Genomic DNA, 46475 nt, shown 5'->3' on the forward strand with positions numbered 1-46475 from the left:
GTGGTGACCGTATCGACGAACTACTTGATCTCGTCGACCTCGCCGACGTTGGCGACAAGCAGGCCGAAGAATTCTCTGGAGGCATGAAAAAGCGTCTCGACGCCGCGATGGCACTCGTTCACCAGCCACCACTCGTCTTCCTCGACGAACCAACGACCGGCCTCGATCCAAAAGCCCGCAACCGGCTGTGGAAGTACTTCCAACGAATCAACGACCAGGGGACCACCATCTTCCTCACGACCCAGTACCTCGAAGAGGCCGACCAGCTCTGTGATCGTCTCTCAGTCATCCTTGATGGGAAGATCGTCGCGACCGGGTCGCCAGCCGATCTGAAACGCCGTGTCGGCGGCGAAATCCTCGACGTCGATCTGGAAGACGGGGAAGACGCGAGCGACCGCGCAGCTACCGTCGTTCGGGAGACGGATATCTTCGACTCGGAAGCGACGGTCGAGGTGACCGAAGACGGCATCAGCGTCACCTCCGAGAACGCTCGCGAGCGTGGCACGGACCTGCTTGTCGCCCTCCGGGATGAAGGATTGACAGTGACCGGGTTCAACATTCGTGCCCCGACCTTGGACGACGTTTTCCTCGCTATCACTGGCGACGAGATGGATGACGACCAAGCAGTGACGGGTGACGAGGCAGCAACTGCCGCGGAGGTCGAACGATGAGTACGCCGTCGACGGATTCCACGACGGGGGGCGACACCGATGTGCATCGAGTGAGCAACTCTTTCGTCGGTGACGTGTGGACGAATTTCAAACGCTGGAACCTGAAAGCCGTCCGCAACCCGTTCGTGTTGGTCGTCTCGCTCGTCCAGCCGATCATCTTCCTGCTGTTGTTCACCGAGGTGTTCGGGCAGATCGCTGGCGGGGCGATCAATCGCGGTGGCGGCGCCGGCATCAGTTACGAGACGTATCTAGTTCCGGCAATCGCGATCCAGGTGTCGCTGGCGGCGGCCATCACCTCCGGTATCGGCCTCGTGAACGACATCGAGGAGGGAATGTTCGAGAAAATCTTGGCGACGCCGATGAACCGGACGGCAGTGTTCGTCGGAAAGACGGCCGCAGAAGCACTCCGGATCGTGGTACAGGTCGGGATCATTCTCGGCCTCGGGGTCTTGCTCGGCGCGGAAATCGCCACCGGTTTCGTTGGTGCGGTCGGTATCATGCTCATCGGCCTGCTGTTTTCGCTGTGGTTCATCGCCCTCTCGAACGCGGCTGCCGTCATCACGAAAGACCAGGAGTCGACGATCATCGCGGCGAACCTCCTCCAGTTTCCGCTGTTGTTCCTCTCGTCGGCGTTCCTGCCGCTAGACGCCCTACCAGAGTGGATTCAAACGTTCGCTCGGTTCAACCCCGTTACATCGGGGTTGATGCCGCCCGGTCGCTGATGCTTGACCAAGACGTGATGACGATCGTTGAGGTCACGCAATTCAGCGGCATCTGGAACACACTGATTCCGGCAATTGTGGTTCTCGCAGTCCTCGATCTGGTACTCGGTGCTGTCGCGGTCTTCCTGCTCACCCGCGCGACGAGCTCGGACGTTAAGTGATGGGGTGCTTCTCTCCCTTCGTGTCTAATAGGGGGTCTTCACAGGTACCTGTCCTACCAGTTCGGAGCGGTATAGAATCGTAGTAACGCTCCCTTCGAGATGGACTTTCAGGCGCTTCCAAAGATCCGTCTACCCCGATCGTGTAGTCGTTCTCAACGTGTTAGGTTCACTGCCTCGGTTTATCGAGACCATATAGTCCGTACTCCTCCTTCGGGCGCGGGAGGAGTCAAGCGGTGGAGTCGAGATGGTCGGATATCCGACGGGCGGTATCTCGAAGTAACGGGCTGTCATCGGTGAAAACCTCGACGGCGACGGTCCCGTCGAAGCGGGGCAGGTACTCAGCTAATTGCTCGTACTCGATTTCGCCCGCACCGATCGGAAGGTGCGTGTCCCCGCGACTGCGGACGTCGTGGACGTGGAGGTGCGAGACAAGATCTGCATACTCTTTGAGGAAGCGCTCAATCCCATCGTCGCCATCCTCCATATAGGCGTGTCCGACGTCAAAACAGACTGGTATCCCATTCTCCTGGGCGATTTCACCGAGGACGGATAGCGGGAGTCCGCGGGCTTGGTGACCGACGTTCTCGACGACCACCTCGACGCCAGCTTCCTCGCCAGCGTCAGCGATTGCCGACAACTGGCGTGCAAACGTCGGTCGCTGGTCAGTGTCGTGAGGGTCGCGCATCGTCCCGTGGAGTACCGCCTTCTGTGCGTCGATAGTGCCTGCCCACGAGAGTAACTCGCCAAGGTAGTCCACGATCGCGTCGTTGAGTTGAGGGACTTGCGTCGCGACGACTTGATCGAACGGAAGGTGGACGCATGGGTTAGCGTCCGTATCCGCCAGCGCGTTCTGAAGGCGGGTGTCGTCGGTTTCGCTCGGGTTATATGCGGATTCGCCAATCGAGAGTTCTGCGAACGCAAAATCTCCTGCTGTTGCTTCTAATCGGTCCACCGAATCGCCGACAGTAAGCCCGATGTCCATATCACTACTACGGATTCTCGCCTTTTGTGGGGTGTGATTCAAATCACTGTGAGTCTGACCACTCAATAGCAGTACGGTTGATGTGTAACCGCATCAACTCTCCGTCGAAATCATCCACTCGCAATATGGAGATCAGTCTTCGTGATTGTGGGTCCGTTTACGGCTCATTGCTCCGGATGTGAACAGGGACATCCGTTCCAAGTGCGAACACACGCCTTACCGCTGAGTGTGACACGCTGTAGCAAGGATTTATTAATGTCGATAGTCTCGTTCTTGCATACAGGCGTCCAATAGAATACATTGGTTCCAGACAAGACCCAACAATGCCTTCATCTAACGACACCCGCGAGAACGAAGATAGTGCTAACGACCAGCCACCACCCTCTCGTGTGATTGAACCTGAAGAGGTAGCAGAGGTTCCATGCTTGCCGGGCCATCTCTTTGAGGTGCTGGCGGATGTGCGGAAGCGGTACGCGCTCTACTACCTGCAGCAAGGAGACGGACGAGGGACGCTGACTGATATCGCGGACCAGTTGGTGGCGTCCAGGGCCACCACGGCTGCTGGAAATGAAACTGAAAAAAAACATTGCCACGTCTACACCGCACTCTATCACGCTGACCTGCCGAAACTCGCAGACTGTGGCCTGATTACCTTCGACTGCGAGACTGGAAAAGTTACTGCCGCCGACAAATTCGACGCCATTGAGCCGTATCTTCACTTCGCCCAACTCGCAGAGCCAAACGACTATGAGCAGTTCCGTGGGCAACTGAATGACAATGAGTAGCGGTAGCGAGGTTCAAGTTGGGACAGCGGTGAAGTCTACGATTACCGAGAGCAACTAGCCCATCTGCCGAACTCGTTCCTACTCATGCCCGCTTTTGTCGGGGATTCCCCCCCCCCTTTCTGATATACTAGCTACAACTTCTCCAGTCGAATAGACCGTCACGTCAGAACCGTCAAGTTCAAATGAAACAGCTATACCACTTTTCGAGTCGTCGGAACCGTGCTGAAAGAGCGCGTCCAGTGCGTCCGGGTCAACCACGTCATATAGTGGTTCTATCTCGGTAGGTCCATTGCCGGTGACAGCGGCCAGAGCCGTCACGACAGCGTGGCTCGCTCCGCCGTCACGCGAGGCATCAAACTGAACATGATACGTCTCGGTGTCTGGGTCGTGTCCTTCGCTATCTGTTGGGCTATGGTTCTCGAAGTTAGTCATACATTCACCTCGGCACCGCGCATCGCTGTTAGTGCCACAGGACCATACAGATATAGGGTTGGTGGTTCATGACACGGTGTTATCGTCGATGGGTAAGATCTCCGCTATAGATCGTGCTGACCGTTCCACACGCAGGGATTACAGAGATCCTTTCCGAGGGGTTCGTCACATCCGTAGTCCTCAGAACGGTCGTCCGTGACGCCGAACGCGTTGAGAGAGACACTACTGTTGGCTGGTTGTTTCCAGCGGATTGTTTCCTGAATAGTCACTGCAAAACCGGTGCGTATAGGTCTCGGCCTGAGAGGCGTCTGATGGACACGGCCAGATTATATGACTCCGTGCATACTACTTTCTGTAATCAGGGGGGAGGGAAGCGTGTGACAATTCCCCTCCGTTATCCTGTGAGGGGGGCTTACCGGTAAGCGTTCCTGATTTGTAGCCCAGAGTATCCGAGTTTCACCAATCGTTATTTCGAAACGCAGATGTTAGTAAAACCAGCAGTGCAGTACATATAGCGTCGGGCTGTAGGGTATGCGATGGGAGGTGATGGTATCGTTTCGGACGAGAGGATTCGTGTCCTCTACGTGGATGACGATCAGGGACTGCTAGACCTCACAAAGACGTATCTGGAACGACGCGCAAACTTGAGTGTTGAGACTGCCTCCTGTGCAACCACCGCACTTGATCGATATGAAAACGAGTCGTTTGATTGCATCGTCTCGGACTACCAGATGCCAAACGTCGATGGACTGGAATTCCTGAATCGCATCCGAACGAATCTCAACTCAACAACTCCATTTATTATCTTCACGGGAAACAGTCGCGAAGAAGTCGCAATTGAGGCGTTAAATCTCGGAGCGACCCGCTATCTCCAGAAGGGCGGTGATCCTCAGACACAGTTTGACATACTTGCCGACGCAATTGAACAGACGGTCACATACGATCGAACCGCAAAACAGGCCAGAAAGTACGAGACTCGTCTCAAACAAGCACAAAAGATTGGTCACTTCGGCATCCTTGATTGGAACCTCGCTAGTGATGGGGTGCACTGTTCGGATGAACTCCGCAAAATGTTCGATCTGCCCAACGAAGGTTCTCTGACGATCCGTGACATTGAGGCGGTAGTGCATCCTGAGGATCGAGACCGAATAGAAAAAGGCCTAGAAGAGGCTATTGCAGACGAAGCGGAGTGTGAGATTGAGTACCGCGTCGTGCACTCCGATGGTAACGTGCTCTGGATACAAACTCAGGCGGGACTGGTCCGAAACCAAGATAAAGATGCATCCCATCTTGTCGGTATCGCTTTTGACATAAGTTCCGCAAAAGACCAGTAACCGTCGTATTGAATTTATACCGGTACGATGTACACGGCTCCGAGCATATCTTATTGATGATCATAATTTTGATGGAGGAATCTTCTCCGTGCTTGAAATGCCAAAGCGGTCGCGGTCAATATCGAGATCGAACGTGATACGGCCATCTGGATCCGCTTCGCGCCAGAACTCGGGGAATTTTGTAACCGTCATTGTTCGTCGTTGCTGACTCCCCTGCCCGAACCAGCCGAAGTCCAGGACTCCTTCGAAGGTTCGCTTGAGAAGCGCTCGTTCTCTCTCAGTAAGAAGCTCAGAATCGGCACCGGCAATGAGAATACTATTCGACTCAGCGGCTACGTGACAAAGCGTCTGCGAGATGAAATACAGATCCATCGGGTCAAGAAATTTCGAGGTGATCGGGAGAAAGTCAGAAATCGAGTCAACTATCGCAATCTCGCCTGGAACCTCCTCAATCAGGTCGTCAAACCGGCGAAAAACTTGCTGATATTTATCGCTGGGTCGTTCTTCCTTTGATTCATATGTGAATCCCGTTCCGTTTTCGGCTGGCTTGACTGGCCCGAGATCTGCTACATCATCGGCGAGACTGTGGAAACTGATGTGCTCAAGTGCCGTATCCACCCACTCTGAACTCCCGGTATCGTGAAGATTTCTCTGGAATCGCGTCTCCGAATCATTGATTGATAAATACCGAACCTGTGATGGCTGTCGAACATTGCTACTTACCTCCCCATATGCTAATTCAAAGAGGTCCGACTCGGCCTGCCAGTTTCCGTGTAGTATCGCAATCGTTCGAAGGAACTCATGATACCCTGTTCCAAACGGTCCCATCGCGAGGAGGGTGGTTCCTGGTCGAATACCTCCACGAAGACGACTATCGATACTTGGGACGCCTATCGGTATCTTTGGAGTGCTCTTATTGTCGGTCGCATTTGAATCCATACTCAAAGGTTGTCCTAGTGGACTGATAATCATTCGGCTGCTGACGCCTGCCTCTTAGCCGTGAAACGGCCCGAACGCACAGATCAGACACTTATCGATGGTCTTCGAATCCCTGTCAGAACAGAGTACCCAGGCTCGGACCGGAAGGAACTGGTCGGCGCTCTCCCGGGACTGATTTTTTCTGCGTCCGTGCTGTTATCCGATCCATGCTCGAACAAATTCTCTTTCCGACGGATGGAAGCGGTGGGGCATCGGTTGCGTTCGATCATGTATTAAATCTTGCAGCCCACCACAACGCAACGGTCCATATCATCCACGTCGCAGAAACTACGCAGGATAATATTCTAACACTTCGAGATGACGATGTTGATGCCCTCAAACAGGAGGGTAACAAAATCATCCGTGGGGCAGCCGAGCAGGCACACCAACGTGGTGTTGACACCGCCACCAAAGTCCTTCAGGGAGAACCATATCGCGAGATTATCGACTACGCCGAAGAACACGAACTCGATCTTGTCGTCATGCCAACGCACGGACGCCGAGGACTCGAACGGTTTCTGCTTGGCAGCACCAGCGAACGGGTTGTCCGTCGAGCAGACGTCCCCGTACTTACGATTCGGCCTGACGACGATGTCCGAGTCGCTCATCCATACCAAGATATCCTTATCCCCACTGATGGAAGTGACTGCGCAAATCAAGCGCTCGCTCTCGGTACTGACCTCACAGAAGCCGAGGGCGCAGCACTGCATCTCCTCTCTGCAGTCGATATCGCAGCGTTGGGAGTTGACGTCCGTACCGATATCCAGACGGAGATGCTAGATGAAAGTGCCAATGAACTCCTCGATGAAGCCGTAACGTTCGCGGACAACGCGGGCGTCGAAGTCGCATCGAAATCGGTCCAGTACGGCCCCTCGATTCACAAAGCAATCCTCACCTATATCGAGGAACACGACATCGACCTCGTCGTCGTCGGTACTCATGGCCGGACCGGTTTCGATCGATACGTTCTGGGAAGCGTCACTGAGTCTCTCGTTCGGACATCACCAATTCCAGTGCTGACAGTCCGTACATTCGAATCGAAGACGTAGGTATCCACCGATAGTACAGACGACGAGATGCTTCTCGGGTATTAATCAAGCGGATCTTCGAGGTCGCCCATTACGGCTTCGAGGGCGTCAGTTGCGGTGAGAAGCCCGACGGTCTCGCCATCTCGGATGACGAGCGCTAATTCTTGATCTTGTGCTTGAAACTGGTCGAACGCATCGCTGACGTTTGTCGCTACCGCCAGCGTCATCCGTGGTGCTGCGATCTCAGCGAACGACAGCCCACCTGAGTTCAGGGCCTCGAAGTAGGCGATAAGCAAGAAAGACCGATAGTTCCGAGGAAGTTCACGGAACCGCTACTCGCCGTGCCCAACCGTGATAACGGGTACGGGTGCAGAGCGGACGGTCTTTTCAGCGACGCTCCCGAGCAGGATTCGATCAGTCCCGCGTCTCCCCGTCGTCCCCATCACGACGGCGTGAATATCGCTCGATTCGACCATGTCGAGTATGACCTCATTCGGTGTCCCGTGTTCGATGTGCCGGACTGTGTTCGCGACCCCGTACGTTTCTGCCTCGGATACAAGATCGTCGACGGCATCGGTCGCAGCCTGTTCTTGCTCCCGCCCCGAGATCGTTGAACGAACGTCCAGCCCGAGCGAGGTCTCATCCACGACAGACAGCGCGTGAACGGTCGAATCAAGATCCGCTGCAAGGGAGAGACCGTGCTCAGCAGCGTGGGTCGCTCCGGTACTCCCGTCGGTCGGGATGAGGATGTTCTCGTAGGGGAACGCCAGTTGCTCGTCGGGCTGCATCCGCACCGTAAGAACGGGAACGGAAGAGAGGCGGACGACTTTCTCGGTGACGCTTCCGACGAGGTATCGTGACACCCCCTTCCGGCCATGCGTCGGCATCACGACCAGGTCGTGGTCGTACCGCTCAGCGTACTCGACAATCGTCGGCGCTGGATTCCCCTGGACGACATCGGACTCGTAGTCCGCCCCAAGGGTTCGCAGTGTCTTCTCCGCATCCTCAACGATGCCTTCGCCCTCCTGGATGAGTGCATCGACAACTTGGGTTTCGACGACGGTGACGCTATCGCGTGTCGTATCCGCTACAAAGAGGACGTGGATCGTAGCATCAGCCCAGTGGGCGATCTCAGTAGCGTGATGCAGTGCCTCCGCAGCCCCATCGCTTCCATCGAACGGGAGCAGAATATCCTCGTACATACGTACTGTAAGCGACTACGGGAATCACGTCCAAATGGTTTGTCACCTACTCGATTCCGGCTCACGAACCCACATCACCGGAACTGGTGACGTTCGAACGATTTTCGCACTCACGCCGCCCATCATGTATCGGCTGAAATCGGTCTCTCCGTGCGTACCCAGAACAGCGAGGTCGATCGCGTTCCCTTCGATGTAGTTCCGGATCTCCTTTGACGGGACGCCGAACTCGATCTCGGTCTCGATAGCTTCGAGTGACGCCGCCTCCGCGGTCTCAGTAGCAGCTGCCATAATCTCGTTCGCTCGCTCCGTCAATTCCTCCTCTTTCAGGACGGATCGAGCGTCGGGGCCCAGACTCCCTGTCTCGACGACGTGAAGCAGATGGAGTGTTGCACCAGTCGCTTTCGCGACGGCGATTCCTTCGGCCAATGCGAGTTCGGCACCGCGGCTTCCATCCGTTGGAACGAGGAGATCCTGGCACGGATAGGTGAGCGGACGCTCTCTGTCGGGATTGACCGCAACCACGGGCACTTCTGCGGTGTTGATGACGCGTTCTGTGACACTTCCGAGGAGAAACCGCTTGAGACCACGCCGCCCGTGGGTGGGCATCACGATCAGGTCGGTGTCTGATTGGTCGCTGTACTCGACAATCGACGTCGATGGGCCACCTTGGCGTACCTCCGGGACGACGGAAATTCCCTGTGCTGTCGCACGCTGTGCTGCTTTCTCAACGATCTGTTCTCCTTCTTGCTCTAGTACGTCGATGACCTCTCCGCGTATCTGAGTGAGGTTGTCTTGACTGGTGTCTGCGACGTTGAGAATGTGGATCGTCGCCTCGTGTTCGGCTGCAATCTCGAGTGCATAGTCGAGGACTGAATCGGCCGGTTCGCTTCTGTCCGTCGGGAACAGTATCTGGTCATACATAGTAGCGAAGTCTGGAAGGACTGTGTGCAGGTCGCTGTCCACCTTCGATCTCGCTGCCGCACGTAATGAATTTATTCCAGTCGAAGTGCTGCCTGTGTTCGTGGACAGCCCCTGTCAGGAACCACGTGACCGCCATCGGAATTGAGGTGGCGAGATCCTCGGCGTTTCTCTTGGAGATTGGCTGACCCAGAGTCATGAGTGTTGCTCGAATCACACGGACCCCCTCACCGCCGTCACGGAGTTCGAGATGGTGTTGTACCTTACTTGTGAATCCGTCCAAGTCCATGGCATTTCCCATCGTAGTGATTCGAGCGCCTCCGGTATAATCGCTTGTCCGCTGGAGTCGCTCCGGCAACGGTGAAGGGGACGGGGTTGAAACAGAGATCCAGAAGAATGTTTGACCGAATCATCATTGCGGTCGATGGGAGCGCCGAAGCCAAGCATGCCGCGAGACGAGGTATTGACCTCGCAAAGGTTGTCGATGCCAGTGTGGATGTACTTCACGTTGTCCCACGGAAGTCACTCCGGCTCACGCAAACAGCGGACGAGCAGTCACGGGTTCGAGATCGGGGTGAGGATGTTCTCTCTGAAATTGAGGAGCTTGCGTCAGACCGTGACTATCCCATTACGACAACACTGTCCGAAGGCAAACCGGCCGCACGAATCAGTGAGTACGCAGCCGACCAGAACGCTGACCTTATGGCCATCGGGCGTCAGGGAATGACTGGGCTGGGTAAACGTCTCCTCGGCGGCGTCACCGAGCAGGTTCTCCACCAGAGTGATGTGCCGGTGTTTGTCATTCCTGATGGTGATCGTGTGAGTGGGGAGATAACCGAATACGGTCGGATGCTTATTCTGACGGACGGGAGTGAAAATGCCGAGGAGGTGACGCAATACGGTGCGGCGATTGCCCAGCCCTACGATTCAGACGTTCACGTGCTGAACGTTGTCGACTTACAGGCTGCAGGAGGGGCGTTTAACGCAGGCGGCCTCGAGAAGGAATTCATTGAACGGCTCGATACGCAAGGGCAGGAAGCTGTCGATCGGGTCGTAACGGAAATAGAAGACACCCGTTCTGATTTTAATATACTGACTGCTGTCGAACGGACAAACTCATTCGAGGGGGCCGCTGCTGGCATCTGTGAATACGTCGACAACAACCAGATCAACCTCGTTGTCATGGGGTCTCACGGTCGGTCGAATCTTCGCCGTCAACTGCTCGGAAGCGTTGCCTCAACCGTACTTCGAACGGTTGACGTGCCAGTGCTAATCGCTAAACGGAGTGCCTGAGAAACGACCAGTCTAAGTACACACCGACAAACTTCCGCCTCAGGCATAGCAGTTGACTGTCGACTGAGCGCAGTGGTAGCAGAGGCAAAGTCGCCACCGTCATCATCTTTGAGAAAAGTTCAACAAGGTAACACCACTACAACCACGAACGGCCGAACTAGACGCTCGATGAAAGAACGTCAGTTGAGATCATTCAAAACCAGACAGTGCCGTGCCAGTCAATGGCTCGAAGGAATCACGACTGGCCTTTGCATGCGCTGTCACACGTTTTCCCGAAGAACGAATCCTTCTGCACGTGATGGAACCGTTCCCCGACCATTCGAAAGCGGCGGGACACCAAGGATGGCGAAGAAAACGGGTTCCCGAAGGGGAACAGCACTTGTTAGACAAGACCGTGAAACGGTGTGCCGAGTATTCCGGCACGATTACGACTGAGTTCGTCTACGGTTGGCCAGTTCGCGTAATTTACCGATACCCCAGACTCACGGGATCGGTAAGGTCATTATTTTACTACGATCAGAGGATGAAATAACTTCGTCTTCAAATTTTTGCCCAATTGACATCTTCTTCGACTGATCCGAACCTCTTGATTTCTTGGGGTACATCAAGATTTGAACTCACGGCTCTGGCTTTGATTCCTTCCGAGACAAAGGCTATTTTTTCCACACCGGCTTCCTGAGCGTTGCTTGATCACTCAACTGCAAGGTGCTCTTGCGTGTCGCGGCTGAGAGTAACCTTGAGACCAAATTCTGTGATCGTTGCGGTTACTTCCTGCTGTGAGGCGATATCAAGCCATTCACTTTCGACGGCGCTTATTTCCTCCGTCTCGCCGTTCCACTCTGTCAGGTCTTTACGACAATGTTCCCAAACTGTTCATGCTCAAACTCAATCGAGCTATTTTGAGACACGACTATAACAATAGGTTGCACAGGCATGGAAACATTACATAACAAGTTAGGTGAACCTGTGCTCACTTCTAATTTGATTATCAACTTACGCTCACGGCGTCGGTCTGGACCTACTTCCGGTCTAAAATTTTTGACCTCTTGTGCAGCAGTCTATTAACGAGCGGTCGTGGCCGGCGACAAGTAAAAGACGATTGTTGACGCTGGAATTGGCACTATTCTTGCAGGTTAGAGGGTGAAGCTACTGGCTGAGCGTGTTAACACCCGAGACGACAATTCGGATTCCGCCTTGATACGACGTATCAAGCGTCACCTCCCAGTCATGGGTTTCGGCAAGCACCCGTAGATTCGGGAGTGTCAATCCAGCCTCAGCATCGGGAATCGCGCTGCCGTACTCGAAATATGATGATGGATCAGTGTCACCTGTCGGCATGCCGTCATCAGTGATGGTAAATCCGTTGTCGGTAACAGCAACGATGGTCTTGGTTGCGCCATTGTGTGTACCAAAAATAAACGCATTGAAAAAAATCTCCTCTAGGCGTTCGGGATCAGCTGTGAGTTCTGCATTCTCTTCAATCAAAAGGGTACCATCATCAATATCGGCCGTCGCCCATGCGGTCTTAGCGATACTCTCAATATCGACCGTCTCAGTCTGGCTGGCTTCGACGCTTTGGCCGTATCGGGCGAGGTTCGCCAGATCGTCGACAATATCTGCCATCCGTTGAGAGGCATCTGAGGCGGTCTGCAAGCTATCCCGAGCTAAATCTACCTCACCGTCTTCGACCGCGTCGCCAGCGATGTCGATTCTGGCGCTGACAATCTGGAGTGTGTTGAGTAGCTCATGTCGAATTGCGGCAGCGAACCCCTCCAGTTGTTCATTCTGTCGTTCTAACTCCCGGCGTTGTCGTTCAGTTTGGGTCACATCGGTAAACAGCACCATCCGTCCGATATCGGTCCGGCCCAACGAAAACGGTGTATCGCTGACCAGATAGTGTTTGGTTTCATTATCGCTTGTCCAGTCAAGAATCCAGTTCTGGTCACCAAGCTTCGCACTTGCTGATGGGATAACTACATCCAGTGGTTCCCCCGTTGCTCCAATTAGGTCCGGGAACAACTGCTTAGCGCGTCTGTTGTGATGATTGATACGGTCGTTGCGATTCAGGTAGATGACCGGCGCATTAACATTGTCGGTGAGTTGGACCGCGAGAAACTCTTCTTCAAACACGTACAAGACGCCGATTGCGAAGACAGCGACACCAAGCGGCTCATAGTTGATTTCAATCAAAAAATCGCTGGCGAAGCCGATGATATCGAACACCACAGGGAGGCCGGTTATCCCGACAAGTATGGCTAGCGGCCGCGTATCGTAATCAGCTTCCAGAAACAGCTCGTACAACATAAAGAAGCCTACAGCGACAAGCGCGTAGGAGAGGCCGGTAACAACCCAATGGAATGTGCCGTGCATGATTGTCAAATGTGGGAACGGAACGGTTACAAACCTCGTCTGGAAGTACCAGCCATGGAGAGGATTAGTAACTTTTACTGCGATGATGGCGATATATATCGCTAACGCGAGACGTCTATACATTCTGTCTCGGTGGAAAGACCGTCCAGTGTAAGCTGAAGCAAAGTATAGCCAAGCCCCGACGGTAGTGAGTCCGATTATCAGGCTGAGTGTATAGGCCCCATAGCCTATCGCAGGTGTTGGGGCTATCAAAAAGGCAAGTTGTAGTGCCGCCCAGCTGCCACTTCCGACAAGCAACCCGACCAACCCTCTACGGGTGTCGGCATCTGTAATATGTATGGCACGTTTGAGAGCGATCACACAGCCGAGCGTAGCCAGTCCGTAGGCGAACACGTAGATGATAAAAACGGGCGACACGTCATTGGTGATCATCAACCGCGTATAATTGACTGACTGATTTGACTCCTCTGCTCAAATTACAGTAGTTGATAATCATACAATTATTGTTATCTAAAATCATGTAAAAGACTGAATACAGACGACTAAAACATGGCAAGGGGCTTTCGGTTACAGAGACACGTCGACTGTCTCTTCGTTCAGGTCGAGTCCCTCAACAGTGAGCGTCGCTTGACTTGGGCCGGTTTTTTCGACTTCGACATGTGCCGAAAAGGAGGTCTGGAGGCCTTTAATTGTGCTATTCATATCTGCTCCGATGTCGGCACTGGTGTCGAGCGCACAGACACCGATACCCTCTCCACGACGCAACTCGGTGAGGAAATTCGAGTTGAGAAAGCGGTACAGTGAGCGAGTGTCGTCAACTTCGCTCGCGATAGATGAACACAGCAAGATACCCGAACGGAACCGGTCGGAATGTTGTTGTGCCGACGCCACGAGCGTCGAGAAGTCCATCCCGAGCCGTGTGAGGTCGCTGATATCGTCAACCGACTGGATGTCGTCACCAACTGCGGGCCCTTCGCAGGTGAGTACGGATGCGCGCGAACCGGCACCAGTACGGACATCGTTTAGATTGCGTTGTATCGCACGACCGCCGTCGTTTGTTGAGAGGACAATAGAGCGCTCGTCGTCATCGGCCGCCATCAGGTGAGAAAACACGGACTGCAGCGCCTCGGTGTCGTCGCCGGTCAGCAAGATACTCGTCCCGCTATCAATGGGCGGCAGCGACAGTGACGGTGTCTCGAATCCGTCGTTTGCGAGACTCACTGTTTTGCCCCCTTATTACGGGCCGAACGAAGCGATTGTCGAAGATCGAGAATTTCCATCGCCATCTCCGCGAAATCCTGCAGTTCAGCGCGCTCTTCGGCATCGTAGTGCCGTTCCTCGAAGTCGATAGCACAGACTTGCCCGATAACCTGTCCGTCGGGGGCGGTCATGTTCGCACCCGCGTAGGAGACGATACCAAGATTCTCCAACTGTTCGTTCTTACTGAAGCGGCTGTCCGTCGCAATGTTCTCGACGACCATCACGTTATCCTGTAACATGCTGTGGGTACAAATTGTGTCCTCACGGGTTAGCGAGTCGAAGTCGCCGCCGTGACAGGCGAGGAAGTTCTCTTCGTCTTCCTCGATGAGGCCGACAAACGCAACTCCGACATCGAAGTGACTGGCGATGAGGTCGGTAAGCCGCTCGAAGCTCTCCTCAATGGGCAGTTCCTCGATGTCGTACTCTGACAGTGTAGCAAGTCGTTTTTCCTCGTCGTCGGGGCGGAGAAATCCGACTTGGGCGCTGTGTTCAATAATATCGTTCGTCACGAAGCCCAATCGGTCGTGGGCGTCGGGAAGGTCACGGTTCAGATACTCGACCATAGTCTCCTCGAAAGAGGCAGTGTCTATCTCGTTCGGCGGGAGGTCAGTAAAGAGGACGCTGGGGACCTGCGGGGCGTGTTCTCTGACTGTGTTTATTACGTCCATCCCGCTACCGTCGACCAGATCGTAGGCCGTGATGACACAAATTACTGGCTCCTCGGCGATGACTTCAGTCGCTGCCTCGACACTCGTCGCCTCCACTGCAGTCAACGTTTCTTCATCGTCGATAGCTTCAGACACTGCATCGATTCGGTCACTCTTATCAACACAAAGTACTGTTCGCGAGAGAGTACCCGCGTCATCGGTTGTCGCTTTGGACATACCTCATCTACCTGCTAAGGATATTTATTCCTGCACCACCAATTATCACGCTTGATATTACAAGCAATATTTATTCGAATACCTAAAATAATGCTTAAGAAGAAATTCAGTAGATAGCGGTTTGTACGAATCGTTCAAAAACCGGCCAGTTTATTAATCCAGCAGTCACCACAAAAAGTCCCGATCAGAATCTTCGCGTTCTATGGGGTTCACTCCATAGGCTTATGTTTATGGAGGTAATAACATAGGTTAGCGGATGGCGTCCTATACGACAATCGAAGACTGGCGGGATGTCGAGGACGGCTACGTTGTTGTAGTGACCATCCGGCAGACCGCCGATGAAAAGTACCCCTGTGGCTGGGATTACAGTCTGCATCTCGGCGAAGTTGGTGGCGAAACCATCATTCGATACGACAACGCTCACGAACGACAGAAAGGACACGAACGCCACACTCAGACCGATATCGAATATATCGATTTCCCCGGAATGCTCACGCTCTATGACCGATTCAAAGAGGAAGCTGAAGAACTGTCGCCCGTCTCATGGGACTGGTCACTGTAGGGCGCCTCCAGGAGGTTCACACTATGCCAACGCTCAAAGTCACTGTCGGTGAACGCGACCGTCTCGATCAGCGTACCCGCAGTCGCATCGAGGCTGCACAGGAGGGACAAGATCTTGAGGACGCCCAACCAGTGCTCAATTTCGAATCGTACACCGCACTCAGTCGGCTCCTCAGTCCAAAGAATCTGGAACTGCTAGAGGCGATCTCGGATCACGACCCTGACAGCATTCGCGAGGCTGCCGAACTCGTCGACCGAGACTACAAACAGGTCCATCGGAATCTCACTGAACTCGAATCGATCGGTGTCATTGAGTTCGAAGGAGGGGGCTCCGGGCAGGCAAAGAAACCGTTGTTGACCTACGATGGGCTCGAAATTGATATCCCGTTTGCTGGATCGAGCGATAATATCGGTGCTGCTGCCCCGTGACAGTTACTGAGGTCGACAAAAGGTGAATAACTTATACACTCGGTTGCGGCCGCAGTAAGTATGTCCGAAATCGGCAGCTACGCCTGTGTCTCGACGACAGACCAAGACCCACAACGACAGCTCGATGAACTGCGGGAGTTTACCGACGACACGTACGACCAGGCAGCGATTCACGCCTACGAAGACATCACCAGTGGTGCAGATTCTGACCGCGGTGAGGAGTACCAGCGCCTCCGGTCAGATATTGAAAACGGAATTCTCGACGTTGTCATTGTTCACGAACTCTCCCGTCTTTCCCGACTCGGCGCCGGAGAAATCCACGACTTCCTCGAATTCTGTCTTAGCCACGAAATGGGCATCCAAGATTTAGAAGTCGGACTCGCCATCAGCCTTGACGATGACCTTACCGACAGAGCGGTGAGCCAGCTGATTGCCGGTGCGATGGGCGACCTCGCCCGGGTTGAGCACAAACAGAAGCTCCGTCGAATTCAATCCGGTATCGACGCTGCGAGAGAGGCTGGCCGATGGACGGGACGGCCCCAGCTGGGTTCGATGTCGAAGACGGCTATCTCTAGGTCAACGCCGACGAGTTCCTGACTATTCGACGGGCTCTTGAACGCGTTGAGTAAGGCTACACCTGCGCTGAAGCAGTTGATGGAACACCTGTTGCCGAATCAACGTTGCGAGCGCTCTACGATGATCGTCGTGAGCACTATTTCTACGCCGAAGCCGAAGACGAACGGCTCCAAGCGCTGCCCAAGAACTCGAACCACTCGAGGAACCGGATATTCCCAATGATACATGCCTCCCAGAGCAAGAAATTCGGGCTCTCGTTCGCGATGAGATTCACCGCACCAGCAGTAGGTGTTATTCAATGGTCCCTATTCGGTGTTGCCCCAGCAGGTATTACTGAACCAGGTGATCGGACTCGACTGCCTGCTCGGAGGTTTGGAACCGAGGAACGCTTCCGCATCAAGAGCTGCCATGCTTCCGGTTCCGGCGGCCGTTATGGCCTGTCGGTATGTCGATCTGCGACGTCGCCAGCAGCAAAGACGCCGTCGACGCCAGTCTTGGCTGTCATCCGTCCTGCTGCGTTCGTTTGGGTTTGGATGTAGTCCGCCGAGTCGAGCTTGACTGGCGTATCTGTCAGAAACTCTGTGTTCGGCGTATGACCGATAGCGTAGAATACGCCCTGTATATCGACGCTCTCTCGCTTGATATCGGCCCCGTCAGCGACTTGCTTTGTTGGATATCCGTCGGGGTCGGAAATAAGCGTCGCGCCCGTCACACCGTCCGCTTGAGAACCGTGGATGGACTCCAGTTCCGTGTTCCAGCGGAAACTGATAGCATCGTGATCGCGTGCGCGTCTGGCCATGGTATCCGACGCACGAAGCTCTTCTCGCCGGTGGACAACTGTGACCGAATCAGCGAACTTCGCGAGGAACAGCGCTTCTTCCATCGCGGAGTCGCCACCGCCGACGATGAGTACATCGTGCCCGCGGTAAAATACCCCGTCGCAGGTGGCACACGTTGAAAGCCCATAGCCCATCAGCTCTGCTTCGTTCTCCGCACCGACCCAGCGAGCGCTCGCGCCGGTCGCCACGATGAGTGCCTGCGTCCGTATCGTCTCACCGGCCGCCAGCGAGAGCTCAATGGGATTGCTGTCAAGCGTGGCACTTTCGATACGACCGTGTTCGAACGTCGCACCGAACCGTTCGCCGGCGGGGTGACGATCCGTTGTTTGCCGATATTCCATCCTCGTTTACCGCGTTCCAGACCCACTCGGACAGAGTGGCTGAACTCCCGCCGGGCAGTGTCAAACTGGCGAGAAACGAATACGGTATACAGGCCTTCAGACTCGGGACACGCTACGGCGTTCAGTTCCATCCTGAGTATGACCGCGAAACGGCCGAATGGGTCATCGGCAACAAGGACCTCTCTGAGGACCGGCGAGCGTCAGTACTGGCGACGATTACAGACGAGTCGGTCGCGGCCGCCCGAGAGTCATCTGGAGTGTTCGACAATTTCGTGTCTCTTGTCGCGTCCCACCAGCGCTCTCCAGACCATTCACACTGACATCGGCGTCAACGTCACCTTGCCCGTTCGTCGCTCGAATACGCCCTCTTGATGCTATCGGGCATAGTTAAGTAGCCGTCTGAGAGACTCATGATGAACGGTGGTACCCCATCGAGTACTTTTGTTAGCTGCTGAGACAAAGTTTGCCAAGGACACGGCGGCAGAGCTATCAGCGTGTGTCGACGCCACAGTCGAGACGCCAGCGACGCCATCCGAGGCGCATGCATACCTCGACCGAGGTGACATCTCCTGTCTCGTGTTCTCCGAGGGGGCTGTCGAAGACGGGCTTGCGAACTTCGTCGACATGGTCAAAGATGTGATGCCGGACCTCCCGCTCGTGCTCCTCCACGAGCGCCCGTTCGACGCCGTCGCCGACGAAATCGACCTGAGCACACTCGCGGACATCCGTGCTAAAGAGTCGGTGGCAGCCAATCCCCGTTGTCTATGCCCGTGTCTCAACCGAGTGGCGGCCTCGCCGGCCTCGGGGGATGCGGAGTTACTTCGCAAGCGGTACGAACGGCTCGTCGAGCAGGATATCATCGGTGTCTACACTGTCGAGGACAGGAAATTCACCTACGTCAACGAGCGTGTGGCAGAGATATTTGGGACGACCCCTGAGGCACTGACCGGCACGTCGGTTTTCGACGTCGTGGCCCCTGAGGATCATGAGCGCGTCCGTGAGCGGATTTGTCGCCGTGAGCGGGGTGTCGAAGAGTCGAGCCACTACACGTTTCGTGGGACGCACCCGGAGCACGACACAGTCGTTGTCGAGGTGTACGGCAGCCGAGTCGAGACCGCTTCGGGGAGCCTGATTATCGGTGTCATGCTTGATATCACGGAGCGGGACAGTTACGAGCGGGAGCTTAGACGGCTCTCCCAGGCGCTGGAGTACGCCGCTACCGGCGTGTATATCACTGATACGGACAGCGTCATACAGTACGTTAATCCAGCATTCGAACGCATCACAGGCTACGACAGGAACGAGGCAGTCGGCGCTACGCCCCAGATTCTGAACTCCGGACAGATGGACGACGAGTATTTCGACCGACTGTATCGAACACTGGAGGCAGAGGAGGTTTGGGAAGAGTCTATCATCGACCAGCGCAGGAACGGCGAGTTCTACCACGCGTATCAGACGATTACGCCCTACAAGACACGCGATGGTGAGACGGCGGGGTACGTGGCCATCCACTCAGATATCACCGAGTCGCGTATCCAACAGCAAGTGTTGCAGGTCTTCCAGCGGCTGTTCCGTCACAACCTACGGAACAAACTCACTGTCATCCACGGTCACCTCGATCTCCTTCGTTCGGAAGTCACCGGAACGCCGGCCGAAGGTTCAATCGATGAGATCTCTGAGGCCACGGCGCAACTTGACTCGTTGAGCCGGAAGACCACGCAGGTGACATCGGCCCTTGAGTCAATCGACGAGACACACACTATCGACCTTGTTTCAGTCCTCCAGCGCGAACGCGATACGGTACACTCAGAGAATTCCGCGGCATCGATAACGCTCGAGACACCATCAGAACTGTTTGTCGAAGGCGGCGGCGAACTCGAAGTCGCCGTCAACGAACTCCTGACGAACGCTGTGGTCCACTGCGATCAAGACGAACCGGAGGTATCAGTTCTACTCACTGCTGATCCGGAGCATTCGAAAGCATCTCTGGTCATTCGGGACAACGGACCGGGCATTACTGACGTGCAACTGGCTGCACTTGATTCCGGAGAGGAAACGCCACTGGTCCATACGGAGGGAATCGGTCTGTGGCTCGTCGAGTGGGTTCTGACCGGCCTCGGCGGCGACGTGGAATTCGAGAACGACACGCCAAGAGGACTTATCGTCACCCTCACACTCCCGTTAGCATGATTGACAAAGAATCTCAAAACGATGTTTCTGGGGTCGCTGCGAGACGGTCTATCTCTGATTCGGTATTGACGGCGTGTATCGACGCTCGTACCGCCGACGGCTGTGGCAACGACCGGACGACGATACCCTTACTGGCCAGACGCTCGACGGTCTTTTCTGGGTCGTCGACGTCGACGGTTAAGAGGCCTGATTCGGGTGTTTTCGGACTCGGTAGCCACTCACTGGGCACCTTTGATGTACATCGAGATGCCGGCGCATGGATACGAGACTCGATACGGTCGACGCCAACGTTTTCGACAGTGTCGATTGCCTCTCTGAGCGCCACGTGTGGTGCGGATTCGCAGGCCCAACCTCGAACTTTCGCGCGCCTTCCGCGTACTCAAACGGGTCTGCAGTCGGTGTCTCAACACTTCGATAGCCGACGGTTCGGGGGTGGAGCGAATCGGCAACGTCCCCGTTGACGTAGAGGAACCCACCACCCCAGAGCCCGAACAGCCACTTGTGGCTCGCTGCGGCGACGGCGTCTGCGCCCCACGCGGAGACGTTCATCGGCAGTTGGCCGGGAACCTGCACGGCGTCGACCAGTGCGAACACACCCGCGTCATGTGCGATATCGACCAGTTCCGCAACGGGTAGTTTGGTCCCGTGTGTCCACGTGAGCGCACTGAAACACACCATTTCCGCACCACTGACGGCCGTTTTGAAGCTCTCGCGGTCCAGACGGCCGTTCTCCGTCGGCACGATGCGAGCTTCTATATCATCCCGCTCCAATCGTTGCCACGGCAGGGCACCGACAGCCCGCTCCGGCAGGTCCACATCTGGCTCACCGTCACGCCGGGGTCGTGACTCGACCGGCAGCCACTATCCGATACGATATCTATATCTGACTTGTCGTTTAATAGCTGGTACGTAACCTAGTGGGACGTGGTATTTATGAGTGAGCAACCAACAGCCGACCTTGGACACCCCGTCACCGATGGGGTGGTCACCGCGAGCGATGTGGCTGTGGTTCGCTCGCTGGTCGCCATCGGCGACGAACGCCAGCTCGCCATCGTGACGGCGACCACGACCGGCACCGAACCCAATGGAGTGCGGGTCACCGACCGAATCCCGTCGACTCACGCGCTGACCTCGACCGACGGGCAAAAGTCGTTCGGGTCTGGCGGTGCGGTCACCGTCACCGGCACCGTCAGGCCCGAGGCGGCGCTGCGCTTTGGCTACATCCTATCTGGGCCGACCGCGACGGAATTGTCCGAGCCGGGAGTGGAGCTGTTGTCGGCGGCCGACGACAGACTGCGGGCGACGGTACGGGACGAGACGGGTACCGAGACGCAGCTATCCCTGCGACCGGAGCAGCTGTTCGGCCGGTCGCAGCTGCAACTTCCCCTGCTCTCGCTCCCTGACCGTCCACAGACGGACGGTGCCTTGGTGGATGGGGCAGACGGAGCGCGGTCGCTGTCCGGGGCCGCCATCGGCGTCGTTCTGACGCCGCGCAGCGAGGACGCCGGTCTGCGGACGGTCGTCCGGGCCAGCCAGCGGGGCTACGCCGCGCTGGTGACCTGCGACGAGCGCGCCGGGGAGTCGGAACTGCTGTCGAAGCTCGAATCGCTGGGTGCCATGGTCGTCGAGCAGCCGGCCGAGGGCCCGACCCACAGCGAACTCCTCAGACACCTCTCGGCGACCGCCCGGGAGCGTGGGCTGCCCGGTATCGTCCTCCAAACGCGTGACTGCCTCCGTATCGACTACGACCGAACGGCGGCGGCCTACGAACGGGCGGACTACGAGGTCGTGGCGATTCCGGAGGCGTGGTCGACGCCGTCGGCTGACCCCCGTGTCGTGGTGGGTATCCCGGCGTACAACGCCGCCTCGACCATCGCCGATATCGTTGAGCGGGCGGCGGCCTTCGCCGACGACGTAGTTGTCGTTGACGACGGGAGCGGCGACAACACGGCGGTCCGGGCCCGCGAGGCCGGGGCGTCCGTCGTCGTCCACCAAATAAACCGCGGCTACGGCGGGGCGCTCAAGACGCTGTTTCGGACGGCCGACGACCGGGACGCCCAGCATCTGGTCGTCATCGACGCGGACGGCCAGCACGACCCGTCCGACATCCCGGTGCTCGTCGAGACCCAGGAGCGCGATGGGACCGACATCGTCATCGGCAGCCGCTATGTCGGCGAGCGCGACACGAAGATACCGCTGGTCCGGTCTATCGGGCTCGCCGTCATCAACGGGTTGACGAACGTGAGCATGGGCAAGCTGCGCCCGAGCGGGTTCGTCCACGACACCCAGAGCGGCTACCGGTCCTACAGCCATCGGGCCGCCCGCTCGCTCGCGGCCGACCCGATGATAGGCAACAACATGGGCGCGAGTACGGACATCCTCTATCACGCCCACAAGGCCCGCCTCTCCGTCGTTGAGGTCCCGACGACGATATACTACGACATCGAGAACTCAAGCACCCAGGGCTCGCTCTCACACGGCTACGACCTAGTCCGGAACATCGCCTGGACCGTCGAGTATGGCCGACCGCTGCTGGTGGTCGGGACCCCCGGTGTCCTCTCGACGGTGATGGGTATCGCGGTCACAGTCTTTCTGTTGACCAGGTATGTCGACACCGGGACCCTCGCCGCCTCCCAGCTTCTCGTCTCCGTGCTCTTTGCCGCTGGCGGAATGTTGCTCTGTTTCGGCGCTATCCTGATGCACGTGCTGAACGTCCACCCGATTATGAAGCGTCTCATTACAGACGCGGACGGGTAGTCGCCCCGACAGCAACACTCGGGACCCGACGGTACGACTGCAGGGCGGACTCAGAAGGTCCCGACGAACTTCTCCAGGGTCCGCGCCCGGCCGCGAGCGCCCCCCGAGCGCCGGTGTCCGGCCTGGGAGCGGGTAGTGGCCACATCGTCACCGGGTGGGACCGATTAACCGATAAATAGTTTCGGAACTTCCAAACCGTATAAATCGAAAACAGGCGCTCAGGGGGCGCCAGAATTCGTTGCTCTCACGGCGGACACTGTTGTGGATCCTCGGTGCGGTGGGCGTGACCGGTGCGCTCGCGGGTTGTTCCTCCGGCGGCCGCGACGGGGCGGGCGAGACGGCCACCCCGACCGGCGCCAGGACGGACGCCCCTGGTCCGGGCCCGAGACAGGACGAAGGCCCGAACAACTACTTCGAGCAGGGGCCGATCGTGGGCGTCGAGACCGTCGCGACGGGGCTGGTCTCGCCGAACGCGCTGGTCGCGGTCGACGAGCGGGAGTTTGTCCTTGACTAGGTCGGGCAGGTGTACGAACTCGGCGACGACGGCGTCGAGTCGCCACCGTTCCTGGACCTCTCAGACCGCATCGTGGCTCTCGGAGAGGACCTGCCGAACTGGATTGCCTACGACGAGCGCAGGCTGCTGGGACTTGCCTTCCACCCCGACTTCGCGGACAACCGGAAGCTGTACGTCCGCTACAGCACACCCACCGACGACCCCGCACTGGACCACCGCGAGATACTGTCCGAGTTCACCGTCACCGCGGACCGGGGCCGGTGTGGATACGTCGAGCGAGCGCGTCCTGCTGGACATGCCGTGGGAGCGTGCCATCCACCAGTCCGGCACCATCGAGTTCGGCCCCGGCGGCTACCTCTACGGGGCGCTGGGCGACGGGCTGAACCCCTTCAACGGACAGGACCTCGACACCCTCAAGGGCTGTATTATCCGCATCGACATGGACGGCCAGACCGGCGACCTGGCCTACGGTATCTCCGAGGACAACCCGCTGGTGGGGTCCGAGGGCTGCGACGAACTGTACGCATGGGGGCTGCGAAACCCCTGGAAGATGGCCTTCAGCGACGACCGCCTCATCGTCGGCGACGTGGGCCAGGCCACCTGGGAGGAGGTCAACGTCATCGAGCGGGGCGGCAACTACGGCTGGCCGCTCAAGGATGGCTTTCACTGTCACGACCCGCAATTGGGCACCAGCACCGGCGGGGAGTGTGTCAGGGAATCCGACCGCGGGGAGCCGCTCATCGACCCCGTCCTGGAGTTCCCCCACTTCTACGACGATGGCGACGCCATCGGCTTCGCCGTCATCGGCGGCTACGTCCACACGGGCGACATCGGCACCCTGCATGACGAGTATCTCTTCGGCGTCTTCACGAGCTCTTTTAGGAGTGCCGCGAGGCGTCTCATCGCGGCCACACCACAGGACTCCGGACGGTGGCCGACTCGGGAGGGCCGGGTTGAGGGCGGGCTCGACATTCAGGTGCTCTCGCTGTGCCAGGTCGACGGCGACAGCTACCTGCTCGGAACCCGGGCGGCGCTTGCCGAGGACCCCCTCTCACAGCAGGACGGCGTCGTCTACCGGCTGACGAGCTAGCCCCTGCAGCTGCCGACCGCGTTCGATTTTCCCGAGATTCGCTCACTGCCCGCTCCGGCGTCTGGGCGGCGCCAATCGTGCTCAGGCACGCTCCCGGTCGGACTCCCGTTCCTCGTCGTCGAGTAGCTCGGCCAGTTCGCGGTCCGCGCTGGTCGACAACTCCGTGGTGGTACACGCCTCGCAGTAGTAGTTTTGTCCGGACTCGTTCGTCGTCACGCGCGCGCCGGCGACGGCGAAATACTTCTCGTAGGACCGCTCGACGGCGTCGTCAACGAACGATGAGCAGGCGGTACTGGACGCCGTCATGGACGATTCGCTCGTCCGTCTCGGTCTGCCAGCCGAACTCCGTTATCGACCCGCGCTGCCGTATCCGGCGGTTAATCGGCGGCAGTAGGGTCCCGGTCGCGATGGCGCCCGCACCCGTCCACAGCCAGGCCAGCAGGCTCGTCGGGTCGCCGGCCAGCACGTACGTCATCACGAGCGTGAACAGGAACATCACGACCCCGAGGACCCAGTGAAAGGCCCCGTCGGGCCGGGTGGGTCGTGGTCGGGACACGAACAAGGCGTCTTTGGCCGCGCATTCGACAACGGGCTGGTCGCGATCACGCGACGGCTGATGGCGACGGGATTGCTGTCTGTGAACGACCCCGAAGCTGAGGAGGCCTGAATCCCATACGTGAGCGTCGGAGAGAGCGCCATATCATTGGCCCGGAACGGCAGACGTGTCCCCGATGGCACCGAATTCTGTCTCTCGACGCGACGTCTCCCGTTCAATAGCGACAACACAGCATCTCGACTGGCCGGCGTATGACTCGACGCCACTGCACGATCGGAGTTCACTGCCGGCGCTCACTGAAGATTTCCGGACCGTCTCGGGAATCTGGTTCGAGCACAACGCCCACGACTCGGTTGAGGGGTTCGTCTGTCAGTATCCACTGTCCTACGCGGAGTTCAGTCCCCACGACCAGTACTCCGGTCCGGCTCGATACGAGATGTCACAGCTCTTCAGGGCGTTCCTGCTGAAAGAGATACACGGCTGGGGCCACGAAACCGCGCTCGTCGAGTATCTCCGGCAACACTCAGAAACCCGTCGCTCGCTCGGGTTCGGTTCCGTTCCCGACCAGTCGACACTCTGGCGCAGTTGGAACAAGCGCTTCAGTGCCGACCTCCGTGAGACAGTCGAAAGAACGGCTCGGACGCTCCTAATCAACGCACAGAACGCCGGTATTGCGGTACCTCGTGACCCGGAACGGAAGCTCCAGTATCATAACGACGAGTCTGGGCCGATCGATCCGGACGACCAGACCGTTTTGGCAGAAGCAGCGAAGATCAGCGATCACGTCAGCCGCGTCGTCTTCCCGGCGTTCTAGCTGGACCGTGGCAAGGAGTGGAAATCCACGAGAACGCGTATTGGGACTTACAAATGTATCTCGGACTTCGCGAGCGGCTGGCTGCGAACGAAGGGGCTCGCAGTTTTCTCTACGAGTCGACCCGGGATCGAACACCGCTGGGCCACGCCCACCGTGAGCACATCCGCGACCTCTCGGTTGACCAAGTGCGAGAGATGTACCGGCAGGCCATCACTCGGCTCCTGAACGAAGTTGCCGAGACAGAGCAGTTCTTTCGAGCCGGAATCGTCGCGATCGACATTACTGAAGCTGATTCTTTCACAGGTAACCGCGCGGGCCACGAGGACGAGATCATCGGGACGAAGGAGAAGACCGACGAGTACCCTTCCCAGTGGGCGATCGTCCAGTTAGTCGGCAACGCCGTCCCGCTGGTCCTCGATGCCCGTTCGGTACGGAAAGGCAAGTCACGACTGGAAATCGTCGAGGATTTGCTAGATTCGGCTGAAGAGCTCGTCCACGTCGATTACGTGCTGACGGACAGGGAGTTGGATAGCCAGCACGTTCTGGAGAGAATCAGCCAGCGCGGGCTCTCCTACGTCGTTCCCAAGCGGATGCAGACCAGTGAGAAAGCGCAGGCAAAGCGGTTGCTCCGACGTGGTCAAGACCGCTACGAAACCGACCGGAAGCTCCACCTCGGCAAGAACGAGTGGCATGAGACGACGCTAATCTACCGTCGGAAAGAGGACTTCGAGCACGAAGACCACCGGCAATACTCGGTGTTCATGACGAATTGTGGGAGTGGTCACCTCACGGAGTACGGCTATCGCTGGGAGATTGAGAGCAGCTGCAGATCGATAAAGCGGCTCATGGCGGCGACGTCGAAGGATTTCGGGCTTCACTTCTTTTACTTCGCGTTTGCGTGTCTGCTGTACTCTATCTGGCGACCAGTCGATTTGCTGGTACAGGTCGAGTTGACCGGTGAGTATGAACATTCGCCGATCGTAACGGCCGACAACACGCTTACGCTGTGAAGAAGGAAACCGGCATCGGATAGCGGAGATCTCTAACCGTGGTAGCGCGACGTCTGAGTGGCTACACTGCCCGCAGTCTCGGAAACAGCCCGGATGAGTTGACTATCCAACTATAACGTCCGGCCAGAAAGCGATCTGAATCAGTTTCTACTCATCGATTCGGCCGAAAAAACGCATCACAGCCCCGCTAAACCCGCTGTAGTCTCAACTCCCCACAACCTCAGAAGATGGTATTGATGCGTGCCTTCTATTCATACTGGTTGGCGGTGAAATGGGCTTAGTACAGCGGTTCGCTATTGATGCCACTCCGAAAATAATCCTCAAACTATCTTCTCATTTGACGGTTGCGTGGAGGAGGCAATTGACTGGGTTCTAGCGATTTGATTCTGGGGGTTTGCCGGAAGAGTCGTCGAACGAGCGAAACGACAAACCTCTACCGAGCAAAAAGAAAATCACCGTCCACACCGCGGACCCCACGAACTGTTTGCTAAGTGAGAGATGTTCGGCAATTTACAGGCGAGGACACCGTGAAAGGACATACTGGACAAGTGACCGTTAGCCTCATACAGCCTGCTCAGAGCGGCCGGAATCGACCGAAAGAGCCAGATATTTCTAGTGAAAAGTATATGAATAAATGAACAATATAATCATATTCTTTCTAACCGAATGTCAAGTAAGAATATCTGTGCCAGTGACTCAAGCCAACGGCCTGACGAAGTACTACGGCGACGTGCGCGAAAGCCCTGAAACGGGGCCGGAACAGAAATGATGGCCGGCTTCAGCGACGAGAAATGGGCCTACATCCGGAGCGAACTACTGGATACCGGTCGGAAGCTGTTCGCTCGTTACGGCCTGAAGAAGACGACCATCTCGGACCTCACCGATCCGGTCGGCATCGCCAACGGGACGTTCTATCAGTTCTTCGACTCGAAGGAGCGTCTCTATCTCGAGATACTCACCCGAGAGCAGGAGGCGTTCGCCGACCGTGTCGACGACCTGCTCGCCGACGCGTCGGGTCCGCAGGAAGGGATTACCGCGTATCTCCGACTTACCATCGAGGAGATCGAGACGAACCCCCTCATCCAGCAGCTCGTCGTCGAGGATGACTGGGCGCGACTGGTTTAGGAGTTCTCCGATGACGAACTGGCCGAACAACGCGAACAAGAGCTCGGGTATCTCCTCCCGTACGTCCGGACGTGGAAGCGGACAGACAGCTCGTCGACGGTGACCCAAGAGCGATCACTGGGGCCGTCAACGCCGCCGCGTCCGTCGCGTTGCATCGAGAAGAGTGCGGCGACGAGCTCTATCCCGCAGTCCGTGACACGCTCGTCGAGAGCCTCGCCACAGGATTGACTACCGATTCGAAACCGACCCCGGACGCACCAGAGACGCAGGCGGACGGAGAACAGCCCCAGTCAACCAGCGACGGACGGAGTACCCGATGACGTTACACCAGACACAGAGTTACGTACAGTGGTTCGAAGAGACCGGAAGAAAGGACCTCGCGTTCGCCGGCGGCAAAGGCGCGAATCTCGGCGTCCTCGTTCACGCAGGACTGCCAGTCTCGCCGGGGCTCGTCGTGACGACCGCTGCGTACCGAGCACTCACGGACGATACAGAGATTCAGGAACTGATCGAGCGACTCGATTCGCTCGACACCGCCGACGCACTATCGACGACAGCGGCCGAGATCCGGGCGCTCATCCAGAATCGGTCGTTCGACGAATCGGCCGAACGCGCGATTACCGATGCGCTCGATAGCGACGCCGACACGACCTACGCAGTGCGCTCGTCGGCGACGGCTGAGGACCTCCCAACGGCGTCGTTCGCCGGCCAACACGACACTTATCTGGGCGTCCCCGACGCCGACGTCGTCGACCGGGTTCGCGACTGCATGGCGAGCCTGTTCACCGACCGGACGGTCGCGTACCGTGCCCGCAACGACATATGAACGGATCGACTGTCTTTTGAAGGCTTCGGCTTCTCGAACGTCGGATTGTCGTATCCGGTGGTGCCGTCAGTATCGGTCCTATAGCCAGCGCCACTGGTGAGTTCGACAGCTTCGAGACAGAGCTTATATTATGGACGTTTACCGAGTCCAAGTCACTCATTATTACTCGCGAGTCAACCGCTGCACACTCTCGTTGATCTCTCGAACTTTCGTGGCCTGCTCTTCGTTCGCGGCAGCTACGTCCTCAATCTCTGTAGCGGCTTGCTCTGCCTGCTCAACGAGTTCGTCGATCATACTGGCTACCTCTTCGGTGGAGGCTGCCTGGTCGTCCGTCGCCTCGGACACTTCCTGAATCCCCTGTGAAGCGTCTTCGACAGCGGTCGCGATCTCCTTGAGTGACTCGACTGTCTCTCTAACCTGGTCGACGCCGCGGTCGATCTCATCGGTAGTCGTCTCAAGGTTCTGAACAGTCTCTTCTGTGTCCCAACCATCTGTTCAATTTCGCTGGCGTGTTGCTGGGACTCTTGGGCCAGTTGTTTTACCTCGTCGGCAACGACGGCGAACCCTTCGCCCGCTTCGCCGGCTCGTGCAGCTTCGATGGAGGCGTTCAGCGCGAGAATATTGGTCTGTTCGGCGATGTCGTTGATGACCTCGACAATCTCATCAATCTCTTCGACGCGCTCCTGAAGCTGGTCGACATCCGTAGCTACTTCCTTGGACGAGGCGTTGACTGCCTCCATCACTTTGATAGCCTCGTCGGCCGCTTCGCGTCCTTCGTTGGCCAGTTGTTCGGCTTGGTCACTGGTTACCGCAACCTCTTCGGCTGTGGACGCGATTTCCTCGACCGTTGCGGACATATCCGCTACCTCGGCAGAGACGTCCTGCATCGACCCGGCCTGTGACCGGGCCAGGTCGCTGATGCGCTCAGTTGTTTCGGCTGTCTCCTCGGCAGTTGCTTCCGTCTCCGCGACTGCTGTCTCAACCTCGGTGGCGACTTGCTGCTGGCGGTCGAGTTCCGTCTCCAGGTCCTGGCTGTAAGAACGAATGTACGTGTCGGTCACCACCTGTATATCGAGGTTGATGATACGGAGGATCGAGAGAAGTTCTTTGACAGCGTCGTCGACTTCCTTCTGAATTGTCGCTTCGAGTGAATCTGACGTGAGCTCGCTTTCTACGCCCACTGGGTCCACAGTGTCAGCGTCACCGTCAGTCGCTGTGCTACTCTCGGTGATGTCGCCGGTGAGCCGGTCAGTGAGCGACTCAGTCAGTTTGTCACCGACCAGCGGGAGGATCAAGTCGTAGTAGACCCCGTATTGGCCGAGATAGTGTTTCATCGGCATGTCAAGCAGATCGTGAATCTTACCGATGCGAGCGCGGTTGCGGAAGTAGTCGCGGCCGTACTCTCCCTGTGCCAGTGTGACCAGATACGCCGATTGCGTGCGCTTGAGCTGCTCAACGCCTTTCGACGAGCGACCGATAACCTCGACGGTCTCTTCGTAGTCGGTCAGGTTTTCGTAGAAGTCTTCTGCAACCCCTTCAGCGTGCGCGGCGAAGACATCTTGATAGCGCTCTAAGCGCTGGACATCATTCTGGTCGAAGCCGATGAAGTCTTTCCGCCACTGTATCTCACTGTGAGTGAGACTTATATCCTCAAGCAGTACATCTGCATCAAGCCGCGTGTTCAGTCCGTCCTGCCCAAAATCGGACGCGCCGAATTGTGGCCCCATTACATAATTAAAGAAGGACAGATTGACTAATAAAATTGTACCAGATTATCAATATTGATACGATATTTTAATCAAAGGTTGATTTACAGGCCCCGGCATTTGCAACTACAGGCGAGCGTGGGAAGTTGAGACTACAGTGGAATTAGCGAGGCTGTTATGGGTGATATTGGACGAGCCAGTGATCAGAAATGACTCAAATCGCCACTCAACGACCTTGTCTCGCTGTGTTATCAACCATTTCGGTAATTCATCGAGATGGTTTCCAGTGTTACCACTCTGAAAAGTGGTATTGGTCGGACTGACTGAATTTCTACCCGCTTTCGGTTTCCTTCTTCAGCAGCGTGAGCGGGCTGTTAGCCGCCGCCAACATAAATTTCACAGCAGTGTAGCCGAACCCCGCCATCAATATATTTATGATATAGGTACAACATATAAGGAATATGGAGACGAGTTTCTTGTGAATTGGCAATTTACTCCATATACACTCTGGTTAGCGGGGACCGGTGTCTTTCTCGTGCTATTTGCGGGATATGTTTGGCGGTCCGATTCGGACCAGGCGTTCAGGGGCCGATATCTTGCGACTGCACTCTTGCTCGCTGCAGCAGCATACAACTTTGCATATTTATTGACTCTTTCACATACTGTCCTCGATACAAAACTCAGCCTAAATCATATCGAGCTCGTAATGCTCCTTCCGCTGGTATGGACGTGGTTGGCGTACGTCCAGTGGTATACACGACGCGACACTAACCCCTCTCGTCGACTTGTCCGGGTAAGTGGGATTATTTCAGTTGGATTGATTGGGATGGTGCTGACAAATCCCATCCATCAATTAGTCTATCAATCTGCAACACTCCAACAAACCGGAGCGTTCGTCGCCTTAAACCTTGTCGTTGGGCCTGGTTTCCGCCTATATCAAGCATATGTGTACCTGTTACTACTCGGAAGTGTCGCACTGCTCACGACGGCTATCATTCAGACGCGAGGAGTAATTAGACGGCAGGCAGTATCACTTCTCGCTCTTTCGCTCGTTCCAGGAATCGCTGGTGGAGCTGATATTTTAGGATTGACGCCGTACACCGCGCTCAATCTCGCTGCACTCTCAAGCGTTATTTCGGCCGCAGCAATTGTCGTGACTGTCCGTCGATTCCAATGGCTTGACTTGGCGCCCGTGAGCCGTGACCACCTATTCGATGCAGTCGCTGACCCAATTGTTGCGATTATGCACAGCATCACATACTGGATTCAAACGCTCAATTCGATGAGATCGTACTGAATTCATCAGAGACTGCCATCGGCACGGACATAACAGACATCATCCCAGAATTTGGGGAATTGTTGACCGAAGGCATCGAGACAGAATTTTCTGAGGAGATCTCGATCGAGAAGCGAGATACCACTCGGATGTATGCCATTCGAACCTCCCCACTCATTCCAGCCAGCCAAGAGCGACTAGGATGGCTTATCGTGTTTCGAGATGTGACTCAGCAAAAAGCTGCGGAAAAACAACTTATTCAGGAACGCGATCGGCTTGACGAATTCGCCAGTATGGTTTCGCACGATCTCCGAAATCCCTTGAACGTCGCACATGGACGCGTAGAAATCGCTCTCGAAGAGACCGAAAATGAGCATCTGGAACATACACAGCATGCTCTCACCCGAATGGATGAATTGATCGATGATATGTTAGTTCTCGCTCGCGAAGGACAATCCATTGGTGACATACGACCGGTCGATACCGGAGCAGTCATTTCGGAAAGTTGGAGCACGGTTGACGTACCGGATGCGGAAATCGTTATTGAAGATCCACTACCCGAACTGAAAGCAGATAGAGGGCGGTTTCAGCAACTTCTGGAGAATCTCTTTCGGAACGCTGTCGAACACAGTGAAGAAAATGTGACTGTTACTGTTGGTTCTGATAAGAACGGGTTCTTTGTGGCAGACGACGGGCCTGGAATACCTCCAGACGAACGAGAATCGGTCTTTGAGACGGGGTATACAACGAACCACGATGGAACCGGATTCGGGTTGGCGATAGTCGAACAGATCGCAGAAGCGCACGATTGGTCACTCAGAGTCAGTGAGAGCCAAAGCGGTGGGGCTAAATTCCACATCTCGACAGATAAATGAGAAATAACTCCAGTACTGACACGGTATTATTCGTGGATGAAGGACAAGCAACCGCGCCGTTGGAGTCTACCTACGTTACCAACACCAGTGGTACTACTATCACCACCTCCTCAGCCGCGGCTGGTCTCCAACAGCTAGATTCGCATACAAATTCAATCCATGCCGTCGTGATTTCGACTCAGCTTCCGGAGATGCCGAGTGAGGAGTTGCTCTCTCAAATCAGAGAAAGACGCCCAGAAATCCCGATCATTTTCATTCTGGATTCACAGTACACACACGGAATCACACAGACAATATCCACGGGTTGCACAGACTACGGGTATCAGGGTGAGGTAGCTGCTTCAAAAGAGCGTTGGGCGGGGCGACTCCACAACTACGCGCGCCGATACCGGGCCGAACGGGAGGCAGACACAACGAAGTCACGTCTCGAATTGGCGGCACAAGCAAGTTCTGACGTAATATGGGAGCGTGAGGTAGGGGCAGATGTCGTCTCGGTTTCCGGAGGATTCAACGAAACGTTCGGTTATGAGAGAGAAGGATCAATCCAATTTGAATGGTGGATAAATAAGATACATCCCGATGACCGAGAGCGAATCAATTCGGATCTCGAACAAACGATAGCGAACCAAGAACAACAAGTCGAGTCACAGTACCGATTTCAACGAGCGGACGGGTCGTATGCATATGTGAAAGACCAAGGCCGAATCGTGTACAACGAGAGCGGGGACCCCACCAGGCTAGTCGGCGCAATCTCCGATATCACAACACGCAAAACGCAGCGTGAAGAACTCGAACGTCGTTCGGAAGCCATCGAAGCCGTAGTTGACGGAATCGCAATTCTTGACGAAAGTGATAAATATCAATATATGAATGCTGCGCACGCAGAACTCTACGGCTACGACGAGCCAGCAGATCTCATCGGCGAGTCGTGGCGCGAGTTGTATCAAGATCAAGAAATCGAATGGTTCGAATCCACGATTCTTCCGGAAGTGAGAGAGACCAGCTCGTGGCGTGGCGAAGCTGTCGGTACCCGTTGCACTGGCGAGACGTTTCCACAGACCGTGTCGCTAACCAAGCTCGCTGATGATGGACTCGTGTGTATCGTACGCGACATCTCCGAACAGAAAGAACGAGAGCGTGAACTCAGCGAACAACGAGCGTTCATCGAAAGCCTCCTCAATGCCCTGCCAGACATCTTCTACGTCCTCGATCGGAACGGTGAATTCGTGGAATGGAACGATCGGGTTCCCGAGATATTGGGATATACAGATCAAGAATTAGCAGGGATGGCGGCGGTCGATTTGGTTCCTAACGATAATATCTCGATAATTATGGATTTAATGTCAAATATATTTACAGAACAGGTACAAGAACAACGAGAGAGTGAACTCATCACGAGATCCGGGGAACGAATTCCATACCAACTTAACGGGGCACCGTTAGTCGACGAAGAGAACAATGTAACGGGGCTTGTTGGAACCGGGCGGAATATTTCCGAACGAGTCTTGCGAGAGGAACGCTTGGATGTCGTGAGTCGTGTGTTGCGTCATAATCTCCGGAACGATATGAATAGCATCCTTGGTCACGCACAGGTAGTTGCTGATAACGAGACGGGTTCAACCGTCCAACAATCAGTCGATCACATAATCGATACCGCACGCGCGCTGAGTAGTTTAGCAGAAAATGCGAACCGTATCGAGAGAGCGCTTTCTGACAACCCACAACAGCAACCAGTCAATCTTGAAGATGCGGTCGATACAGCGGTAGATAATCTCGAAGAGACGGAAACAGCGGCCGATATCGCAGTCGATATTCCTGAGGAGAAGTGGATTCACGCGATTGATGATGTGACAGCCGCCATTACCGAGGCACTTGAAAATAGCATTCAACACACGACTCAATCGAGTACACAAATCCGAATTGTTGCCGATATAGATTCCACTGGCGAGTGGGTAACACTCCGAATCGCGGATAGTGGAGATATGATTCCACCAGAAGAGCGACGGGTGTTAGTTGATGGGGAGAACCCTCTCGAGCATGGAAGTGGACTCGGTCTTTGGCTCATTAATTGGGTTGTAGTGGCATCTGGTGGAGAACTCAGGTTTGCTGAGAGTGATCTGGGAGGAAGCGAAGTTCAGATGCAATTCCAGCGATGCGATCAGCCCCCCTCACCCTTCCCCAACGAATAATTGAGAGATATGAAGATGACAAATCGGATGTAGATAGAGAATCGTACTCACAATGAGTCGGTTTTACTAAGCAAATCCTTGGAGATAGTGTCGGAACCTGTCTTTTCGATCACTTTTGTTAGCTCAGCCTCAAGTTCGCTGAGACGGGCCTGCAGTTGAGCCTGCTCGGGACTATTATTGCGATCCTCAGATGTAGTTTCTGCCTCAAGAGCCACCATTTTTTGAGCGACGGCAAAGGCTTCACGCTGTCGATCAGGACAGTCAGCTATCAGTAGGAGCTGTTCAACAGAATCGCGAAGTTGTTCCTGCTCAATCGGTTTGCGAACATAAGCATCGAGGGATATTCTGGCGATGTCGAACTCTGGTGTAACAGCCGAAACCATCGCCACTGGACACTCGTGACCACGGTTCCGCATTGTGGACAAAACCTCGTCCCCAGACAGTCCTGGCATCCGTCGATCAAGGAGCACGACATCAACGGAATCGTCCATCGCTTCAAGAGCATCTTCCCCAGAATTCGCAACAACAACGTCATATTGATCGTTCAGCCAGAACCGATAGAGATCTGCAAGCCCTTGCTCGTCCTCTACGAGAAGGACAGTATTTGACTGTGGCATGAGAACTGTTCTCAGTTAATGGCCTGACAGATAAAAAATGCCACGGTCAAAATAACCACCCCAGCTGGTGTTTTGTCCGTCAGGCATTTGATGCGGTCGTTGAACCGGATAGTGAATTTCTCGTCTTGTCCACCACCGCCTCCTCGAATCAAGGCTCAAACAACCGGTCCAAGACGGATTTTAGCAATCTCGTCGCACCTTAGCGACCACTCTGCAATTTGAATCGGCAACTACTGTAAATTTGTGGTCTTCCATCACAGAGGGTGAGACAAACACCCAGTGTGCTGCGAGCGGACGACGACCGCGTTCGCAGCGGAGAAACCTTTCAGTAGCTTCACTCTGTACACCCCCTGTAGGACGCGATTTGGACGACATAGACCGCAGTATCCTGTACCTGCTCCAGCGGAACGCCCGTGGGACAACCGCAGAAGAAATGGCTGACAAGACCGGTGTGTCAGCCAGTACGATTCGCAATCGAATCGACCGACTCGAAGACGACGGCATCATCAAAGGTTACCACCCCGAGATCAACTACGAGGAGGTGAATCTGCCGTTACAAATGACTTTCGTTATCTCAGCCAAACCCACCAGACTCCCCGAGTTCTCCGAGCAAATCCGACAGATTCATGGTGTGATCGACGTCCGCGAGATACTCACAGGCCGGCGCAACATCCACGTCGACGTGGTTGGAACCAGCATCGCCGCCATCACCAGGATCACCGACGCGATTCACGAGCTTGGAATTGAGACCGAATCATCGGAGATGATACGTCGTCGCCACGTCCAGCCATTCAACCACTTCTTCCTGCAGGGTGCAGAAGACATGGACGCGCGCGCAGCCGACTCGGACGATGAAGTGTCACCAAGCGAGTGAGAACCCCCAAATTTGGAATTTCATAAATTTGGGGCATCAAATATCAGGATACCACATCGACTAATCTGTAAACCACATCTTTCTCCAACGAATTTTGTGGAACCCCGATTCAATTGATTATCCTATACAACAGCATTATCCGTGTCACAGGTCGACTAATACGAGACGAAGTGACCGCCGAAGGAAGCGGCCGTCCTTATCGGGGCACACCTTTGGAGGAACAATGAACGACACCATGTTTAAGCCACTCGGGAACGAACACCGCCGAGAACTGTTACTCGACCTTCTCGAGACCAACCCACAGACCGTCGCGGCGCAGATCCCAGCAGGGGGAGAAACAGCACAAGCGGACGCCGACCAGGAACTGCAGATTGCGATGTACCATTCTCACCTCCCGAAACTCGAAGATCAGGGGTTCGTTCGGTGGGACAAAGACACGGGCGAAGTCGCCAAAGGACCACAATTCGAGGAGATTCGGCCACTGCTTGAATGTGTGACCGAGCTCACCAAACGGTGAGCGCGAATAGGTAATCGTCCGTGTGAGCGATAGTGGTATGCAGGTGTAGGCCCAACCCAGTTCATGAGTTTGGGGCCCTCCTATTCAGTGGATAAATCGCTCAGCAGTGCTGTTATCGAGGCTGTTGCCGCGGAGAAGGGTGTTCAGCCCACGGAGCTTCCTGAGCCGTTATACAATGCCCTCGATGCTGACGCGCTCGACGCGCTGTTCGGAGATAGAGATGGCGCCAGCGGGAAGGTGATATTCAGCTACTGTGGCTACTCGGTAACCGCGACTGCAAACGGCCACGTTTCTGTCGAAGCAGAGGCGACCTCTCGCGGATAGCGATACTGGTAGTGGCCAGCCTGTTCAAGACCCACCCTTGAATGTGGTCACAATCTACGAGTGAGAGAGATCTAGTGCGAAATGCTGTCGATTTCCGCAAGAGCTTCCGTGGCCACGTCGCCTAACTCACCCGCCTCTATATGTGAGTACCGCTCACGAACCATTTCCTCGGAGTTGTCGAGATATCGAGCTGCGACAGTATAGCCGAACGCTCTGACGAGGACCTCCCCCATGCCTCGTCGACCGCCGTGAAGAGCGAGATAGTCGTGTTTCGGATGATCGATGTTGAGCTCTCCGTCCTCAGAGAGCCGTCGAATAATCGACCTTGCTCCATCGGTCGTGATCGACGGAGGTCGAATATCTTCGTCAAGCGCAAGTAAGAGATCGCGAGCGTACGTGTCACGGCGTTTATCGCTGGCATCCGGTTGTAGTCCACGGTCGGCAAGTTCGTCTCGCACGAGCGTCGAGAGCGTTCGCTGATCGAACGTCGGGAACACAGGCCACCGCTCAGTCGACGGCGTCACCAGTTTCCGGTAGCTCCGCAGCGGCGAGATCACCGGGTCGGGGAGACTGGCGGCGTCCCACTGCTGTTTCTTCCGGTAGACGTCCATACTCCCGTCGTCGAGCGAAAGGTCTTCCCAGCGGACGCCGCGCCGGCGTGGGTCGTTCGGGTCCCGGAGCAGTTCCCCGACGCGGACAGCTGTGTACGCGAGGACGAACACCAACGCCCGGGTCACGAGCGGCTTTCAGCGCCGCGTAGCGGGCTCGCTGCTTGTCGATGGGGTCAGTCTCCTCCGGGAGTGTCGTGTACGCCTCGACGGCGTCGGGGGCCCGGTCGTCGACGTAGCGGGTGAGGGCGTGGCGCTGTTCCGACGTCCAGGCCTGCTGGTCACCGGGCTTGCGGCCGTCGTCCTCGGGCAGCGGCGCCATCGCACTCGCCCGCTGCGTGTAGTGGGCCTCAAGATATCCCTCGTTGACGCACCAGCCACACCACCAGTAGTTGAGACTGGTCGTCTCAATGCATATGGTTCTCGAACTCCTTCGCGATGGACAGTGATTAACCTTCAACAATTTCGTCAATTTCACACCTCACTCTTTACAGGGGATGACGTACCTCCTTTCAACGATGTCCATCGACCGAGACACATTCGAGAACACGAGCGAGGACGAGCTCGCGGATCTTTCGGTCCCTGATCAGGTCTTTGGTTTTCTCGCCGTCAACGAGGATTGGGCATTCAAGGCTCGCGAAATTGCCTCTCAAATCGGCGTTGACGAGGGGGCAGTAAGCACTGCGCTCTCACGATTGAAGGATCGTGGTCTGGTCGAACACAAGGCGATGTACTGGGCGATAACTGACGACGCCGAGCGCCTCGAAGGATACAGCGGGTACGAGCGGGCGACCGCACTGTTCAACGATCAACTCGGTACAGAGGATAAGGAGGCGTGGCGCGAGCACACACCGCAGGAACCCCACCCGAGCGTTGAGGACGAACAGTGACCAACGAAGAGATACTGATTTTCGAGCGTGGTGACGTTGTCTACGGCGATGATCCGTTCAAAGGCGAAGAAGTCGCTCGGCCTTGGCTTATGTGTTTTCTTTGCGCCAGCACTCAGCAAGTTCATACACTGAACGATATAGATCTCATTGGGATTCAACGACGCGCCCCTCAAGAACCAAGGTAAAGAGCACGTATAGCTGCATTAATAGGAGTGAAAGCCAGGTCTCAGAGAGCGAGCGATGTCTCACATTCGACGGTGGTATAGCCCTGCGCGGTGAGCGCGTCGGCTCGATAGCGCTCGGCGGCGAACTGCTGTGGGAGTCATCGAAAACCGAATCGACGATCCGAGATCCACCCAATATCGACGACCGTGTCATCGCCATCCCGACTGATCGACGCCGTGTACGTCGCCCATGGTCGGCTGCCTGCCGTCACGAGTAGTTCGAGATTACCCTCTTCCTCCACGTCAGGAGCGTTCGGGCGAGTCTCGACAGTCATCTCGGTGGACCGCAATCCGAACAGGTACGAAAACTCGTAGACTACGCTGTCGTCTGTCGAGCGAACCTCGTCAGCGACTCCCACTGAAAAGCAAGCGGGGGCGGCGTTGCGCCCTCGAAGTCGGCCTGAACTGCGTCAGGCTCGGCGTCGGTGACCAGTCGAACGTGCCACTGTTGCGGAATACCGGAACACGAACCAGTGCTGCGACGACTAGCCCGACGAGTAGTGCCTGCACCAACGAGAACAGGAGGCGTAGCACTGACGAGGAGGCCAAGAAGAAGCGCAACCGCGTAACTGAGCGGCTGTTCCAGGCGCTGGTATCGTCGTGCGATATTAACTCCCTCCGAAGATCAATATTGTTTGTGGTGGAGAGCATCGACAGGACGTGGACGATAGGCGTAGGTGTCCTGCTTCTGAACTGTTCAGAGCACGACGAGCACGAGGCCGAGTGCGACAACGAACACACCGATACAGAGCCCGACGAGTGACGTTTTTCCCATCCGGAGGGACGTCTGACCGGGAGGACGATCGGAGACCACCAGTGGGTTGACGCCGTTGCCTGTCTCAGTGATGTGGCCGACGACGGTGACCTCGTCGCCGGGCATCGCGCGCTGTTCCATATACCGACGAGTACCAAGCGAGAGACGGGTTGTGATCGGTCGAAGAACCGATGGCGGGGATCGCAGTGTGTCGTCATTGGGACGGCGTCAGTGGTCCGCTCAAACCGTGCGATGCGCTCGGGGGGGGGTCGTCGCCCGGCGGGACAGTCGCGACGACATCGCGTTCGAGTGTAACAGTTCGGGCCGGCTCGACGATATCAACCGCGGCCTCGGGTGTGCGCACACGGAACGCGTCCGAGCCCGCGAGCTCGTGTATCGTCACGAACCAGGGAAGCAGATACGGACTCAGACGACGTTCTTCGACGGCGTACTGGAGGACGAGACAGTCGTTCCCGCTGAAGGGGGCGCTCAGGAGGCCGGCGTCACCCTGGTGGGCTGTCCCAGAGACACGAACGAGCGTCCCAGGAGAAGTCTCTTCGAGCGCCGGGACGGACGCTGCTCTGTAGATGCTGGTCGCACGCCAGACGTATCGCCCACTGAACGCGAGGACGACTGCCCCGCCAACGACGAGAACGACGCCGAACAGCTGACTCCCGGAGAGTCCGAAGACCATACGCAATATCGAACAGAATCTCGTATCGGTCTGGCGACTATCTATCTGGTTTCCGTTGACGCAGCCAACGTACGATCAGCGTGTGAGTCCTCGGTAGAACGACACGGAATACACCGCGAAGAAGCCGCCGAACAGCGTCCCACCCGCGAGGACGAGGAGGCCGACGACGACCATGACTGGGAGTGACAGCTCTGGGAGATGGAGTGCCGTCGCCGATTGCGGCGACAGCAAGAGCGAGAGCACGCCGAAAACACCACCGAACACCCCACCGAGAATCCCGACGAGAACCGAGTAGCCCAGCATACTCACGAGGTGATGTCGAACGACCGAGACGCTGTGTTTGAGCCCATCGACCGCCCCCATGTCCTCAAGGACGATTGCCTGGCCGTAGAACTGGACGAAAAAGAGGACCAAGAGATACAGGAGGACGACGATAGCGACGACTGTCCCGATGACGGCGAGCACAGCGATGTTCGCTGATTCGAGGCCACCACTCCCGAGGACGAAGACGCCACCGAACAGCGCAACGAAAAACGCGATCATCCCGAGAGTGAAGTTGACCGCCACCAGGGCGAGATACGCCACGAGTATCGAGACGTAGTTGGCTTTCCCGTCGTCGATGAACGTCTGCAACGCTGTTCGCCCATTGAGGGCTTCGTCGGCCATTGCGATTAGCCCACCCTGGAAGAACGGCATGACGACGAGAAACACGAGCGACAATCCAAGCGAGACGACACTGCTGAGCAGCGGATTGGCCGCCTGGAGGGCCAACTGTGGCACCTGGAACAACGATATGACGAGGATCGGGACGAGCAGGACCGGATTTCTGCGGAGGGCACTCGGCGTCCGGCGGAGGGCATTCAGGACGACCATACGAGCACGTGTCACTGTCACGCCGATAAAAGTTCGTATCGCTGACGTTCCTCTTTCGAGATGTCCGCGGCCTGATCGTCACTGACGTTCCACCCCTTGTGAGACCAATTCTGGTGCGAGCAGAGCCTTTCTATTGCTGGGGATCATTTCTCTCCGGTATGGAGTATCGGTTGCCTCGCCTCGTGACTGTTGGAATCGTCGGGGCGACGTTCCTCGCGAGTGTTCTAGCGTATTCGTCTCTTCCAGCAACGATGGCGACCCACTGGGATCTTAGCGGACAGGTCGACGGCACGATGCCGAAGCTGTATGGAGCATTCGTCGTTCCGATACTGCTACTCGGAGTCGGCGGTCTGCTCTACGTCATCCCCCGAATCGACCCGCGACGGGAGAACATCGAGGCGTTTCGGGGCTTGTACGAGTGGTTCATCGCCGGGTTTCTTCTGTTCCTCGCGTACGTTCACGGCCTCGTTCTGGTGTGGAATCTCGGTATTCACGTCCCGGTCGGCCGTGCGCTCGCTCCAGCCCTGGCTGGCCTCTTCATCGGCATCGGCTATCTCCTGGAATACGCGGAGCCGAACTGGCTTATCGGCATTCGAACGCCGTGGACGCTCTCGGACGACGAGGTCTGGAGGCGAACGCATGAACGTGGCGCTCTGGCATTCAAACTCGCTGGCGTCCTAGTCCTCGGTGGAGTCGTCTTCCCGTCGCTATCTCTGCTCTTCATCCTGATTCCTATCCTCGGTGCTGCGGTCTATACGGTCGGGTACTCCTTCGTTCTCTATCGCCGTCGACACGAATCCTATTGAGCCCCCTGTCAGGTATCGCTCTCTATGAGGAGGATACTACGAGGGATCGAAGCGCTCGAAGCGCCGAATTGCGTATCGGTACGATCCGAACGCGACGATTACTCCACCGATTAGAAGAATGGCACCACCGACGAGTCGGAACTGGCCGACACCCGTAGCCCGAATGACCTGACCTAACTGGTTGAACCACGTCGCAGCCTGCGAGAGCGCCCCACTCGATCCACCGACCAACCCGAGGAGGATGGCAGGGAGTGAACCGAACAGCCCGGCGATGAGCGCTCGTGCGAGTTCGGGCGCGACGACGAGCAGAACGAGGATCGAGCCAGGAAGGACCGTCAGTCCCAGATGGAGTACGACCGCCGTGATACGCGGGGGAAGCACGGCACGACTCTGTCCGATGCTGATCGCACTGAAGCGCGGGAATCGCATCCCGATTGCCGGCGCGATAGCGGCCGCGACGACTGTGAGGTAGACGCTCAAGAGGACGAGCACGAGGCTCGGGACGAGTCCGTCCGGAGACAAGAGGACTGCTCCTGCAGTCACGACGACCACGACCGGAAGGCCGAAGAGCAGCCCCGGTAGGATGAGCCCCCGGACGTACTGCGTTCCGGAGACGGTGGTCAGCGTCACCGGAAGGACGGCCCCCTCGTCGCCGAAGGGGTTCATCGCGACCAACACGCCATCCACGGAAGCACAATCGTACCCAGGGGCGCGGCGAATATTCGAATCGAGCCGGACTGGACGCCTGTGCTGATAATCGAACTCTCGAACAGGAAAACGGGCATGAGGAGGAACATCAGCCGGCGTGGATCACCTCGCGTCCGGAGTAGCGTCCACTCGGCGACGTGACGCGTCGGCCCTGCGACGATCGGTGGAATAGTGAGCGGTTGGATCGCAGCTGTCAGCGAACCACGATGTCGAGTGGGCTGTGCGTCCAAATCTGTGGGTCGATCGTCGTGCTCAACGGCTACATCGTCGTCGACGCTCACCGGGTCAGTAAACCAGAGCGCTGCCGTCACTCGCTCGACGACGATGCCACCACCGACGAGGATGATGACGCTTCCCAGAAGCGCCCCGACTACACGGCCACGAGCTCCGGTGATCGGCGTGCCGAGGGCAGCGAGATCGGCGAACCATCCGACAGGGAGCCATGCGAGGGCTGCCTGGCCGCCGAAGCCTGTCTGCGCGAGAAGTGTCAGCGCGTACCTGCCCATCGCAAGGAGGGCGACGACAGAGCCGAGCACTGTCTTGTGCCGTGCGACGAACCGAGAGGTCGCAACGAGCCACGCGACCGCGTAGCCGACGACCGAGCCACCGACCACCGCTGTCGCCGCGAACAGCACCGCAACGAGCAGGAGCGAGACGAGACTCACCGACGGCCCGAAGAGATAGAGAACGACGCCAGTCAGGGTGAGCGCCGGCAGCCCGAGATAGACGAGCACTCAAAGCGTTTCGGCGACGAGCAGGCCACCAGCAGCCGTTCGTGACGGCACCGTCGTCAGCATCAGCGGCTCGGCGTCGATACGCGGACGGGCCGACGCGACGCGCTGGGCGACGATGAAGACGCCGAACAGCCAGAACAGCGCGACCATCCCGCTGACTTGCTCCGGGAGCGAGATGGTGCCAGCACCGCGAATCGCCTCCGCGAACAGGACCGTGAATCCGACGAGTATCAGCGACGGGAACACCAGCCCGAGCGCCATCAACCCGAAGCGCGCCTTGTCTCGCCAGATCGCTCGTACCGACCGTCGCAACTCGAAAACGCCGACCTGGATCGCGTGCCGGAGCCATCCCGGTTCAGCCATCAATTGTCTCCGGCGATTCGTCAGTGGCGGGGTCGGCACTCGTCACTTCGAGGAACGCTTTTTCGAGCGTCCGCGTCTCTCCAGTTTCGACCCGGGGCTCTGTAGTTTCGCTAGACAGCGGTCGATTTGGGCTATTTTGACTAGTATATTCCAACCGATTTCACGTGAGTTTTAGCCTTGTCCGGCGGTTCTTCCACTCGGATATCGAGAAAACTAAGAGACAGCAGTCGATTCGGGGAATATATCCATTCACTAATCGTTCTGGAGTGGTTTCTCGGCAATTGTAGCGCCGCCTAGCGAAACTACAGAGCCGAATATTTCTCTTGGCGTTCAATTCTGTATGGCGGACGAAGCGCAAACCAATACCATCCAGCGTGGAAATTCGATGGTCGACGGAATAGATCCGACTGAAACGAGACGATCGGTGCTTACTGACGGAGCCACCACCACCCGCTCACAATCACGACTGCCGCGAGTACGGCCAAACCGACGACGAGGGCAGTGTCACCGCCCGGACCCGACGGTTCTGCGATGGTTACTGCTACGAGCGACGGTTCCATCCGGATCATGTCACCGTTGGTCGTCTCGGCGGTCGCGTTGAGCGCGACGGCGTGGGTGCTTTCGACTGCGTTCTCCGAGACCGTGAGTTCGAAGCCGAGCGTCGCGGTCTCGCCGGGGTCGAGCGCGCTGACGAACGCGCTGGGGGATTCGCTGGTGAACGGCGGGGCCGTCGCGAGGCTGACTCGCACGTCTTCGAGGCGCGCGTCGCCGACGTTCGTGACGCGGACGCTGAGCCTGTTGCTCGTGTCGATGCCGTAGCTGGCGTTCACCGCCTCGAACGCGAGGCGGTCGGGCTGGGGCGCGACATCACCGCGGACCCGGAGCGGCGCGCTCTCTCTGACATCGCCACTCAGTCCCTCGTAGCGGACGGTCACGTCGAGCGGCCGGGGACCGGCCGCAGCTGTCGGGGCGACTGCCGCGTCGAACGAGAACTCAGCCGTGGAGCCAGTCTCGATATCGCCGAGGGCGTACGTCGTCTCCGTGAACCGGACGTTCGGCGATGGAGAGGACATGACGACCACGGCATTGCGTGCCGGCGTGGGGCCGCGGTTGACGACCGTCCCGCGCACCCGCCCCTCCTCACCGACAGCCAGCGAGACGTCGGGGTCGCGGACGGCGAAGTCGGGCTCGGGCGCGACGGCCACCCCGATGCTCGCGGGCCTGGCCGACGCATCGGCACCCCGATCGGTCCGGTATTCGACGGCTGCGTCAAGCGTGTAGGTCCCGCCCTCCGTGCTGGGCGGCGCGGTCACGTCGAAGGTGAACGTCCGCTCGCCCTCAGACGGCCAGTCCCCGACGAACCGGGTGCTCGCATCCCCTCCGTCAACGGCGAGTGCCCAGCCAGCCGACCGGAGGGTGAGCGTGGCTTCATTCGTCCGCGCCCCGTCGTTCCGGAGCGTGACGCCGAGCGTTCCCGACCCGCCGGCCGCCACGTCGCTGTCCACGTCGGTGACGACGAACTGGCGGTCGGTCCGTGGCTCAACGCCGACGACGCTGGACTCATCGGTCTGCCGGACGCCACGGTCGTCGTCAAACGCAGTGGTCACCCGAAATGGGTACGTCGCGTTTGTCGCTGTCCCGGTCGCTGCAACCACGTAGGTCAGCGTCCGTCGTTGCCCGGGATCCCACGCGCCGGCGTAGTGGCTCGACGTTCCTGACGACCCGACGCGGACATCGGGATCCAGCGAACCCAGTGAGACGGCCGTCTCGTTCGCTGCCTCGCTACCGACGTTTTCGAGGGTCACAGAGACCGTGCCGACGCTCGCCGGCCCCACGTCTGCCTCGGTGTCGACGACGGCGAACTGGGCTTGCTCAACCACCCGGACTGTCACGGACAGCGTTCTCTCGACTGCCCGCGATCGAGAGAAGCCGCCGCCTTCGTCGATCTCCGACGTGTGCGTGTACGCCACGCGCAGGGGGAGACGATACGATCCGGGTGAGGCGTCTTCATCGACCGAGATACTGAATGGGACGACCCGCTCGCCACCGTCGGCAATGCTTCCGACGTTCTGCCGGCCAGTGGTGACGGAGAGCGGCGCGTCGCCCGCCCGAAGCTGGGTGCTGACACCGGTTGCCGTGAGAACCCGCTGATTCAACTCCGGGTTCGTCGTCGACATGGTCTCCAGTTCGCCCGCATTGGTGAGCGTTACCGCAAGCGTCGCCTCCTCGCCAGCCGCGACGCGGTTGTCGGCGAGCGACGCGGAGAGCTCCGGTGCCCCCCTGACGAACCCCACGACAACGCCGCTAGCAAGCAGCGAGCAGATGACCACGACGGTCAGCAGCTTCGTTGTGGTTGCGAGTCGGCTCATGATCTCTCCATTGATCGGTCCGTCTCAGTGGCAATTCCGCCGTCGCGGAGTGTGGTGGGGTCGTACATTGGGTATTGGTGGATCGGCGGTCGGTGGCATCGGTCACGCCATCAGATGTCCCGCCGTTGGAACAGGACGACACTCACGCCGACGCAGGCGATGGCTCCCGCGAGCAGAAGCAGCGCGCCGGCCACGTCGTAGGTCCCCTCGCTGAGGATGTCTACAGGACTGAAGTACCGCGTCGGGCTGAGGGCCCCGAGCCATTCGAAGTCGGTGTCGGTGCTTACCGTATCCAGCAGGAACAGGCCGAACACCGCACCGATCCCGCCCCGCTGGGCGATGTCGGCGCGGTCCAGGCGGACAGACAGCAGCAGGCCGAAACCGGCACACATCAGCAAATACGGGATCGAAAGCAGGTGAAGCGCG

Annotated in this window: 46 protein-coding genes and 9 pseudogenes; 27 read left to right on the forward strand and 28 right to left on the reverse strand. The window is 57.2% G+C overall.

Annotated elements, in window-relative coordinates; translation table 11 throughout:
* Both D3D01_RS19970 and D3D01_RS19975 read left to right on the forward strand, forming a co-directional pair.
* Window positions 1-671 (forward strand): DUF4162 domain-containing protein (locus D3D01_RS19970; RefSeq protein WP_121513494.1); only part of this gene is annotated, 671 nt, incomplete at its 5' end.
* Window positions 668-1554: pseudogene (locus tag D3D01_RS19975) on the forward strand (ABC transporter permease). The gene D3D01_RS19970 and the pseudogene D3D01_RS19975, both read left to right, overlap by 4 nt.
* 226 nt (window positions 1555-1780) lie before the next feature.
* Here D3D01_RS19975 and D3D01_RS19980 read toward each other — a convergent pair.
* Entirely contained in the window at window positions 1781-2536 is a 756-nt protein-coding gene (locus tag D3D01_RS19980) for a sugar phosphate isomerase/epimerase (protein WP_121513495.1), read from the reverse strand.
* A gap of 323 nt (window positions 2537-2859) precedes the next feature.
* Between D3D01_RS19980 and D3D01_RS19985 the strand changes: the two genes are divergently transcribed.
* The gene (locus D3D01_RS19985; RefSeq protein ID WP_147439958.1) at window positions 2860-3321 is read left to right on the forward strand and encodes a hypothetical protein; all 462 of its coding nucleotides are present in this window, start codon (window positions 2860-2862) and stop codon (window positions 3319-3321) included.
* 78 nt (window positions 3322-3399) lie between these two features.
* Here D3D01_RS19985 and D3D01_RS19990 read toward each other — a convergent pair whose 3' ends face one another.
* Window positions 3400-3753, reverse strand: coding sequence for a HalOD1 output domain-containing protein (locus D3D01_RS19990; protein WP_121513497.1), 354 nt, complete (start codon window positions 3751-3753; stop codon window positions 3400-3402).
* Between the two features lie 536 nt (window positions 3754-4289).
* Here D3D01_RS19990 and D3D01_RS23805 point away from each other — a divergent pair.
* Window positions 4290-5087: a response regulator gene (locus D3D01_RS23805; RefSeq protein ID WP_158600526.1), complete on the forward strand. Its 798-nt coding sequence runs from the start codon at window positions 4290-4292 to the stop codon at window positions 5085-5087.
* Window positions 5088-5147: 60 nt separating this feature from the next.
* Here D3D01_RS23805 and D3D01_RS20000 read toward each other — a convergent pair whose 3' ends face one another.
* Window positions 5148-6026: a hypothetical protein gene (locus D3D01_RS20000; RefSeq protein WP_147439959.1), complete on the reverse strand. Its 879-nt coding sequence runs from the start codon at window positions 6024-6026 to the stop codon at window positions 5148-5150.
* A gap of 206 nt (window positions 6027-6232) precedes the next feature.
* Here D3D01_RS20000 and D3D01_RS20005 point away from each other — a divergent pair, with 206 nt between their 5' ends.
* Entirely contained in the window at window positions 6233-7114 is an 882-nt protein-coding gene (locus D3D01_RS20005; protein ID WP_121513499.1) for a universal stress protein, read from the forward strand.
* Between the two features lie 41 nt (window positions 7115-7155).
* Here the strand turns inward: D3D01_RS20005 and D3D01_RS20010 are convergent.
* The 4 genes and pseudogenes from D3D01_RS20010 to D3D01_RS20025 form a co-directional block, all read right to left on the reverse strand.
* A pseudogene (locus tag D3D01_RS20010) lies at window positions 7156-7386 on the reverse strand (hypothetical protein); the annotation flags it as partial.
* A gap of 39 nt (window positions 7387-7425) precedes the next feature.
* Window positions 7426-8295, reverse strand: a complete 870-nt coding sequence (locus D3D01_RS20015; protein ID WP_121513500.1) for a universal stress protein — start codon at window positions 8293-8295, stop codon at window positions 7426-7428.
* A gap of 42 nt (window positions 8296-8337) precedes the next feature.
* Window positions 8338-9216, reverse strand: coding sequence for a universal stress protein (locus D3D01_RS20020; RefSeq protein ID WP_121513501.1), 879 nt, complete (start codon window positions 9214-9216; stop codon window positions 8338-8340).
* Complete coding sequence (locus D3D01_RS20025) at window positions 9209-9514, reverse strand: DUF2267 domain-containing protein (protein WP_199725511.1); 306 nt, start codon at window positions 9512-9514, stop codon at window positions 9209-9211. The genes D3D01_RS20020 and D3D01_RS20025 overlap by 8 nt, the downstream gene beginning before the upstream one ends.
* Window positions 9515-9609: 95 nt before the next feature.
* Here D3D01_RS20025 and D3D01_RS20030 point away from each other — a divergent pair, with 95 nt between their 5' ends.
* Window positions 9610-10506 (forward strand): universal stress protein, encoded by an 897-nt coding sequence (locus D3D01_RS20030; RefSeq protein ID WP_121513502.1) that lies wholly within the window; start codon window positions 9610-9612, stop codon window positions 10504-10506.
* 1146 nt (window positions 10507-11652) lie between these two features.
* On the opposite strand, the gene D3D01_RS20035 is transcribed toward D3D01_RS20030, so the two are convergent.
* The 3 genes from D3D01_RS20035 to D3D01_RS20045 form a co-directional block, all read right to left on the reverse strand.
* Complete coding sequence (locus D3D01_RS20035; RefSeq protein ID WP_121513503.1) at window positions 11653-13308, reverse strand: histidine kinase N-terminal 7TM domain-containing protein; 1656 nt, start codon at window positions 13306-13308, stop codon at window positions 11653-11655.
* A 135-nt stretch (window positions 13309-13443) separates the two neighbouring features.
* Window positions 13444-14097: a hypothetical protein gene (locus tag D3D01_RS20040; protein WP_121513504.1), complete on the reverse strand. Its 654-nt coding sequence runs from the start codon at window positions 14095-14097 to the stop codon at window positions 13444-13446.
* Window positions 14094-15020: a GAF domain-containing protein gene (locus D3D01_RS20045; RefSeq protein ID WP_121513505.1), complete on the reverse strand. Its 927-nt coding sequence runs from the start codon at window positions 15018-15020 to the stop codon at window positions 14094-14096. The genes D3D01_RS20040 and D3D01_RS20045 overlap by 4 nt, the downstream gene beginning before the upstream one ends.
* Before the next feature lie 256 nt (window positions 15021-15276).
* Here D3D01_RS20045 and D3D01_RS20050 point away from each other — a divergent pair, with 256 nt between their 5' ends.
* Genes D3D01_RS20050 through D3D01_RS20060 form a run of 3 tightly spaced genes read left to right on the forward strand, consistent with a single transcriptional unit; the run spans window position 15277 to window position 16607 of the window.
* Complete coding sequence (locus tag D3D01_RS20050) at window positions 15277-15582, forward strand: DUF6516 family protein (protein WP_121513506.1); 306 nt, start codon at window positions 15277-15279, stop codon at window positions 15580-15582.
* Window positions 15583-15605: 23 nt separating this feature from the next.
* Window positions 15606-16010, forward strand: coding sequence for a transcriptional regulator (locus D3D01_RS20055; protein WP_121513524.1), 405 nt, complete (start codon window positions 15606-15608; stop codon window positions 16008-16010).
* 60 nt (window positions 16011-16070) lie between these two features.
* On the forward strand, window positions 16071-16607 hold the full coding sequence (locus D3D01_RS20060) for a recombinase family protein (RefSeq protein WP_233563519.1): 537 nt from the start codon (window positions 16071-16073) through the stop codon (window positions 16605-16607).
* A gap of 284 nt (window positions 16608-16891) precedes the next feature.
* Here the strand turns inward: D3D01_RS20060 and D3D01_RS20065 are convergent.
* Window positions 16892-17727: pseudogene (locus D3D01_RS20065) on the reverse strand (NAD(P)/FAD-dependent oxidoreductase); the annotation flags it as partial.
* Between D3D01_RS20065 and D3D01_RS20070 the strand changes: the two are divergent.
* Together D3D01_RS20070 and D3D01_RS20075 are read left to right on the forward strand one after the other, a co-directional pair.
* Window positions 17715-18086, forward strand: a pseudogene (locus D3D01_RS20070) (type 1 glutamine amidotransferase); the annotation flags it as partial. The pseudogenes D3D01_RS20065 and D3D01_RS20070 sit on opposite strands and share 13 nt — an antisense overlap.
* A 100-nt stretch (window positions 18087-18186) precedes the next feature.
* On the forward strand, window positions 18187-19956 hold the full coding sequence (locus D3D01_RS20075; protein ID WP_147439960.1) for a PAS domain-containing sensor histidine kinase: 1770 nt from the start codon (window positions 18187-18189) through the stop codon (window positions 19954-19956).
* A gap of 13 nt (window positions 19957-19969) precedes the next feature.
* Here D3D01_RS20075 and D3D01_RS20080 read toward each other — a convergent pair.
* A pseudogene (locus D3D01_RS20080) lies at window positions 19970-20760 on the reverse strand (aminotransferase class V-fold PLP-dependent enzyme); the annotation flags it as partial.
* 129 nt (window positions 20761-20889) lie between these two features.
* Between D3D01_RS20080 and D3D01_RS20085 the strand changes: the two are divergent.
* Both D3D01_RS20085 and D3D01_RS24295 read left to right on the forward strand, forming a co-directional pair.
* On the forward strand, window positions 20890-22713 hold the full coding sequence (locus tag D3D01_RS20085; RefSeq protein WP_121513508.1) for a glycosyltransferase family 2 protein: 1824 nt from the start codon (window positions 20890-20892) through the stop codon (window positions 22711-22713).
* Between the two features lie 283 nt (window positions 22714-22996).
* The gene (locus D3D01_RS24295) at window positions 22997-23227 is read left to right on the forward strand and encodes a hypothetical protein (protein ID WP_199725514.1); all 231 of its coding nucleotides are present in this window, start codon (window positions 22997-22999) and stop codon (window positions 23225-23227) included.
* A 60-nt stretch (window positions 23228-23287) separates the two neighbouring features.
* On the opposite strand, the gene D3D01_RS24300 is transcribed toward D3D01_RS24295, so the two are convergent.
* Window positions 23288-23524 carry a hypothetical protein gene (locus tag D3D01_RS24300; RefSeq protein WP_199725516.1) on the reverse strand — a complete coding sequence of 79 codons (237 nt, stop codon included), beginning with the start codon at window positions 23522-23524 and terminating at the stop codon, window positions 23288-23290.
* Between D3D01_RS24300 and D3D01_RS24305 the strand changes: the two genes are divergently transcribed.
* Window positions 23490-24317, forward strand: coding sequence for a sorbosone dehydrogenase family protein (locus tag D3D01_RS24305; RefSeq protein WP_199725518.1), 828 nt, complete (start codon window positions 23490-23492; stop codon window positions 24315-24317). The genes D3D01_RS24300 and D3D01_RS24305 overlap by 35 nt on opposite strands.
* An 81-nt stretch (window positions 24318-24398) precedes the next feature.
* On the opposite strand, the gene D3D01_RS20095 is transcribed toward D3D01_RS24305, so the two are convergent.
* Both D3D01_RS20095 and D3D01_RS20100 read right to left on the reverse strand, forming a co-directional pair.
* Window positions 24399-24623 (reverse strand): hypothetical protein, encoded by a 225-nt coding sequence (locus D3D01_RS20095; RefSeq protein WP_121513509.1) that lies wholly within the window; start codon window positions 24621-24623, stop codon window positions 24399-24401.
* Entirely contained in the window at window positions 24586-24813 is a 228-nt protein-coding gene (locus D3D01_RS20100; RefSeq protein WP_121513510.1) for a hypothetical protein, read from the reverse strand. Before D3D01_RS20100 ends, D3D01_RS20095 begins: the two co-directional genes overlap by 38 nt.
* Window positions 24814-24831: 18 nt before the next feature.
* On the opposite strand from D3D01_RS20100, the gene D3D01_RS20105 reads away from it, so the two are divergent.
* From D3D01_RS20105 to D3D01_RS20120, 5 genes and pseudogenes are all read left to right on the forward strand, one after another.
* On the forward strand, window positions 24832-24984 hold the full coding sequence (locus D3D01_RS20105; RefSeq protein WP_199725520.1) for a hypothetical protein: 153 nt from the start codon (window positions 24832-24834) through the stop codon (window positions 24982-24984).
* Between the two features lie 64 nt (window positions 24985-25048).
* A pseudogene (locus D3D01_RS20110) lies at window positions 25049-26720 on the forward strand (transposase).
* A 745-nt stretch (window positions 26721-27465) separates the two neighbouring features.
* Window positions 27466-27822: a TetR/AcrR family transcriptional regulator gene (locus tag D3D01_RS24665; RefSeq protein ID WP_233563525.1), complete on the forward strand. Its 357-nt coding sequence runs from the start codon at window positions 27466-27468 to the stop codon at window positions 27820-27822.
* Between the two features lie 71 nt (window positions 27823-27893).
* Complete coding sequence (locus D3D01_RS24670) at window positions 27894-28142, forward strand: hypothetical protein (protein WP_233563527.1); 249 nt, start codon at window positions 27894-27896, stop codon at window positions 28140-28142.
* Window positions 28139-28648 (forward strand): PEP/pyruvate-binding domain-containing protein, encoded by a 510-nt coding sequence (locus D3D01_RS20120; protein ID WP_121513511.1) that lies wholly within the window; start codon window positions 28139-28141, stop codon window positions 28646-28648. Before D3D01_RS24670 ends, D3D01_RS20120 begins: the two co-directional genes overlap by 4 nt.
* Before the next feature lie 162 nt (window positions 28649-28810).
* Here the strand turns inward: D3D01_RS20120 and D3D01_RS24885 are convergent, their stop codons facing one another.
* A complete protein-coding gene (locus tag D3D01_RS24885) occupies window positions 28811-28942 on the reverse strand; it encodes a hypothetical protein (protein WP_255410445.1) in 132 nt (43 codons plus the stop codon).
* A gap of 48 nt (window positions 28943-28990) precedes the next feature.
* A pseudogene (locus D3D01_RS20125) lies at window positions 28991-30375 on the reverse strand (globin-coupled sensor protein); the annotation flags it as partial.
* Window positions 30376-30832: 457 nt separating this feature from the next.
* Between D3D01_RS20125 and D3D01_RS25100 the strand changes: the two are divergent.
* The 3 genes from D3D01_RS25100 to D3D01_RS20140 all read left to right on the forward strand — a co-directional run bounded on the left by D3D01_RS25100 (window position 30833) and on the right by D3D01_RS20140 (window position 34694).
* On the forward strand, window positions 30833-31651 hold the full coding sequence (locus D3D01_RS25100; RefSeq protein WP_394343412.1) for a histidine kinase N-terminal 7TM domain-containing protein: 819 nt from the start codon (window positions 30833-30835) through the stop codon (window positions 31649-31651).
* 62 nt (window positions 31652-31713) lie between these two features.
* The gene (locus tag D3D01_RS20135; RefSeq protein ID WP_147439961.1) at window positions 31714-32505 is read left to right on the forward strand and encodes a HAMP domain-containing sensor histidine kinase; all 792 of its coding nucleotides are present in this window, start codon (window positions 31714-31716) and stop codon (window positions 32503-32505) included.
* 32 nt (window positions 32506-32537) lie between these two features.
* The gene (locus tag D3D01_RS20140) at window positions 32538-34694 is read left to right on the forward strand and encodes a PAS domain S-box protein (RefSeq protein WP_158600530.1); all 2157 of its coding nucleotides are present in this window, start codon (window positions 32538-32540) and stop codon (window positions 34692-34694) included.
* A gap of 47 nt (window positions 34695-34741) precedes the next feature.
* On the opposite strand, the gene D3D01_RS20145 is transcribed toward D3D01_RS20140, so the two are convergent.
* Window positions 34742-35311 carry a response regulator gene (locus D3D01_RS20145; protein WP_121513515.1) on the reverse strand — a complete coding sequence of 190 codons (570 nt, stop codon included), beginning with the start codon at window positions 35309-35311 and terminating at the stop codon, window positions 34742-34744.
* Window positions 35312-35675: 364 nt separating this feature from the next.
* Here D3D01_RS20145 and D3D01_RS20150 point away from each other — a divergent pair, with 364 nt between their 5' ends.
* The 3 genes from D3D01_RS20150 to D3D01_RS20160 all read left to right on the forward strand — a co-directional run bounded on the left by D3D01_RS20150 (window position 35676) and on the right by D3D01_RS20160 (window position 37026).
* Window positions 35676-36185 (forward strand): Lrp/AsnC family transcriptional regulator, encoded by a 510-nt coding sequence (locus D3D01_RS20150; RefSeq protein ID WP_199725522.1) that lies wholly within the window; start codon window positions 35676-35678, stop codon window positions 36183-36185.
* Between the two features lie 223 nt (window positions 36186-36408).
* The gene (locus D3D01_RS20155; protein ID WP_121513516.1) at window positions 36409-36702 is read left to right on the forward strand and encodes an ArsR family transcriptional regulator; all 294 of its coding nucleotides are present in this window, start codon (window positions 36409-36411) and stop codon (window positions 36700-36702) included.
* Between the two features lie 87 nt (window positions 36703-36789).
* A complete protein-coding gene (locus tag D3D01_RS20160) occupies window positions 36790-37026 on the forward strand; it encodes a HalOD1 output domain-containing protein (protein WP_199725525.1) in 237 nt (78 codons plus the stop codon).
* Between the two features lie 71 nt (window positions 37027-37097).
* Here D3D01_RS20160 and D3D01_RS20165 read toward each other — a convergent pair.
* Window positions 37098-38019, reverse strand: a pseudogene (locus tag D3D01_RS20165) (site-specific integrase); the annotation flags it as partial.
* A 133-nt stretch (window positions 38020-38152) separates the two neighbouring features.
* Between D3D01_RS20165 and D3D01_RS20170 the strand changes: the two are divergent.
* A complete protein-coding gene (locus tag D3D01_RS20170; protein WP_121513526.1) occupies window positions 38153-38524 on the forward strand; it encodes a winged helix-turn-helix domain-containing protein in 372 nt (123 codons plus the stop codon).
* A 322-nt stretch (window positions 38525-38846) separates the two neighbouring features.
* On the opposite strand, the gene D3D01_RS24680 is transcribed toward D3D01_RS20170, so the two are convergent.
* The 4 genes from D3D01_RS24680 to D3D01_RS20190 form a co-directional block, all read right to left on the reverse strand.
* Entirely contained in the window at window positions 38847-39023 is a 177-nt protein-coding gene (locus D3D01_RS24680) for a hypothetical protein (RefSeq protein ID WP_233563529.1), read from the reverse strand.
* Between the two features lie 422 nt (window positions 39024-39445).
* The gene (locus D3D01_RS24310) at window positions 39446-39643 is read right to left on the reverse strand and encodes a hypothetical protein (RefSeq protein WP_199725527.1); all 198 of its coding nucleotides are present in this window, start codon (window positions 39641-39643) and stop codon (window positions 39446-39448) included.
* Window positions 39644-39716: 73 nt separating this feature from the next.
* A complete protein-coding gene (locus tag D3D01_RS24315) occupies window positions 39717-40196 on the reverse strand; it encodes a hypothetical protein (RefSeq protein WP_199725529.1) in 480 nt (159 codons plus the stop codon).
* Window positions 40197-40271: 75 nt separating this feature from the next.
* Window positions 40272-41069 (reverse strand): hypothetical protein, encoded by a 798-nt coding sequence (locus D3D01_RS20190; RefSeq protein ID WP_121513519.1) that lies wholly within the window; start codon window positions 41067-41069, stop codon window positions 40272-40274.
* Window positions 41070-41227: 158 nt separating this feature from the next.
* On the opposite strand from D3D01_RS20190, the gene D3D01_RS20195 reads away from it, so the two are divergent.
* Complete coding sequence (locus D3D01_RS20195; protein ID WP_121513520.1) at window positions 41228-41875, forward strand: SdpI family protein; 648 nt, start codon at window positions 41228-41230, stop codon at window positions 41873-41875.
* Between the two features lie 36 nt (window positions 41876-41911).
* On the opposite strand, the gene D3D01_RS24685 is transcribed toward D3D01_RS20195, so the two are convergent.
* The 5 genes and pseudogenes from D3D01_RS24685 to D3D01_RS20210 all read right to left on the reverse strand — a co-directional run.
* Window positions 41912-42562, reverse strand: coding sequence for a hypothetical protein (locus D3D01_RS24685; RefSeq protein WP_233563531.1), 651 nt, complete (start codon window positions 42560-42562; stop codon window positions 41912-41914).
* Window positions 42538-43317, reverse strand: coding sequence for a hypothetical protein (locus D3D01_RS24690; RefSeq protein ID WP_233563533.1), 780 nt, complete (start codon window positions 43315-43317; stop codon window positions 42538-42540). Before D3D01_RS24690 ends, D3D01_RS24685 begins: the two co-directional genes overlap by 25 nt.
* Window positions 43318-43680 (reverse strand): hypothetical protein, encoded by a 363-nt coding sequence (locus D3D01_RS24695; protein WP_233563535.1) that lies wholly within the window; start codon window positions 43678-43680, stop codon window positions 43318-43320.
* Between the two features lie 428 nt (window positions 43681-44108).
* A complete protein-coding gene (locus D3D01_RS20205; protein ID WP_121513521.1) occupies window positions 44109-46049 on the reverse strand; it encodes an NEW3 domain-containing protein in 1941 nt (646 codons plus the stop codon).
* 110 nt (window positions 46050-46159) lie between these two features.
* A pseudogene (locus tag D3D01_RS20210) lies at window positions 46160-46475 on the reverse strand (ABC transporter permease); the annotation flags it as partial.

This window comes from Haloarcula sp. Atlit-7R (assembly GCF_003666065.1).
Classification (GTDB): domain Archaea; phylum Halobacteriota; class Halobacteria; order Halobacteriales; family Haloarculaceae; genus Haloarcula; species Haloarcula taiwanensis.

What these genes read in the sequence shown, in the direction of transcription:
- D3D01_RS20100 (WP_121513510.1), bottom strand. Translation starts at nt 24,813, where the DNA reads ATGTTCCTGTTCACGCTCGTGATGACGTACGTGCTGGCCGGCGACCCG.
- D3D01_RS24695 (WP_233563535.1), bottom strand. Translation starts at nt 43,680, where the DNA reads ATGGCTGAACCGGGATGGCTCCGGCACGCGATCCAGGTCGGCGTTTTC.
- D3D01_RS20085 (WP_121513508.1), top strand. Translation starts at nt 20,890, where the DNA reads ATGAGTGAGCAACCAACAGCCGACCTTGGACACCCCGTCACCGATGGG.
- D3D01_RS23805 (WP_158600526.1), top strand. Translation starts at nt 4,290, where the DNA reads ATGGGAGGTGATGGTATCGTTTCGGACGAGAGGATTCGTGTCCTCTAC.
- D3D01_RS24665 (WP_233563525.1), top strand. Translation starts at nt 27,466, where the DNA reads ATGGCCGGCTTCAGCGACGAGAAATGGGCCTACATCCGGAGCGAACTA.
- D3D01_RS20060 (WP_233563519.1), top strand. Translation starts at nt 16,071, where the DNA reads ATGTCCGAAATCGGCAGCTACGCCTGTGTCTCGACGACAGACCAAGAC.
- D3D01_RS20155 (WP_121513516.1), top strand. Translation starts at nt 36,409, where the DNA reads ATGAACGACACCATGTTTAAGCCACTCGGGAACGAACACCGCCGAGAA.
- D3D01_RS20025 (WP_199725511.1), bottom strand. Translation starts at nt 9,514, where the DNA reads ATGGGAAATGCCATGGACTTGGACGGATTCACAAGTAAGGTACAACAC.
- D3D01_RS24310 (WP_199725527.1), bottom strand. Translation starts at nt 39,643, where the DNA reads ATGGAACAGCGCGCGATGCCCGGCGACGAGGTCACCGTCGTCGGCCAC.
- D3D01_RS19990 (WP_121513497.1), bottom strand. Translation starts at nt 3,753, where the DNA reads ATGACTAACTTCGAGAACCATAGCCCAACAGATAGCGAAGGACACGAC.
- D3D01_RS20005 (WP_121513499.1), top strand. Translation starts at nt 6,233, where the DNA reads ATGCTCGAACAAATTCTCTTTCCGACGGATGGAAGCGGTGGGGCATCG.
- D3D01_RS20035 (WP_121513503.1), bottom strand. Translation starts at nt 13,308, where the DNA reads ATGATCACCAATGACGTGTCGCCCGTTTTTATCATCTACGTGTTCGCC.
- D3D01_RS20195 (WP_121513520.1), top strand. Translation starts at nt 41,228, where the DNA reads ATGGAGTATCGGTTGCCTCGCCTCGTGACTGTTGGAATCGTCGGGGCG.
- D3D01_RS20030 (WP_121513502.1), top strand. Translation starts at nt 9,610, where the DNA reads ATGTTTGACCGAATCATCATTGCGGTCGATGGGAGCGCCGAAGCCAAG.
- D3D01_RS19985 (WP_147439958.1), top strand. Translation starts at nt 2,860, where the DNA reads ATGCCTTCATCTAACGACACCCGCGAGAACGAAGATAGTGCTAACGAC.
- D3D01_RS24300 (WP_199725516.1), bottom strand. Translation starts at nt 23,524, where the DNA reads ATGTCCAGCAGGACGCGCTCGCTCGACGTATCCACACCGGCCCCGGTC.
- D3D01_RS19980 (WP_121513495.1), bottom strand. Translation starts at nt 2,536, where the DNA reads ATGGACATCGGGCTTACTGTCGGCGATTCGGTGGACCGATTAGAAGCA.
- D3D01_RS20120 (WP_121513511.1), top strand. Translation starts at nt 28,139, where the DNA reads ATGACGTTACACCAGACACAGAGTTACGTACAGTGGTTCGAAGAGACC.
- D3D01_RS20145 (WP_121513515.1), bottom strand. Translation starts at nt 35,311, where the DNA reads ATGCCACAGTCAAATACTGTCCTTCTCGTAGAGGACGAGCAAGGGCTT.
- D3D01_RS20015 (WP_121513500.1), bottom strand. Translation starts at nt 8,295, where the DNA reads ATGTACGAGGATATTCTGCTCCCGTTCGATGGAAGCGATGGGGCTGCG.
- D3D01_RS20000 (WP_147439959.1), bottom strand. Translation starts at nt 6,026, where the DNA reads ATGGATTCAAATGCGACCGACAATAAGAGCACTCCAAAGATACCGATA.
- D3D01_RS24315 (WP_199725529.1), bottom strand. Translation starts at nt 40,196, where the DNA reads ATGGTCTTCGGACTCTCCGGGAGTCAGCTGTTCGGCGTCGTTCTCGTC.
- D3D01_RS20095 (WP_121513509.1), bottom strand. Translation starts at nt 24,623, where the DNA reads ATGACGGCGTCCAGTACCGCCTGCTCATCGTTCGTTGACGACGCCGTC.
- D3D01_RS24885 (WP_255410445.1), bottom strand. Translation starts at nt 28,942, where the DNA reads ATGATCGACGAACTCGTTGAGCAGGCAGAGCAAGCCGCTACAGAGATT.
- D3D01_RS24680 (WP_233563529.1), bottom strand. Translation starts at nt 39,023, where the DNA reads ATGACTGTCGAGACTCGCCCGAACGCTCCTGACGTGGAGGAAGAGGGT.
- D3D01_RS20020 (WP_121513501.1), bottom strand. Translation starts at nt 9,216, where the DNA reads ATGTATGACCAGATACTGTTCCCGACGGACAGAAGCGAACCGGCCGAT.
- D3D01_RS20055 (WP_121513524.1), top strand. Translation starts at nt 15,606, where the DNA reads ATGCCAACGCTCAAAGTCACTGTCGGTGAACGCGACCGTCTCGATCAG.
- D3D01_RS20170 (WP_121513526.1), top strand. Translation starts at nt 38,153, where the DNA reads ATGTCCATCGACCGAGACACATTCGAGAACACGAGCGAGGACGAGCTC.
- D3D01_RS20205 (WP_121513521.1), bottom strand. Translation starts at nt 46,049, where the DNA reads ATGAGCCGACTCGCAACCACAACGAAGCTGCTGACCGTCGTGGTCATC.
- D3D01_RS20190 (WP_121513519.1), bottom strand. Translation starts at nt 41,069, where the DNA reads ATGGTCGTCCTGAATGCCCTCCGCCGGACGCCGAGTGCCCTCCGCAGA.
- D3D01_RS20050 (WP_121513506.1), top strand. Translation starts at nt 15,277, where the DNA reads ATGGCGTCCTATACGACAATCGAAGACTGGCGGGATGTCGAGGACGGC.
- D3D01_RS20045 (WP_121513505.1), bottom strand. Translation starts at nt 15,020, where the DNA reads ATGTCCAAAGCGACAACCGATGACGCGGGTACTCTCTCGCGAACAGTA.